This window comes from Nonomuraea sp. NPDC050404, assembly GCF_040655495.1.
In the GTDB taxonomy this organism is placed as follows: domain Bacteria; phylum Actinomycetota; class Actinomycetes; order Streptosporangiales; family Streptosporangiaceae; genus Nonomuraea.
Window position 1 is genome coordinate 226,775 of sequence record NZ_JBFAKB010000003.1, and the last position, 54,070, is coordinate 280,844.

A 54,070-nucleotide genomic window follows, 5' to 3' on the forward strand; every position below is an offset into this window, starting at 1 on the left:
ACCTCCGGATTGTCCTTTCCGGAGCATGACTACCAGCGCATCTTCCACAGCAAGGAGGAGCAGCACGAGTATTACCGGCAATACACCCGGCAGGCGAAGCTGGTCGCCGCTCCCGGCGCGGGTTCGAACAAACCCGGCTGGGGTGCGGATGTCACCGTGCAGATCGTCGAGGCGGTGACCGGCATGACGTTCTGGGACTACGTGCACAAGCACATCTTCGGGCACTGCGGCATGACCGGCTCGGCGTACTACACCAGACCGCAGTGGCTGGCCGACGAGCACATCGCGCACTCGTACATGAGACAGGCCGACGGCAACCGGGTGGACGCGGTCCGCAACCTGGACAAGGACAGCCCGAGCCCGGGCATGGCGGGCCAGAACAATGCCCGCAACTTCGTCCCGGACGGCGGGTTCGTCACCGCACCGGACCTGGTCAGGTTCGCGAACGCGTTGTACGACGGCACCGTGCTCGACCCGGCCTGGGCCGACGTGTTCACCTCGGTCAAGGCTCCCAACTTCCGAGGCTCCCCGGGGTTCAGCACCTACGGGCCGACGGCCCACATCGTCGAAGGCCAGTGGGTGCTCGCGCGCAGCGGCGTCCACCCCGGCAGCTGCAGCCACTGGAGCATCTACCCTGACAGCGGGTGGGTCGGCGTCGTCCTCAGCAACTACGACGACATATCGCTGCAGGAGATCATTGGACGGCAGATGCAGGCCATCACCGGGGCTGCATCAGAAAGTGGCGGCTGATACCCGGCAGTGGCGGTTGACGCGCGGCCACGGCCCGGCCCGGCCCGAAGAAAGAGGCCCGGGCCGGGGCGATTTTTCGATCCCGAATTGATGGGAGCATTGCCGGACCTCTCCGTCCCGGATGCCACCGTCGAGGACTGGCAGACCGTCTTGGAACTGGTCAGAGCGCGTGAATGGCGGTGGCAGTACTCGCAAGGCGACGCGGTACCGCCGCTGCCCCCAGCCGCCGAGGTGCTCGCGCGTCCACCCGAGGCTGAGACGGTGTCGCTGCGAGTCCGGCCTGCTCCGGGCGTGCTCGCGATCTTCCGGTTCGTGTCGGAGATCGAAGTCGACTTCGACGTGGACCTTCGTGAATTGCATGGCAAGAAGGAGACGACACACTCTGCGAATTCCTGCGGGCGATCGGGAACGAACTCGGCAAGCCGGTGCTGATGGCCCCGGAGGTGGAAGCCAAGCACATTGGGTCCGGTCCACGAAACAAGGAGCGAAATCATGAGATTCGACGGCTATCGGGTGGTCATCACTGCTGCCGGCCGTGACTTCGGGCGGACTCTGGCCATCCAGCTTGCGGACCTCGGCGCGGAGGTCTTTCTGTCCGCACGTAGCCTCGCTGCCGCTGAGCGAGTACGCGATGAGATCCGCGACCGAGGCCACCGGCAGGTCCACGCCTGTGCTTGCGACCTGACGGACCCCGCCTCGATTCGTGAGTTCGCGTCCGGTGTCACCCAGCGCACCGACCGCGTCGACATTCTGATCAACAACGGCTCGCGTTATCTTGAAGGGCCGGATCTCCAGTCAGCCTCTGATGCCGATGTCGTGGACACCATCGCATCCGGCGCAATGGGCACGGTGCTGACTGTGAAGAACTTCCTCCCGCTCCTGCTCAACTCGGATAAGCCGGATGTGGTGACGATGGTCTCCGCCTGCGGTGCGGCCGGTCATCACCGCTCGGACGCGCACGACGCCTTCTATGCGGCCAAGAGTGCCCAAGCCGGGTTCACCGAGATTCTCTCCAAGCGGCTGCGGCCCCAGGGAGTCCGGGTGATCTCGCTCTATCCGCCTGACTTCGACAACGCCGACCCTCTTTCTGAGGAGTGGACGTCCACGCCGCGGGAGGCCAAGGATGCCCTCACCGCACAATCGCTCGTGGAGTGCATCCTCTTTGCTGTCACTCAGCCCCGTGACTGCTTCATCAAGGCATTCCATTTCGAACAGGTCTGAGCGCGCCTCGCGTACTCCGCCAAAGGCCGACGTCGGTTCCCGGGGCGATTCGCACGCCGGAGGCACTCGGACGGCTATCCGGAAGAAAGCGCGAGGAAGGTGCAGACCAGCAGGAAGGAGGCCAGAACCAGGCCGCGCCGTCGCCACGACAGGCGCGGTGTGCTCACCAGGGCGGCCAGTGGGTAGGCGAACAACCCGGCGATCATGTTGATCGGTATGTCGGCCAGCTTCCAGATCGGCACCAGGAAGAAGGGGGCCAGCACGGCGACCAACCACGCCGGGCGTACCCGAAGGAGGTGCAGCAGCGGCCATGCGAGCACGACCGACGCCCAGTTGCCCACGGTCCACGCCTCGACCAGCAGGCCGACACAGCCGAGGTGGCCGCAGCGCGAGTCATCGTACAAGGCGGCGACCAGCAGCAGCCAGGCGAGCTGGAGGAAGGGCAGGATGATGCCGGCGAGCCCGGCGGCGATTACCCGCTCGGCGGGCCGCCGCTCGTCAGCGGGTGAAACACTCGCGTCGCTCGAATCCACACCCCAAGCATCTGCTTCGACCGTATCGCAATACACACGCATTGATCACGATTCACCTGGACCCAGCAAGCAATATGCCACATCGCGCGGAGTGAACGGCTGAAGGAATTCAGCGGTCACCAGTCCATGCTGAACGCCCTCGCCATGGATCATGGAGGGTCCCGGCCCAGGCGAAATGAACGGGCGCATCGGACGAGATTGCTTCCGGACCGACATGGAATTGGCCGTACAGCGGAGAAGCACAGCAACAGGGCCGGCCGCACCGTGGCTCACGAGACGCCCTACGCTGAAATTCTATGAGTCACCAGCGAAGGCGGTTCGGCGTTGAGCCGGTACCGGACGCGATGAAATTGGTGGTGGATGCCGACGTGTTGATCGCCGGCCTGTTCTCCGCCAAGCGAAAGGATCATGCCGACGTCCTGGATGATCTCGCTGCGGAGATCGCCGCGTTGGGCGGGCGAGTCGTCCAGCGGTTCGTGCAACGCCGAGGCGTCTCGGGCGGCAAGAAGGGCCGGGCTCCAGGAGGAAAGGCGAACATGGATCGCCCCTACTCAACGCGAACGCTGATGAGCACGGGCAAGGTGCACGAGATCGCAAATGCCCGTACGGAGACCCGGGCAGCGGCTGTTGTTTTCGTCAACGAGTTGACCGCCAGGCAACGGACCGTGCTGACCGGAATTCTCGGTTGTCCCGCATTGAGCCGCAGCGACTTGCAACGCTCACTAGAAGATCGCCCCGAGTGACCGAGTGAAAGCCACGAAGGTTGCCAGTTCTGTGCGTCAAATTACCGTCCCGCATCCGGGGAATGTCGCGTCAGTTCGGCGGGCAGGGATGTGGCGGGCTTCTGGAGTCGCACCGGGCCGGGGCCGTGGTCGCGTAGGGTGTCGTCGGGGTTGAGTAGCAGGCATGCCTTCATCGAAAGGCAGCCGCAGCCGATACAGCCGGTGAGTTCCTGTTCGAGCTTCTCGATGGCGCGGCGGCGTTCCTCCAACTGCTTCTTCCACGTACGGGAGACCCGCTGCCAGTCCTTGTGGGTGGGGGCGCGGTCGGTGGGGAGGGTCGCGAGGATCTTCGCGACGTCCGACAGCGGGATGTGCAGGCGCTTGGCCACGATGATGAGGGAGATCCGGCGGAGCATGTGCCGGGAGAAGATGCGCTGGTTGCCGCCGTCGCGTTCGCTGAAGATCAGTCCTTTGCGTTCGTAGAAGTGCAGGGCGGAGGCGGGTACGCCGGTCCGGCGGACGATGTCACCGATCGTGAGGTGGTCCTCCGGGCCGGCGTGCATGGTGGCTCCTTGCGGCGAGGGCGGCGTCAGGTGGTGTGGCGGGAACTGGCGCGGCTGTGGATGAGGGCGGCCACGACGATCGACAGCACAAGGCAGAGCAGCCCGGCGCCGAGCTGTGTGAGCTGCCAGGACCAGGTGAAGGCGGCCAGTTCCGCAGGTTCGGTGCCGGGGGTGAGTCGCCCGGCGCCTACCTCGGCGGCGCGGGTCGCGTCGCCGAGCCTGGTCGTGAGGAGGCCGATCAGGGAGGCGCTGAACGCGGCGATCACCATGGCCTCCGCCGCTCCGCGCAGCGTGTTGAGGAATCCGGCCGCCATGCCCACGGCGTCGGCGGGGACCAGGGCCATGGCCTGGCCGTCCGTGATGCCGAAGGACGCTCCCATGCCAAGGCCGATCATCACCAGCGGCGCCGCGACGGCCGCGACCGCGTTGCCGGGGTTCAGTCCCATCAGCCACAGATTTCCGGCCACCACCAGGGCCAGGGCGATCATCATCACCAGTCGGGCCGGCACCCCCTTGTTGACCAGGGTGACGGCGGCCATGGGCATGATCAGTACGGGGGCCGTGAGCAGCAGCATGGCGACCCCCGCGGCGGCGGGCGAGAGTGCTGCCGCCGTCTGCAGATAGGTCGGCAGGTAGACCAGAACGCCGAGGAACCCGATCGATGTGGTCAGCGTCGCGAGGCTCCAGCCCAGGAAGCCGCGGTTGGCGACCAGGAAGGGAGCCAGGACGGGGGCGGCGCTGCGCCGCTGGGACAGGCCGAAGAGCACCAGCGCGGCCAGGCCGGCGACGGCGGTGACCAGGATGACCGGATGGGTCCAGCCGAACGCGGGCGCCTCCAGCAGCGCGAACATCAGCAGGGTCAGTGCGGCGACGAACAGCGCGCTGCCCGTCCAGTCGATCGGGCCCGTGCCGGTCGCCCGGGACTCCCGGGTACGGGTCGCGCCCAGGGCGACCAGCAGGCCGATGACCGCGAAGACCGCGAAGCTTCCCCGCCACCCGGTGGCCGAGATCAGCAGGCCCGACAGGGTGGGACCGATGGCGATGCCGACGCCGGCCATGGTGCCCATCAGGGCGAAGGCGCGGTTGCGGGCAGCGCCGTCGTAGCTTGAGGCGAGGATGGCGCCGCCGGCGGCCATGATCCCTGCTGCGCCGACGCCGGAGACGACGCGGGCGATGTCGGTGATGATGATCGCCTGGCTCAGCGCCGTCGCCAGGAATCCGGCCACGAAGATCAGTGTCGCGGCGATGAACACCCGCCGGCGGCCGATCCGGTCGGCGGCCGATCCCGCGACGAGCGTCATGGCCGCGAAGGCCAGGTTGTATCCGGCGACCACCCAGTGCAGCACAGACCCGGACGCGTCGAGGTCACGGCCGATGCTCGGCAGCGCCACCGCCGTTCCCGAGATGGACATCGCCATCAGTACGACGCCGACCAGAACCACCGGAAGCGTCAATGGAGAGGGTGGATGTACCGCGGCGAGATGACCAGGCGGTTCTGTGGAGGTGTCCATGCTGCTCGCTTTCTCTGGTCCGGAGGACCGACGGCGAACAGCCCATCAGTTCAACTTAAGTTGAGGTCAACTGCGCTGGTGAGGGCCTCTCTTTGGGCGAAGGGCCGCTGATATGGGCCTGATCCATGAGTGGCGGAATGGCGGTTCATGCTCCTTCCGGGAGCGGGCCGGAGAATGAAGGCAGCGACCACAGCGGTGGTGGTACGGCTCGGCCGGAAGACGAGCCCGGTCGCTGAACGGTCGCCCTTCGTGGGTGGGAGCGGGAAGAAAATGCGGGTGTGTCGTGAAGGACGGACGAAAGTAGTGATCCCCATCCGGAAGGCACACTCATGACGGAGACGGGCACGTGACCGCCGACGTGGGCGAGCAGGTGACCGCGGACGCCGATCTCGTCGCCGGCTACCGGCGGAATCCAGAGTTGTTCACCGCCGTGTACGACCGGTATTTCCACGACATCTACCGGTACGTGGCAGGCCGCCTGGGCGCCCAGGCGGCCGAGGACGTCACGGCGGAGGCGTTCCTGCTGGCCTTCGATCGGCGAGATCGGTTCGACCCGGAAAGAGGCGGGTTGCGGCCCTGGTTGTTCGGGTTCGCCACGAACCTGGTGGCCAGGCATCGCCACAAGGAGGCCCGACGCTACAAGGCGCTGGCCCGGCTGGACCCCGCGCAGGCCGTGGAAGGGCACGAGAACAGGGTCGTCGCCTCCGTGACCGCCCAGCCGTACCTGGCCAGGGCGCTCGCCTCACTGAACGGTGGCGAGCGCGACGTGCTGCTGCTCTCGGCACTGGGCCAGCTCAGTTACAACGAGATAGCCCAGGCGCTCGGCATTTCCCTCGGCACGGTGGGTTCGCGGCTCAACCGCGCCCGCGCCAAGATCCAGGCTCTCACCGACAAGGAGACGAACGAGCCATGAACGACCTGGAAGAGATCGCCACCCTGCTGGCCGAGCCGGAGCCGTCCGCCGGGGCGGTCGCGCGTGGCAGAGATCGCCTTCAGCGAAGGGCGCGGACGAGCCGGGCGCGTCGGCGGGCCGGCTGGTTCGTACCGAGTGTCGCCCTGGTCGCAGCCGGGGCCGCCGCGGCGGTCGTGTTCGCCACGGGGGCGCCCGCGAACGACGTCGTACCGGCCACGGGCAAGGAGGTCCTGCTCATGGCCGCCGTCAGCGCGGAACGTACGCCCCGGGATTCCGGGACGTACTGGCACGTCACGCGTCAGTGGCTCAAGTCGGGCGGCCCGACGATGGAGAGCTGGACCAGGCGCGACGGCAAGCGCTGGACCAAGGGCGTGCCGGGAGATCCCCCCGACGCCGTCGTACCGGCACCGGCCTGGAAGACGCTCAGCCTCAAGGGCGCCAAGGTTAGCTTCGAGGATCTCGAAAGGCTGCCGACGGATCCGGAGGCGCTGAAGGCGTGGATCGCCGAGCGCAGGGGCAACGAGAGCGACATGTCCGCATCCGAGCTGCGAGGCGATCCCACCTTCACCCTGCTCGCGCTGATCACGGACCTGCCGACGCCCGCGGAGGTACGTTCGGCGGCGTTCCGTGCGCTCGCCACGACGCCGGGGGTGGAGAACGCGGGTGCGGTTGAAGGCGGCCAGCACCTGCGCCTGCCTGATCCCGATGGGGGTAAGGGCGTCGAACTGGTCGTCGATCCGGAGAAGGCCCGGGTGAGCCGCGCCAACCTCGTCATTGTTGACGACGGCGACACGGCGTGGAGCGATGGGTTCATCTCCGTTACCACCGAATGGACGGATCAGCTTCCTTCGGTGAAGAAGGGCTAGCCGCGTTCCCGATCTTCAACGGAAGTCTCCCGGATCCAGATCGAGGAGGTCCGGGAGATGGAGTTGGAGGTCGGTGGGTTGTGGGATGGTCGAAGTGACTGGCCGGTGTCCGGGCTCAGCCGGACACCGGCCAAGTCGCGTCCAGCAGCAGCCACCCGTCGGGAACAGCAGGACCGGTCTTGCGTACGCGAACGGCAGGGCGGTCGCTCGGGCGTACGCGAACGGCAGGACCGGTCTGGCGTACGCGAATGGCTGGGCGGTTGCTCGGGTGTACGCGAACGGCAGGGCGGTTGGTCTGGCTTGGAGTGGGATGTTCACCCAGGGGCCAGGGTGCGTGCCCGGCTCAACCGCGAGGCGGTTCAAGCAGGGCGGCACCCTCGGCCCCCAAGTTCACGTGTTACTTAACGGCATAAGCGCGGCTCACGGTCTGCGTGACGCCGTTGCCCGCCTTGTCAGTGACGGTCGCGCGCAGTGAGACGTACCCCGGAGCAGCGGGATTGTCCAGCCGCGCCGTCCAGCCCGCACCGGCCGCCCGGACCCGCACCGGCCGCCACGTCTTCCCGTCGTCAGCCGACACCTCCAGCTTGATCGAAGAGACGGCCACCTCGCGGGCACCGGGAGCCCGCTCGACCCGGATCGGCACGGTGGTCCGCGACCCCGGCCTGGCGCGGTTGGCGTCGTCGAGGCCCTGCGGTGCGTAGCGCACGGCCATCAGCGGCAGGGGCTCGGGCTTCGCCGTACGGGAGGAGCGGAAGGTCCAGACGGCGTCAACGCCCGTGGACAGCTCCACGTCCGGCCGCCGGGAGGAGGCGGTCAGCGTGTAGGCGGTGTCGGAGGCTTCGGGCAAGGTCGCGGTGAGCGTACACTGCTCGCTCCGGTAGGCGATGCACCCGGCGATGCCGGTCGTGGCGAGTTCCTTCCCGTTCGAGGCGAGGGTGAGGGTGCCGGTCGCGGTCGCGTCCATGCCCGTACGGCCGCCGGCGGTCGCGTCCATGCCGGTACGGTCGCCGGCGGTCGCGCCGGTGTACAGGCCGTTGGCGGGAAAGTCCAGCTTGTCGCCGGTACGGCTGCCGCCGGTGATGGCGAACGAAGGACCGGTCACCGCGGCGTTGTAGACCTGGCCGAAGTCCTTGTCGCGCACCGGCCCGACGCCGTACTCGACCAGGCCGCCCGTACTGAACTCGTCGTGCCAGGCGAACCCCGGCGTGAGGTACCGCGTCAGCCTGCCCGGCAGCGGGATGTCCGAAGTGCTCGCCCCTCCTGAAATGTCGCCCAGCACCGGCCCCGACCACAGCGTGCCGGGTCCGGAGGACGAACGGTAGGTCTCGGTCGCCTTGACCATGTCCCGGGTCCGCGCGGCGTACCCGGGATTGTCGGGAATGCCGTCCGTACGGTGATCCACGAGGTCATAGCGGTACGGGGTGGGCGTCGCGTCCTTCTTGGTCCAGGCGGTGTGGGCCAGATAGGACAGGCCCGGTTGCCGTACCGGGATGACGTGGAATCCGCCGGGATAGTTGTTCGCGAGCATCTCGGTCGTCCAGGGACCGTTGGCCATGGCCAGGGTGAACTGGCGGCTGGCGACGGCGGTGGGGTCGTCGACCGTGAACGTGATCTGCTTCGCCTCGCGGCCGTCGACCGTCAGCGGCACGTCGGCGTCGTCGATCTCGAACGGCCGGTGCGCGATCGTCAGGCTGCGGTCGTTCTTGTCGTAGATGTTGGTGTAGAGGTTCCAGCGCCCCTTCGGCAGCCTGATCTTGGCCACGTTGTCGTGGAAGACGAGGTCGCGCTGGGTGCCGGTCGCCTGGTCGTAGACGAAGCCCAGCATCGACGCGGCGGCGGCCCCATCCCGGCCCAGTACGGTCACCGTGGCGTCGTAGGACTCCGGTTCCACGTAGGCCCCGGCCGGGGTGCGGATCACCGTGTCACCGGCCGTGGCGGTGATGACGCCGGGATGGTCGCCGGGCCCCTTGCCCTCGGCGTCGATCGTGACCGTGGCCGTCGCCTGCCCGCCCGCGGGCACCTCCAGCCGTTGCGGCGACAGCGTGAGCACGTCCGAGCCGGCCGCGAGGTCCAGGGTGACGGGTGCGGCTCCGGTGTTGGTGTAAACGATCTTCCCGGTGGCCCGCTGCCCGTCGGAGTGCGGCCAGGGGAACGCGGCCCACACGCCGGTGGCGGAGGCGATCACCTCCTGGGCCAGCGAGCGGGGTACGTCCACCCGCCCCGTGCCCTGCTGGTACGGCGTTGCGCCGTCGGCCGGCCGGGCACTGCCGACGAGCGCGGCCTTGAGCTGCTGCCCGCTCCAGCCGGGATGGCGCTGGGCGAGGATGGCCGCCGCTCCCGCCGCATGGGGGCTGGCCATCGACGTGCCGCTCATCGCCACATGGGTACCGTCCGCGGTGCCCGCCGCGGCGGCGGCCACGATCTCCAGGCCGGGAGCGGTGACGTCCGGCTTGACCGCATGGTCGCCGGCCCTCGGCCCCTTACTGGAGAAGGCGGCCACCTGGTCGGTACGGTCCACCGCGCCGACGGTCAGCGCGGCGTCCGCACTGCCGGGGCTGCTCACGGTGCCCTCGCCGCGCTCGCCGTCGTTGCCCGCGGCCACCACGAACAGGGTGCCCGTCTCCTGCGACAGGGTGTTCACCGCCTGCTCGACCGGGTCGAGGCCGGGTTCGTCGGGGCTGCCGAAACTCATGTTGACGATCTTGGCCTTGACCTCGGTGGCGGCCCACTCCATCCCGGCCAGGATCGCGGAGTCGGCGGGCCCGGCGACCCCGCCCACCTTCCCGAAGGCGATGCGGGCACCCGGCGCCACACCGCGGTACTTCTCCCCGGCGCCGGCGACGATCGAGGAGACGTGCGTGCCGTGTCCGAGGCGATCGACGATGTCAGGCTCGTCGGAGAAGTTCTTCGACTGGGTGACCACGTCCTTGAGGTCGGGATGCGTGGGGTCGTACCCGCTGTCCAGCACGGCGACCGTGACGCCCTGCCCAGTCAGACCCTGCTGCCACGCCTCGGTCGCGCCGATCTGCCTGGTGCTGCGGTCCAGCGTGTACGAACGCCGCCCGTCCAGCCAGATCCTGCCTTCGCCCGCGGCCAGCGTGGACACCCCGCCGAGCAGGCTCCGCCACGCCTCACCGGCGCTCTTCTTGGCCACCCGCTGCGCCGTCATGCCCACGCTGGTCAGCCGCCGCGTCGTCGCGGCGCCCTTCAGCGCCGGGGCCGCGCCCTCCGGCGACTGTGTGATCAGCGGGATTTCGGCCGTGTCCGCGTCGCCGTACTGCCATTCGAGCAGCTGGGTGACATCGAACAGCCGCTCGTCCAGCACCCCCTGCGCGACCAGGGGCGCCGCGTCGGACGGGACGACGTACAGGTGCCCGTTCCGGTATCCGGAGGAGAAGCGCACCTCCCGGTCCGCGCCCGGCTCCACCCTGAACCTCTTGCCCGCGACCACGACCCGGTCACCGGTCAGCAGCGTCACACTGCCCGCCGTACCGGGCCCTTCCTGGCTTCCCTGTACGGCCGCCGCGTCGGCCACCGGTGTCGCGGCCACCCCCAGCGTGCCTGCCAGGACCGCTGCCAGCAGTCCCTTGCTCAACGTCATTGACCCTCACAAGAAGAGAAATCGATCAATTTCCCCTCTTGTTCGCACGAAGGTCGGTTCTTCTTCCACAGCCTGGGGACGGGGCTCGGCACGCGCCGACGCCCCGGCCTCATCCGCACTTCCGGCCGACCCCGGGGCCACGCTCGCGGCCCCGGGCTCGAACGGAACCCAGCTTCCCTTGGGGTTTTGGGCGCCGACTCAGGTGGTGTGCGAGATGCAGACCGGGGTGCCACCCAGATTGTTGTGCTTGTAGCAAGCCTGGAACACGTGATTACTGCGGTAGCGGTAAGCGTTGGTGTAGGTCGTCCGCTTGCCGTTCACGGCCTTCCAGCTACTGGCCGTTTTACCGGTCGCGCGCTCGGTCACCTTCAACGAGACGATGTAGGCGCTCAGGTCCGTCTCGATGCCGGTGATACGCGCCCAGATCCAGCCCTGGCCGCCATACCGGCCGTAGCGGAGTTGGAGGGTGTACTTTCCGAAGTCCTTCTCCTTCTTGGCGCTCACCCCGGTCGCGTCGCTTGGTGCGCTCGACGACCAGGAACCCCCCAGGCTCGCCGTCGCCGAGGCGGGAGAGACGCCGAACATGGAAGCACCCACGAGCGAGGCGCCCATGAGAGAAGCGGCCGTCAAACCGCGCACGAACTTCGAGATAGCCATGTTGAACCTTTCGCTGAGAACGCGCGCACGAGAATGGAGCACGCGTTCCGGGTGAGACTGCGAGACGCTGGAAACAATTTCCTTTTCGCGCGGAAACCGGCCTTGGCCCATGTATCACGCACGAGTTGTCGAAAAGGCTCCCCGGCCATGTCGGCGCAACGCGTCAAGATGATCGCGAGCAACGCTACAACGGGGCGGTATGTCCTCGGTATGTAGGCGAATTCACCCGGCTGAACAGGTTCGCGAGACGCCGGGACACCGCATCGATCCGCTCCTCGACAAGCGGGCGCGGGCGATGACCGAGTGGCGCGGCGTCAGCGCTGGAAGGCCCGCGATCAGCCGCGGGTATTCAGGTCGAGCGCCGCCCGGATCTGGCCGAGCCCCTCTGTGCCCAGTTGCCGTCCGTTCGGCAGTTGGTCGTCTCGGTCCCAGCGCCACGTCGTGACCATCGCCAGCATGAGGATCCGGCACTCGCGCAGCAGGTCCCGGTCGACACCCGGATAGTGCTCGCTGACCTCTTCGGGCGCGTGGGCGAGGTCGAATTCGACGGGCCCGCGGCAGAACGTCTCGAAATCGATGAACAGCGGCCCGTTCTCCGTGGCGAGCAGATTGCCCGGGTGCGGCTCCCCGTGCAGCAGTTGTACGGCGCTGCCGCGCTCGTCGATCGCCCGTCTCAAATTCCGCAACGTGTCGCCGAGCAGTTCGCGGTCCGCGTCGGCGAGGGCCGGAGTGAGGTCCGGGTTCGCCACGAGTTGTTGAGCCGACTGGATGCGATCCGTGAAGTGCGGAGTCGGGATGTCGAGTTCGCGCGTGCCGGCATGCAGCCGCTCAAGTGCCCCGGCGTAGTCGGCCGGCGGAATCTTCTGAGCTGTCACGGGTTCGTAGTAGGTCCACAGCGTGATCTCGAAGCCGTCACCGTCATATACGCGTGGCTGCACACGAGGGTCGAGAGCAGCCACAGGGCACCCGGATTCGGCGAGTCTCTGAGCGAGGTCGAGTTCAAACTGCGCGTTCTGATGCGCTGCGGGTGTCACCCGGGCCAGGACGTCACAAGGCAGCAGGCGCAGGGTGAGTTTGTTCGAGTTGTGCAGGACGATCGCCTCGTCGGCGATCAGGCCAAGTGATGAGGCGATCGACCTGGCCGCAGCCACCGCACGCCGGACATCTGGCTCATGCATTGTCTGTCGCCTGGTCCCTCTCGTCGAGCGCTGCCCTGTGCTGACTACGGCCTCACCCGATCATGGACGCGATGCGACACGCAAGCCGTTTTCCCATGGGTACGCACCCATTAGATCCCCAGGCCGAACAGCACCGTGTGGGCGTTCTCCGGGCTGTGGACATGTTTTCTCAGCTTTGTCATCGAGGACATCTTCTCCGTCTTGAGGACCTCGACGAGATGCCGTGCCAGCCAGTCGCCGTCCACTTCGCCGGGACCGCCCGCGTCGAACGTCCACGACCGCACGGTCCGCTCGACACGTTGTGACCAGCCCAGTTCCTCGCCGGGTGAGAAATGCTTGAACCAGCCCTCGACGGTCAGCCGTTCGGCGGAGCGGATGGCGAGGACCGCGCGATTTCCCCCGAACACGGTGACGCTCACGTTCCTGCCGATCGCGCGGGTCTCGGCGGGCAACGTGCGGAGGAACGCGGACAGCAGGGGTGGCAGTGCCGCCAACCGAGGCACCCGCCACCCGCCCGGCGTGCTGAGTCCTTCGTTGGCGGCGTTCAGATACTCGATGGCGAAACCACCCGGCAGTTGCGCGGGCTCTCCCCACTCGAACGCGGCATGCCGCCATTCCTCGTACGGTTCGGTCGGTTGCAGGGAAAGTTCCGCGCCGGTCTCGGTGGCGCGTAATTCCAGCGAGTCGGCGCCCGGCCGGCGCCAGCGCAGGAAAGGGGCTCCCCACTCCGGGGATCGCTCGTACCAGGGGCCTATCGGGCCATGGCTGCCCACGCTGTCGGCAGGTCCGATCGCGGTTTCCACCGTTTCGGCGTGCCGCCGGAAAGCGGCGGCCGGGTCTCCCGCCAAAGGGACGGGGACGACGAGAGCGCGAAACTCCCGGGCCCGGCGTATCGCCGTTCATGATCCTGTACTGGGGCCAGTCGGTTGGGGGAAGGTCACGCCGGTCAGTTCCGCGGAGGCCGTCCACAGGCGCCGGGCGAGTGCCTCGTCGCGGGCCGCCCTCGACCGGCCGGGAGGCACTGCGCTGCGCGTTCTCGTACTACCGGGCACTGCCCGAGAGCGCGGCGCAGATCGCACAGGCGGTCTCCGGCGCCCGGCTGACGGTGCCGACGATGGCGGTGGGCTCGCATCCCGTCGGCAGGGCGCTGGAACGCCAGCTTCGCCCGATCACCGACGACCTGACCGGGCACCTCATCGAGGACTGCGGTCACATCATCCCGCTGCACCGGCCCGAGCGCCTGCTTGCCCTGCTACGCCGTTCACTGGATATCAGTTAATCTCAGTGATTCGCCCATTGCTGGGTGAAGGTCCCCGTCTTGCCCGGTCGCCCGGTGCGGGGTTGACGTTTCACAGCCACCGGCCCCGCTGGGCGGGGTCTTCTGGTCGGCTCCGCGTCCGTTTACCGTCTCCGGGCCACTCCCGGCGACGTGCTGTACGAGGGATGCGAGATTGCGTGCGGCATTGCGGTCACGATCCAGCACCAGCCCGCAGGCCGGGCAGGTGAAGGTGCGCGCGGACAGGGGCAGTTTGGCTTTCACTGCCCCGCACGACGAGCACGTTTTGGAGGAGGGGTACCAGCGGTCGGCCACGATCAGCCGGCCGCCGTTCCAGACGGTCTTGTAGGTGAGTTGGCGGCGGATCTCGCCGAAACCGGCATCAGCGATGGCCTTGGCCAGGCGGCGGTTGCGGACCATCCCGGCCACGTGGAGGTCTTCCACCACGATGGTGCCGTACTCGCGGGCCAGGCCGGTGGTGAGCTGGTGCAGGGCGTCGCGGCGCAGTGCCGCCACCCGGTGCTGGGCCCGGTTGCGCGCGGCGTTGGCGCGCAGCCAGCGGCCGGAGGGCTGCTGTCCGGTGCGCCGGTCCGGGCCGATCTTCCGTGACACCGCGCGGGCCGCCCGGCGCAGCCTCTTGGACGCGCCGGCCAGGTGCTTGGGGTTGGCTGCGGGTGGCCGGTCGTCGGAGAACACCGCGAGCGTCCGCACGCCCAGATCCACGCCGACGACCGCGTCCGCGCGGCGCGGCACCCGGGCCGGACGGTCGACGTGCACGCTGAACGCCACCTGCCAGCGGCCCGCCTCCCAGCGCACGGTCGCCGAGGAGATCCGCGCCGTCCCGGCCTCGATCCGGCGGGCGAGCTTACGGGTGGACTCGTGCGTCTTGATCCGGCCCAGCCTCGGCAGCACCACATGGGTGCGCCCGTCCAGGCGGATCGTCCCGGTGGTGAACCGCACCGACGGGGTTGTCTTGCGTCTGGACCGGAACGACGGGAAGCCCATCACCCGGCCTCTACGCTTTCCCATGCGGGCGGCGGCCCAGTTCTTCAGGGCGGCGGCCAGCCGTTCCAGACCACACGCATAGGCCTCCTTGGAACACTCCGACCACCACGGAGCGACGTCATCCTTGGCCTGGTTCCAGGCCTTACGCAGCGCGTACATCGACCACGGCAACGACGGCGTCAGCACCTCGTCGGCGAGGCCGTAGGAGCGTTCGGCGGCGCGCTGACCAAGGTTGGCCTTGATCAGCGCCAGACCCCAATTGAACGCGAACCGCGCCGCTCCGCAGTGCGCGGCCAGGGCGCGGGCCTGGGCGGGGGTGGGGTCGAGGGCGTAGCGGTAGGCCTGGATGGCCTGTATCACCCACCCCCCTTTTTTTACGCTGAGTGGTGGTGATGTTACCAAATGTTTGCACTGTTGGCAGGGTGCCAGGACGGGTTTGCAGGTGTTGACACCGCCGCCCGCCTGTTCGGTATGCAACGTCCGATTCCCGTACCGCCATGTCCGCCGCCTGAACGGCTTCCTCATCCCCACTCAGATGGGATGGGATGGGCTTCCCCACGCAGCCGGAAGGAGATCGCCGCCTGGCGCGAGACCCAGCCCACCAAACCGAGGGAAGCTGACCGGCACTGACGAACGCTGAGTAAAACCCGTGCAGTTCGAAACCCCTTCCTGGCCGGTCTCGCTTGAGGGGGTACTCCTGGGACGCATGGGGCAGAACATAATGAACGCATGGGATACTCTCGGCGGCCCGCCCCGCGGGAATTCCCCGGTGTGGCTACTGCTCTAGTCGTGATCTTGGTGGTGCTTCTGCCGGGCGGTTTCACGTTCAGCCTGTACAAATACCTCAAACCCCCCGAAAGCTCCCCCGAAGCGAGCACTGTCGCGGCCTCCCGGAGCGCAGAGCCCACGCCCGAACACAGCACAGAGCCCACGCCCGAACGGAGCGCAGAGCGTACGTCCGAGGCTGAGGAGTCGAGCGGGAACCAGGACGCGCCGATCGACGCCGACCAGTACGGCGACTGGAACTTCCGCATGGGCGACACCGCGTTCAAGGCCAAGAAGGTCGGCGGCTGGACCTACGACTCCTGTGCTCCGGTCGACAGGAACGGCGTTCTGGCCAGGAACAACTGCGAGCGCGTCGTCCAGCTGGCCTATTCGGCCTACCGGGGGCACCTCACGGCGGTCCAGGTCATCATGGCCTTCCCCACCGACCAGGCCGCCGAGGCCGCGGCCGACCGCCTGGCGAAGACGTCCGGGCAGGTGAAGTGGCGCCGGGACACGATGCTCGACGAGTACGTCTACGGCAGACAGCGGGTCGGCCAGACCAAGCGGTACGTGCTCCTCACGCTCGTCACCGCCGACAAGACGGCCCAGGCGAAGGCCCAGCGGTTCCACCAGTACCTGCACGCGGATCACTCCGGCAGCTTTCTCTTCCGCGGCGGAATGGCCACGGGCTGAGTTCCTGGTACGGATCTCGCCGGCCATCCTTGCGTTCGCGACCTTGCCAAGACCGGCGATTCCCATCAGGATGAAAAGCCGATGAGATCGGCCAACGGGCGCCCTCGCGCCTTCCCCTTCTACATCGTGTGCGACGTGTCGCATTCGATGCACACTGCCCGCGAGGATGGACGACCCACCCCCTTCGAGGTGCTCTCCAACTGCGTGGGTGAGTTGCTGTTCGAGCTGGAGGCGGGCGATCCGGGCGTCAGCGAGGCCGCGCACGTAGCCGTGGTGTCCTTCTCCGACAAGGTCGAGGTGGTGCTCCCGCTGACCAGGCCGTGCGACGCGATCAGGGTTCCGGCCCTGAAGCCCGGCCGGCAGACGGACTATCTGGCGGTCTTCACGGAGCTCGTGAAGATCATGGAGAAGGATCACCGGAAGTTGTCCAGGCGCTTCGACGTACGGGCGCCGGTGGTCTTCTTCATCACCGACGGGGAGCCGTACGTGGGCGAGAATCACCAGGACGTCGACATCTGGGGTCCCGCGCGCGACCGGCTGGCGAACCTGGCTCCGCCGCCGTACATCGTGGCGCTCGGCTTCGGGACGGTGCGGGAGGAGACCCTGCGGCGGGTCGCCACCGACCTCAGGGGTGAGGTGCTGGCCTTCGCGGGTGAGATCGCCACAGGTGCGGCCACCGTGCTGCACGGCATCGCGCAGGCCGTCTCGGACAGCATCAGCGCCTCGGTCAACAGGAACACGGCCGTGCTGCGCGGACCCAGCGGGATGCGGCAACTCAGATGATCAGGGCGACGCTGGCGGGATTATCGCTGGCCATCGGGGCGGGCGTCCCGGTGGTGGCAGACCTTGGGCAGGTCGGGGCGGGCATCCCGGTGACGGCGAACCCTGGGCAGGTCGGGGCTGGCCCCGGGGCGGCGGGTCCGTCGCCGGAGGAGCCCACCGTGACGGTGACCGTGACGCCCGGCCCGTCGCAGGACGGCGGGGCGGCGTCGGGCTGGCCGTGGTGGATACTGGCCGGTCTCGCCGGTGGCGGCGCCGTACTCGCCGGGCAGTTGTTGCTCCGCCGCAGGACCCGCGCCGCGAACGGCGGCGGAACACCACTCGGCCCGCTCCCACAACCGCTGCCCGTCCTGCTGGCGGGCGGCGCGGACTCGCGCGCCCCTGGCATAGCGCTCGATGGCGGCATGCTCGCGCAGACCACGATCCGCGCGGTGAGCATCCGCGGCCGGCGCCACCGCTACCGCGGCGAACCCCTGCAGGACGCCTACGCGGTACGGCTGAGCGCGGACGGACGCTGGGTCATCGCGGCCGTGGCCGACGGGCTGGGCAGCACGTTGCACGCCGAACACGCCGCCGCGGTGGCCGTACGCGCCGCCACGAACCTCTCACTGACCCCCAGCCCCGGCGCCTGGCACGCGGCCTTCGCCACCATCGCCGGGGAGGTCATGCGCGCCACCGCCCGACTCGGTGGCCATCCCGCAAACGAACGCGACCACCCCACGGTCGAACGCGGCCACCCCACGGGCAGGCGCGGTTACCCCAGCAGCCATCCCAAAGGTCATCCCGAAGGCCACCCCAGCGGTCATCCCAGAGGCCACTCCAGCAGCCATCCCAGCGATCACCGCACCGGCAGGCACGGCGCCGGCGCATCCGAACCGCCCGCCACCACGCTGACGATCGGGGTCGTCCCCGCCGATGGCAGGCGCGGCCTGGCCGCCTGCGCCGCCATAGGGGACTCGCCGGCGTTGTGGCTCCACGACGGTACATGGACGGAGATCTTCCCGCCCGTCGGGCAACGGCCGGGCAACGTCACATCCGCCCTGCCGGACGACCTCGGTGAGCTGCGGGAACGGCAGATCGATTGGGCACCGGGCGACGTGCTCGTCCTGTGCAGCGACGGGTTCGGCACAGCCATGGGCAGCGGCGGCAGCCTGCTCGCCCAGCGGCTCGTCACATCATGGAGTTCGCCGCCAGAACAGCGCAGCTTCCTGGACGATGTGGACTTCCACCTGTCGACCTACGACGACGACCGGACCGTCCTGGCGTTGTGGGCAGGCCGCCACGACACGGCCGTCCTCTGATAAAGGCGACAGAAGGATGAATCCCCCAGAGGTGGTCGAGGAAGCGGATCTGATATCCGTCACGGAAGCCGAGAACTACTCACTGCGCCCGGGCGGCCAGGCGCGCAGCCTGGTGCCGTGCGAGGTCAGCGGCGTGCCCGGGCTGTTCCTGTTCAAGCGGTACGACGAGGAGACGCTGGCGGGGCTGGACGAGGACGCCCTGCTGGCCATGGTGCGCTGGCGGCGCGAACTTCCCCTGCACGACCGCGCGACCCTTGATCGGCGTTGCGCGTGGCCGGTCGCGGCGGTCCGGCACGACGGGATCACCGGCATCCTGATCAGGCCCGCTCCCGAGCGCATGTTCGTCGATCTGCGCGGCCGGCTGGCGCCGCGGCACCTGGATGAGCTCACGCGCTCGCCCGAGCGGGCCAACGCCCTGCGCGAACAGTACGGCACGCGCTACTACGAGCCGCCCTACAAGCTGGCCGTCCTGGGCCAGTTGCTCGGTACGGTGCAGTGGCTGCACGAGCAGGGTTACGCCGTGGGCGATCTGCAACTGCGCAACGCCGTCTTCACCGTAGACCCGGCCCCCGCGGTGTACCTGCTGGACTGCGACTCCTGCCTGCCGGTCGCGGGCCGCGGCGCCCTGCCGGAGGTCGATCCCGAGCAGTGGAAACTCCCCCGTGAGGCCGCGTTCACCCCGGAGTCGGACTATTACAAGTTCGCCTGGGCCGTCGTGCGGTGCCTCCAGGAGAGCGCCGAGACGTGGTCGCCCGACGAGGACGCGCTGGCCAGAGTCCTGCCGTCGCGGCACCTGCGGTTGTTGCGGCAGTGTCTGGACGGCGCGCCGGAGACGGTGGACACCGCGCGGTGGCGGGCGGCGGGCGAGTCGTGGGGCTGGCTGGTCACCCCCGAACGCATCTACGTCGAGACCGACTCCAACCTGCGCGAGGCGTGGCGGCGGGGGAGGTCCGCGGTCGGGGAAGGCTCTCGTGGCAGGTACGGCGGGATCGTGGTAATGATCGTCGTCCTGGCGGCGATCGCCGTCGTCGTCGCGGTCACCTGGGGGGCATGAATGGACACCGGCGAGCCACGGCGGATCGGGCCCTACGAGGTGCTCGGCCGCCTGGGCGCCGGCGGTCAGGGCACGGTCTACCTCGCGCGGGGTGAGACGGGCCGGGTCGCGATCAAGCTGATCCACGCGCAGGGGGCGGCCGACCCGAGGGCGCGCAGGCGGTTCGCGGACGAGGTGGCCATCGCGTCGCGGGTGCCCAGGGCGTACACGGCGATGATCATTGACGCCGCCATCGACCGTGACCAGCCGTACATCGTGAGTGAGTACGTCGAGGGCCCGTCCCTGCAGAAGCTGGTCGAGACGCAGGGGCCGATGTCGGGGGCCGCGCTGGAGCGGCTGGCGACGTACACGGCCACCGCGCTGGCGGCGATCCACGGGGTGGGGGTGATCCACCGCGACCTCAAGCCCGCCAACGTGATCATCGGTCCTGACGGGCCGCGCGTCGTGGACTTCGGCGTCGCGCGGGCCTTGGAGGCGACCGCCACGCTATCGGCGCACGTGGGAACCCCCGGCTATCTCGCGCCGGAGCAGGTGGAAGGGGAGGACGCCGAGGTGGGCCCGCCCGCCGACGTGCACGCCTGGGCGGCCACGGTGTATTTCGCCGCCACCGGCAAGGTGCCGTTCGCGGGCAACAACGTGGCCGTCATACTCAACCGCGTCCTGACCGAGACCCCCGACGTGCGGGTGATCTCCGGGCCGCTGCGCGCGCTGGTCGCCGACTGCCTGGCCAAGGATCCGTCGCGGCGGCCCACCACCATGGAGCTGCTCGGCCGTCTCGTGGGGCACCAGTCGGAGAGTTCGCAGACGACGGTGCCGCGTACCAGGATTCTGTCGGTCACCCTTGGGATGCTGAAGGAGACCACCACGCTGGGCAGCGGGCACGCGGCCGACATCGTGATCCGGGGCGAGGGGATCGCCCCGGCGCACGCCACCGTCCGCAAGGTGAGCGCCGGCTACCGGCTGCACGACCACAGCGGCGGCCTCGGGACGTACATCGACGGCCGCCCTGTCCTCTATGCCACCCTGCGGCCGGGTGATCGCTTCACGATCGGCAAGGTGCTGCTGCGTCTGTCCGAGGCGGGGGAGTTGGAGCGGGTACGGCTCGGCCGCATGTCCGCCGGGCGCTGGTGGCTGCTGCTCCTCCTCGTCGCGGCGGTGGCGCTGGCGACGATCGTGGTGGTGGCGGGGTAGTCACTGGCCTCGGCATTGGCGCGGAGTAGCCACGGGCCTGGGCATGGCGCGGGGCAGTCACGGGCCTGGGCATGGCGCGGGGTAGTCATGGGCCTGGGCATGGGCGCGGGGTGGTCACGGGCCTGGGCGGTTATGGGATGGTCACCGGCTTGGGCATGGTGACGTTCACCCGTTCCCCGGTTCTGGAGTCGAGGGTGAAGGCGCCGCTGGCGCCGCGGATGACGTTGGTGCCGGTGAACAGGTAGAGCTGCCCGCGCACCGCCGCCGTGGAGGGCAGGGTGAGCTGGGCCGGGTTGTCGCCGATGGCGGCCTTCTGCACCGCGGTGGCCGCGGCGGTCACCGCGTCGTAGGACAGGATCGCCAGGCCGCTGCCGAGATGCGCCGCCGGGAACGTCACGCCGTGGTGCGCCGTCACGAACTCGTTGCGGAACTCGCGGTAGAGCTGGCGGTGCGGGTTGTCCTCGTGGTCGAGCCGCGCGGGATCGGCCAGCGGCACGAACATCACCTTGATGGGCGCCTCCGCGTCGTGCAGCGACGGATCGTCGGCCTTCTGGTCCTGGGCGTCGTCCCCGGTGACCACGGTGATGGGGGTGGATCGGCAGGGCCTGCCGCGCAGCAGTTTGAGGAACGTGGGCAGGAACGCCTGACGGCCCGCGTAGAAGATCATGTCCGTCTTGGAGCCGCAGATCGTGTCGCTGATGGTTCGCAGCAGGGAGGAGCCGCCACGCGGGTCGAACGGGAAGCTGAGCCCCGACCTGTCGACGTACGGCTTGAGCCCGAGCTTCGGATCGAGGAAGGCGTCCTTCAGCGAGCGGGCGTACAGGTCCTTGGTGCCCTGCGGGGTCACATCGGCCCACATCAGCGCCGCGTTCCCGCCGACCTTCTTCTTCTGGAACTCGTCGGCGATGGCTTCGAGCTGGGCCCAGGTGCTGACCGCGGTACGGGTGAGGCCGGGAATGGTCCCACCGTCGTCGATCTCGCCGGTGGTGTTGAACCCGGCGGCGGTGATGAAGTCGGCGACCATCGGGATCCCGGGGTCCTTGGCCAGGGCGCGTGCGGCATCGATGCTCTCCTGCTGGCTCGGGCCCATGCCGGTGACCGCGACGATCTGCCCGGGGCTGGCCGTCTGACCCGTCGCGGCGTTCTTCCGTACCGCCTCTACGGTCGTCTGCCACTTCGAGCCGTCGTGCCCGGTGTTGGCCAGCAGCAGCCGGATCTTGGGGAAGATCTCGGAACGGTTGGCGCGGTACTGGCCGATGAACGCCCCTTCGAGCTGGTGCAGGGCCCGATCGCCGACCAACCCGCGCGGCCCGGCACCCATCGGGGCCATGAGCGCGATCGTGCTGTAGTCCTCACCCTGGGTGACCAGCCGGTTCTCGGCCGCGATGACCTCCAGGATCTGCTGGTACGGCTTGCCCAGCACCATCGTCCCGTCGACGGGGTCCATCAGCCCGACGCATTCGCCTTCGACCGCTTCGACATCCGCGCTCGACGTCTCACAGCCGCCCCAGGGCCACCAGCCCTGGGTGTAGTTCACGAGCACCACAGTGGATATCAGCACGGCGACAACAACGACGATCACTACCAGGCGTCGCCGGAAAAGCGTCCCCACCTGTTGTAACAAGCTCCAGGCGCGCGCGGCGAGGGAGGGCGCCGGTGCCGGTTCGTCATACATCTGGACTCCAAGGCGTCACTGATCCCATGACCGTTCAGGCGCGCCCGATAATCGATCGCACGCTTCCCCTCCCTGGGCCGGCGGGCGCCTAAACTCAACGACATTAAAACGTGATCAATATCAGCCGGACAACTGTCAGGTGACAGGTTCGTCTGGAAACGTCCAGGACAAATCAACCTGCCTGCGGGGAGGTGCCCCATGCGGGACAGAGCGGCCATCTACACGGCATCAGTGCTGCTCACGGCCATGGCGGCATGCTCCACCGGCCCTTCCCCGCCACCTTCCCCGTCCACCGCCAGGACGAGCCCGCCACCTTCGCCGTCCGTCGTCGGGACGAGCCCGCAGCCCAGGTCCGTCGTCGGGACGAGCCCGCAGCCCAGGTCCGTCATCAGCACAAGCCCGCAGCCCAGTACGGACGACGCGCCCGAAACCGGCCCGCCACCGCTCAACCGGCTGGAGCGGACCATCATCGACGCCCTGGCGGACCTAGGCATCAAGGCCCAGCGCGCCCAGCTCCCGGCGGAGAAGTCGGCCAGCATCTGGGCCGAAGCTGGCGGCACCCACCTCTCGGTCAGCGCCCACAGGAGCGGCATACGAAGCCACGCCACCGTGACGGGCACCCGCCGGATCGCCAACGTCGTCGTGCGCCGCGTGAGGTACGAGACGGGATCGACCCCCGACCAGTTCACGTGCGCGGGATTCGACTACCAGGTGGACGGCCACCCGCCACCCGGCTTCGCCACCGCCGACGCGTTCCTGTCCGGGCTCCTCGCCGAGCTGAGGTGTTCCTGACCACGGTTTGGAAATGCCGACGCCCGCCTGGTACTGTCTGGCGCATGCTGATCAGTCGATTTTGGCGCTATGGCCAGGCTCCGGATGGGGCCGGGAGTCACGTGCGCTGACTAACTGATCATCCGGAGCCACAGAGCAGAGACGTCTCGTCTCTGCTCTTCGTCGTTTTACAGGCGGGGCGGCTCCGGAGTTTCGGGCGTGGGCCGTACCGCCGCCGAGAGAGCAAGGACACCCAGCAGCCCATGACTGAGACCAGTGACCTCCGCATCACCTCCTTCGAAGCCCTGCCCACGCCGACCGAACTTCGAGGCGATCATCCGCTCGGGGAGGAACGCGCGGCGCTGGTGGCCGCGAGCCGCCGCGCCGTACGGGACGTGCTGGAAGGCGACGACGACCGGCTGCTGCTGGTCATCGGGCCGTGCTCGGTGCACGACCCCGAGGCGGCGCTCGACTACGCCCGCCGCCTGGTCGAGGCCACCCGCGACCTGGACGACGCCCTGTGTGTGGTCATGCGCGTCTACTTCGAGAAGCCCCGTACGACCATCGGCTGGAAGGGCCTGATCAACGACCCGGACATCGACGGCGGCCATGACGTGCGGCGCGGGCTGCGCCTGGCCAGGACCGTGCTGCTGGACGTGCTCAGCCTGGGCCTGCCGGTCGGCTGCGAGTTCCTGGAGCCCACCAGCCCGCAGTACATCGCCGACGCCGTCACCTGGGGCGCGATCGGCGCCCGTACACCGGAGAGCCAGGTGCACCGGCAGCTCACCTCGGGCCTGTCGATGCCGGTCGGGTTCAAGAACGCCACGGACGGCGACGTGCAGGTCGCGATCGACGGCATGATCGCCTCCTCGCACCCGCAGGTCTTCTTCGGCATCGACGACGAGGGCCGGGCCTCGGTGGTCACCACCACCGGCAACCCGGACTGTCACGTCATCCTGCGCGGCGGCCGGGGCGGCCCCAACTACGACGCCGACTCCGTCCGTGACGCCCTCGACCTGCTCGCCAAGGCCGAGCGTCCCGAGCGGCTGGTCGTGGACGCCAGCCACGGCAACTGCGGCAAGGACCACGTACGGCAGGCCGAGGTGGTCAGGGAGATCGCCGAGCGCATCGCCTCGGGCGACAACGGGATCGCCGGGCTGATGGTGGAGAGCTTCATCGAGCCGGGCCGTCAGGAGCCGGGACCGCGCGAGGGCCTGACCTACGGGCAGAGCATCACCGACGCCTGCGTCGGCTGGGACGAGACGGAGCGGCTGCTGGAGGTCCTGGCCCGGGCCGTGCGCTCCCGCCGGGAAGCCCGCTAGCCTCACGTCCCGAAAATACCGGGCCGGCCATGGCGTCGGCCCGGACCTTCTGGGCGTTTTGTCACAACACCGGCCAGAAGATCACATCGGCCAAAACGGCAATAACGTTACGTCCTCAATCAGCGCTTGTGTTAGCCCATAAGTTCTTGCGATTCTTCTCACATCCGGCGCATTCCTAGGAAATCCCCTCCCCATCCGCGTCCGCGAGGCCGCGTACTGACCGACGAATGGGGATGCGCCGACGAGGAGGTCGCGATATGAGCACGACCAGCAGGTACCGGGCCACCACCCGGATGATCGCCACGATTGGCATCTTTTCGCTCGTCACCGCCTGTGCCGGCAGCGGCGGCGGCACGGGCGCAGGCACCACCGGCGGCGCCACCGCCGGTGGCTATCCGGACCGGAACATCACGATCGTCGTCCCGTTCAGCGCGGGCGGCCCGACCGACACCGTCACCCGGCTGATCGCCGAGCCGATGGCCGCCAAGCTCGGCGGCAAGGTGGTCGTACAGAACGTCGAAGGCGCCGGCGGCACGGTCGGCGCGGGTGAGGTCGCGGTGGCCGAGCCCGACGGCTACACCGTCCTCATGCACCACATCGGCATGTCGACGGCGCCCGCCCTGTACCAGAGCCTGGGCTACAAACCGCTGGAGAGCTTCCAGACGGTCGGGCTCGTCACCGAGGTGCCGATGACCGTCGTCGCCCGCAAGGACTTCGAGCCGGCCACGCTCAAGGACCTGGTCACCTACGTGAAGGCGAACGCCGGCAAGGTCACCCTGGCCAACGCCGGCATCGGGGCCGCGTCCCACCTGTGCGGCCTGCTGTTCCAGACCGCCGCCGGGGTCAAACTCCAGGAGGTTCCGTACGAGGGCACAGGACCCGCGCTGACCGACCTCGTCGGCGGCCAGGTCGACTTCATGTGCGACCAGACCACCAACACCAGCGGCCAGATCTCCGCCGGCGAGGTGAAGGCGTACGCGGTCACCACACCGGAACGGGTCAAGAGCCTGCCGGACCTGCCCACCACGACCGAGGCCGGGCTGCCGGGACTGCAGGTCAGCGTGTGGCACGGCCTCTACGTGCCGGCCAAGACGCCGCAGGACGTCGTACAGAAGTTGTCGGAGGCGCTGAAGGCGGCACTGGCCGACCAGAAGGTCATCGACCAGATGGCCAAGCTCGGCACCGCGCCGGTCCCGGCCGAGGACGCGACGCCGCAGGCGCACCGGGCCAAGCTGGAGGAGCAGCTCGGCACCTGGGCGAAGGTCATCGCCGACGCCGGCGTCAAGGCGTCCTGAGGTGGAGCGACGCCGGTCTTTTCCGGACGTGATCGCCGGGGCGATCTTCGTTCTGATCGGTGCCGCATTCGTGGTGGGGTCGCTCGGCTACGAGCTGGGCACCCCCCTGCGGATGGGCCCCGGCGCCTTCCCGCTGCTGGCGGGCGCGATCGTGGCCGCCCTGGGCCTGGCGATCGTGGTCAAGGGACTCGTCGCCGGCGAGATGATCACGTTCGGCCCGATCCCGTGGCGGGCGGTCGTCCTCATCGTGCTCGCGGTCCTGTTCTTCGGATTCACCGTACGGGGACTCGGATTCGTGCCGACGTCGGCGGTGACCGCCCTGCTCACCACGCTGGCCGGCACCCGCGTACGGCCGCTCATGGCCGTGGCCGTGGCGGCCGGGCTGACCCTGGCCGCCACGCTCATCTTCGTCGTCGGACTTCAGCTGCGGATCCCGCTGGTGGGCCCGTGGCTGGGGTTCTGACGCGGCATCCGGATTGAGAGGGCATGGAACTTCTCGACAATCTCGCCCTGGGCTTCTCCACGGCCCTGCTGGTCCAGAACGTCCTCTACTGCTTCGTGGGAGTGCTGCTCGGCACGGCGGTCGGCGTCCTGCCGGGCATCGGGCCGACGGCGACGGTGGCGATGCTGCTGCCGATCACCTTCAGCTTCGAGCCGGTGACGGCGCTGATCATGCTGGCCGGCATCTACTACGGCGCGCAGTACGGCGGCTCCACGACCGCCATCCTGATCAACCTGCCCGGTGAGTCGTCGGCGGCGGTCACCGCGCTGGACGGGCACGAGATGGCCCGTCAGGGCAGGGCCGGCGCGGCACTGGCCGCCGCCGCGATCGGCTCCTTCATCGCCGGTACGGTGGCCACCGTCGTGCTCGCCGTCGCGGCCCCACCGCTGGCCAGGGTCGCGCTGCAGTTCGGCGCGGCCGAGTACTTCTCGCTGGTGCTGCTCGGCCTGATCGTGTCGATCGCGCTGGCGCGCGGCACGGCGCTCAAGGCGCTGGCGATGATCGCCCTCGGCGTCCTGCTCGGCACGGTCGGCCAGGACATCTACACCGGCACGCCCCGGTTCGTCTTCGAGCAGCGCGAGTTGTACGGGGGCATCGACTTCGTGTCGGTCGCGGTCGGCATGTTCGGGCTGGCCGAGATCCTGCGCAACCTGGAGAACGAGCACACCCGCACGGCGATCGTGAGCAAGGTGAGCAACCTCTGGCCGAACCGCGAGGACCGGCGCAGGATCGTCGGCCCGATCGCGCGGGGCACTGGGCTCGGCGCCGCGCTCGGGGTTCTGCCCGGCGGGGGCCACGTGCTGGCCGCCTTCACCTCCTACGCCGTGGAGAAGCGCATCTCCAGGCGGAAGCAGGAGTTCGGGCACGGCGCGATCGAGGGCGTCGCCGGCCCCGAGTCGGCGAACAACGCCGCCGCGCAGACGTCGTTCATTCCGCTGCTCACCCTGGGCCTGCCCGCCCATCCGGTGATGGCGCTGATGGTCGGCGCGTTCATCGTGCACGGCATCACCCCCGGCCCGAACGTCATCACCGACGAGCCGGAGCTGTTCTGGGGCCTGATCGCGTCGATGTGGATCGGCAATGTGCTGCTGGTGCTGCTGAACCTGCCGCTGATCGGGGTGTGGGTGCGGATGTTGCGCATCCCGTACCAGGTGTTGTTCCCGATGATCGTGCTGTTCGCCTCGATCGGCACCTACTCCCTGAGCTTCAACGCCTTCGACGTCTACGCGATCGTCTTCTTCGGGATCCTGGGCTACATACTGATCAAGTGCGGCTGCGAGCCGGCGCCGCTGCTGCTCGGCTTCGTGCTCGGGCCCCTGCTTGAGGAGAACCTCCGGCGGGCGCTCATCATCTCCCGGGGCGACGCGACGACCTTCCTGACCCGGCCGATCTCTGCGGTGCTCCTTGCCCTGGCCGTGGCGGCGCTCGTCTTCGCCGTCCTGCCGGCGATCCGCCGCCGCCGTGAGGTGGTGTTCGCGGAGGAGGAGTAGGGCCGGCTCACGGTGCGCGGTGACCCTGCCGGGCAGGTCTTCCCGATTCCAGGTCGCCCTGCCCGCACGTGGATCAGTTGGAGGTGCCCTGGCTGGGAGGCATCGCGGTGGGGCCGATCTTGTCCAGCCGGCGGACAACGATCGTTCGCTTTCCGGGCTGCCGCTCCTGCTGTGGTTCCACGCTGGGGGTGCTGTTCATGACACTCCTTACCAATTGGGAAGGAAACGGTAACCGCGACGATAGGGACATCACGGCGAGTGATCAAGAGCAGATCTCACACTCCGGCCGCGCCGGATGGCGGGCGTACACGTGCCCGTCCGGATCCAGCAGGGTCACCCCGTGGAAGTAGCCGGGCGGCGTGGGCAGCAGCCCGGTCACCAGGGCCAGCACGTCGTAGGCCACGAGTTGCCCGGACAATCCCGCCGACGCGCCCGTCACCCCCGGCCAGGCGTAGCCGGCGCCGGGTTGTGGCGGGATGCCGGCCCGTACGCACTCGAAACAGGGCCCGCCGGGCCCGAAGACGCCCACGCTGACCAGCGGGCCGTTGTACCCGCCTGTCACCCAAGGGATCCCGGCCCCGCCGCAGACCTGGTTGGCCCAGCTCTGGATGCCGTCCGGCTCGCGCGGCCGGTCCGCGCACAACGCCAGCACGTCGAAGCCGTCGATCAGCCGCGCGAGCTCCCCGGGACTGTCCACCGCCGACGCCGCCACGGTGATCCGCACGCCTGAGTTGATCCGGCGCAGCCGGTCGAGCGCCACCTCTGCCTTGGGCCGGCCGAGGTCCGCCTCGGTGTAAAGGAGTTGCCGGTTGAGGTTCGAGAGTTCCACGACGTCGGCGTCCACCAGGTGCAGGCGGCCCACGCCCGCCGCGGTCAGCGACCAGGCCGCGTGGCTGCCCGTACCGCCCAGGCCGAGGACCAGCACCCGCGCGGCCTTGATCCGTACCTGCGGCTCCCAGCCGTGGTCACGCGGGGTGAGGTCCACCCAGCGGAAGTAGTCCCTGCTGCGGCTGTAGCGCTCCTTCTCCTGCTCGCTCAGTTCCGGGCAGGGGCCGGGGTCGGCCTCCTCGACGTGGCCGGAGGCCACGAGGGTGGCGACGACGTCCTCTGCCTCCTCCCGCGTCAGGCCGGCGAAGGCGGCACACAGGCCCGCGGCTATCTGCGCGGGGGTACGGGTGCCGTCCATGAGCGTCAGCGCCTTCCACGCCCAGCCGTCGACGTCCGTGATCTCCGAGGCGATCCCGTACAGGGCGCCACCGAGGCGGATGGTGCCGTCGCTGAGCTGGTGCGGAGCGTGCTCGGGTTTCACCCGGGGAAGACGCATTCACTGATCGTCGGGATCTGTCAGGGCAGCGTCAAGATCTCGGCGTCATCCGGTCAGCCAGAAGGTCGACAGCACCACGTGTACGGCCGTCGCGCCCAGCACGCTGACCACCGCGTTGCGGGTCTTCAGATGCAGCCCGACCGCGACCACCAGGGCCAGCGCGGTGGGGGCGGCGGCCGGCCAGTCGGTGGGGCGGAAGTCGCGCAGGGTGTACAGGGCCAGGATCAGCATGATGCCGACCGGCATGTGGAAGGCGAGATAGCGCAGAACGGCCGAGCGGCGCAGCGGAGCGAGCACGGCGAAGGGCAGGGCGCGCAGCCCCCAGGTGATCGCGGCGCTGATGGCCACGGCGGCGGTCAGGTAGAGCGGGGTGGGCATGCGGTTCCGTCTTCCGGGACGAGGTTCGGGAGCGCCTCCTGCTCCGGGGTGCCGGGGCGGTGGGGGCGCAGGGCGTACCGGATGAGGAGGGCGGTGGTGAACAGGCCCATCGAGACCGGCAGCAGTTGCCCGGGGGCCAGGAGGGCGGCGACCGCGAAGGAGGCCGCCGCCAGCAAGGGCGTGGGCAGGTTGCGCTGCGCCCGCCAGCCGTCGATCGTCAGGACCACGAACAGGGCGGTCAGCGCGAAGTCCAGGCCGCGCAGGCTGACCGGGATCAGCGCGCCGGCCAGCGCGCCGACCGTGGCTCCGCCGACCCAGTAGCCCTGGCAGAGCAACTGCATCCACAGGATCCGGGCGCCACTCCAGGACCGGGCACGGCCGCCGGCGGTCAGCGCGTACGCCTCGTCCGTGAGCGCGAAGGTGGCGTAGACGCGGCCGAGCGGGCGGATTTGGCGCAGGGGGAAGGACAGGGCGTAGAAGATGTGCCGCATGTTCACCAGCAGCGCCGTCACCGCGATCTGCGCCAGCGGCGTCACGGACGCGACCAGGCCGAGCAGCAGGAACTCCAGCGAACCCGCGTAGATCACGGCGGTGAACACCGGCGCCCACCACCAGCTCAGCCCGGCGTGCACCACCAGCACGCCGAAGCTGACCCCGAGGGGGAACAGGCTCAGCCCCACCGACGCGGTGTCGGTCACCGCCGCCGCGAAGTCCTTCTGTCGCGTTCCGTCCATGGAACGCAATTTTAGTGCGTATAAAGCCTAATATGGTTGCGTACAGTTAGCAGAAGGCGGGCCGATGGGCACGAATATAAGCCTTGACTATGTTGATCGAGAAATATTGTTCCAACTGGCCCAGGACGGGCGGATGTCGAACGTGGAGCTGGCCCGGCGGGTGGGCCTGACGCCGCCGCCGTGCCTGCGCCGGGTCAAGCGGCTGGAGGAGGCGGGAGTGATCGCCGGGTATCGGGCGCAGATCTCGCCCGAGGCCCTGGGTCGCTCGCTGGAAGTGGTCATGTCGGTGGAGATCGCGGTCAACGACCTGCAGACCGTGGAGGAGTTCGAGTCCAGGGTCGCGGCGCTGGAGGAGGTGCTGGAGTTCCGGCGCATGTTCGGGCGGCCCGACTACTACCTGCGCGTCGCGGTCGCCGACCAGATCGCCTACGAGCAGTTTCTCAGCGGGCAGATCCTGCCGCTGCCCGCCGTCGCCCGTGTCGACTCGCATCTCACCATGAAACGCATCAAGGACTGAACGCACTTCCGCGTTCGATGTGTAGGCTGTCTACATGTTCGGAACACGGAAGGGGTGTTCGCGATGAGTGAGGACCTGGCCAAGGGGTCGGTCGTGCGGGCGGTACGGCTCATCATCCTGCTGATCGTCGGGATCGTCGTCGGCAACGTGCTCGTCACCCTGCTGATCGATCGCGACCCGGCACTCGGCATGGACGAGCTCATCGCCTTCGTCGGAGGCGCGGGCCTGGGACTCCTGGTCGAGTTCGGGATATTCCGGCGGATCGGGCGCTGAAAAGGGCAGGCGCCGGACCAGGTGCCACCCCTAGCATCACAGGGTGTCCCCCTGTGCCGAGTGCGGCGCGCCCGACGCGCCGAAGTCCTGTGAGGGTCTGTTCCACGAGTTGCTGGTGCTCGACTACTCGATGCGGGCCCCGTGGTCCCCGGTGCACGCCGTCTCGGTGTCCTGCTTCTACTTCCAGCACTCCACCCGCCTGCCCGCCTCCGTCCCGCCGGCCTTCTACTGGGCGCTGCTCCACGTCTACCTGCGCGGCGGGCTCGCCGCCCTGGCCCCCATGACCGACCGGGCCCGCCGCCGCAACTCCCACCGGCACGGCGGACGCGCGCCCATGGCCGGCGACTTCCCCGGCGCCCCGCCGTTCCCTGACGGCGTCACCGCTCCCACGTCCTATCCGACGACGATCACCGACGTCGCCCTGGACGGCACGTTCCCGGCCGAGGGGCACGAGGACCGCGTCAGGCTCTGGGCCGCCGGCACGGTGGAGGCGTGGCGGGCCGGATCACACACCCGCACGGCGGGCTCACTCGACCATAAAGCCGGATCACTCGACCATAAGGCCGGATCACTCCACCGTGCGTAGGATCTGCTCGATCGAGGCCGTACGCGAGCGCAGCTCCGCCAGATCGTCGGCCACCCGCTGCTGAGCGTCCACCGTGGTCTCGGCGAGCTGCTCGAACTTCTGCACGAGCTGCCGCAGGTCATCGGCCAGCTCGGCCTGCCGCCTGAACTTGCGCGATTCCAGCATCCCCACGGTGAACAGGCTGATCAGGAAGGTGACCAGGGCTAACACGCCGAGCAACAAGATCACCTCGGGCCAGGAAAATCCCATCAGGAGCCCTCCTCGGGCCTCGTGAGTGTCTTGGCCGCCTCGGCCAGCGCCGACGCGGTCAGATGCAGGCTGAAATCCGTGACTTCGTAGTACTTCATCGCCTTGCCGTCGTCGGACAGCTCAAGGCTGCCCGCGATCAGTCCCGCGGCCTCCAGCCGGCGCAGGTGCATGTGCAGCAGCGGCCGGCTCACCCCGATCACGCGCGCCAGGTTGCTGACATAGTCACGCCCGGTCACCAGTTGCGCGATGATGCGCAGCCGCAGCGGGTTGGCCAGCGCCGCGAGCTTCTCGACCAGGTCGTCACCCGTCGGCCCGGCCTGCGTCATAGCTTCCCATCACGTGTAAGCGCCCTATTACGGGTCACCGTAACACGCGAACGCCGAGGGCCGGCGCGTCAGGCCGTCTTGGCCGTCCTTCGCCCTCGTGCCGACGCGGCAGGCTCCCGTACCGGCGCGGCCCGATCGTCCCTGGCGAACGTCAGTCCCGCCGCCAGGCACACCAGCGGGATCGCCGGGATCACGTACCGCACGTCGAAGGCCGCCAGGAACGGCGGCGAGACGACCAGTGCGAGCGCGGCCACCCCGGGCAGCAGCGCGTCCCACCGACGTCTGACCAGCGCCGCCACCAGCGTCCCCGTCAGCGCCAGGACCAGCAGCGGGAACGGCACGTACCCGAAGCGCTGGTAGGCCCGCAACCAGCCGGCGAACGGCTCCACCACCTGCGTGGCGGCCGGTCCGGCCTCGTAGGACTCGGCCACGCCCCGCACCGACTTGTTGATCGGCCGTTCCGAGGCGGGCAGCTTGTACGGCGTCTTCTCCTCCACGCCCGTACGCTCCCAGCGCAACAGCTGCCCCAGGTCGGTCATGACCGCCCCCAGGTACTCGCCGGGCTGGGCGAGGATGGCCTGCCTGGCGAACTGTCCGGCGAGTTCGTTGCGTTCGGCCGTGCCCGGCACCTTGAGCAGCGGCGAGAAGTCCTCCCACAACCAGTGCGGCGGATAGGGCCGCTGCTCGACCGGCATGTTCGGGCACAACACGGCCAGCCGCGCCTCCGGCTTGATCACCGCGCAGTCGGCGAAGCTCATGGTCCTGGACCACAGGAAGTTGCCGTCGGCCTGGGTCAGGCCGAACTTGTCCTTCTCCACCTTCATCCAGGTGGCGTACGCGCCCAGCGGAATCGCCCCGGCCACCAGCAGCGCCACCAGCGGGCGCCAGCCGTACCGCCTGATCAGCAGGTACGCGGCGGTCAGGATCAGCAGCGGCAGGCCGACGGTCCTGGTGATCCCGGCCAGGCCGAGCAACATCCCGCCCACGGCGGCCGTGGCGGGCGTGACCCGCCAGACGATCAGCCCGATCGCCGCCGCGACGAGCACGATGAAGATCGCGTCCGCCATGATCATGTGTTCCAGCAGCAGCAGGAACTCGTCGTACAGCAGCGGGGTGACCAGCAGCGTGGCGCCCCAGCCCGGCAGGCCACGGCGGCGCAGCAGCGCGTAGATCGCCACTGCGAGCGCGAGCATCAGCAGGTGCTGCAGCACGGTCACCAGCGTGAGGCTGTGCGCGGGCCGCAGCAGCGCCAGGAGCAGGGAGTAGCCGGAGGGCCGCGTGGTCCCCGGGGTCAGCTCCTCCTTCAGGAAGGCGAAGGAGTCGGCGTAGAAGAGGATCGCCGGAGGGTAGCCGAGCACGGTGAGCACGCGCAGCACGATCGCCGGCAACATGGCGATGACCAGTGCGCGATGGGCCAAGACGGATCCGCTTCCTCGTGTGTCCGATCCACCACCATAGTGGACGGATCGTTAGGGGGCGGATGGGCTTGTCCAGGCGATAACCGAATGAGATTCTGGAATTCCAGCGTCGCCTTCTGGAGACTTCGGGAGGGTGAATGACCGTCTCCGACATCGACAAGGGCGCCCTGCGCCGCAAATACCGCGAGGAGCGCGACAAGCGGCTGCGCCCCGACGGCAACGACCAGTACCTCCGCCTGACCGGCCGCTTCGCGCACTACCTCGACGACCCGTACACGCCGCTGACCGAGCGCGCGCCGAAGACCGACCACGTGACGGTCGCCGTCATCGGCGGCGGTTTCGCCGGGCTGCTCACCGGCGCCCGGCTGAAGGAGGCCGGCGTCGAGGACGTGCGCATCCTGGACAAGGCCGGCGACTTCGGCGGCACCTGGTACTGGAACCGCTACCCCGGCGCACAGTGCGACACGGCCTCGTTCGTGTACATGCCGCTGCTGGAAGAGACCGGTCACATGCCGACCGAGAAGTACGCCCACGCCCCCGAGATCCTGGAGCACTGCCGCCGCATCGGCAAACACTTCGGCCTGTACGACAACGCCCTGTTCCACACCGAAGTGGTGGACCTGACCTGGGACGAGGCACGCTCGCGGTGGATCGTGCGGACCAACCGCGGCGACGCCTTCACCGCCCAGTTCGTGGCCATGGGCACCGGCCCGCTGCACGTGCCCAAACTGCCCGGCATTCCGGGCATCGACGAGTTCGCCGGGCACGCCTTCCACACCAGCCGCTGGGACTACGCCTACACCGGCGGCGACCCCTCGGGCGCGCCCATGGACCGGCTGGCCGGCAAGCGGGTGGCCCTCATCGGCACGGGCGCGACGGCCGTGCAGTGCGTGCCGCACCTCGCGCGGGCCTGCGCGGAGTTGTACGTCTTCCAGCGCACCCCGTCCTCCGTGGACGTACGCGACAACCGCCCGACCGACCCCGAATGGTTCGCCACGATCGCCACGCCCGGCTGGCAGCAGCGCTGGCTGGAGAACTTCACGGCCAACCAGACCGGCGGACCGGCCGAGGAGGACCTGGTCATGGACGGCTGGACGGACCTGTCCCGCCGCTTCCGCGCCAGGATCAGTGAGCTCAAGCCCGGGGAGCTCACCCAGGAGAGCATGATGGCCGCCTTCGAGGACTCCGACTTCGAGAAGATGGAGGAGATCCGCGCCCGCGTGGACACCATCGTGGCGGACCCGCGGACCGCGCAGGACCTGAAGGCGTGGTATCGGCAGCTCTGCAAGCGGCCCTGCTTCCACGACGAGTATCTGCAGGCCTACAACGCCCCCGGCGTGCACCTCGTGGACACCGAAGGCAAGGGCGTCGAGCGGATCACGGCGAATGGCGTGGTCGTGGCGGGCCACGAGTACGAGGTGGACTGTGTCATCTACGCCTCCGGCTTCGAGGTGGGCACCGACTACACCCGCCGCGCCGGCTACGACCTGACCGGGCGCGACGGGGTCCGGCTGTCGGAGCACTGGGCGGAGGGCATGCGCACGCTGCACGGCATCCACGTGCACGGATTCCCGAACGTCTTCCTCGTACAGCCGACGCAGGGCGCCAACCTCATCTCCAACATCCCGCACAACCTGACGGAGGCGGGCAGGACCATCGCCGTCACCGTCAAGCACGCACTCGACCACGGGTACGCGCAGGTCGAGCCCACGCGGGAGGCCGAGGACGGATGGGTGGAGTTCGTGCTGTCGGGCACCGTCCGCCTCCTGGGATCGCCCGACTGCACCCCCGGCTACTACAACAACGAGGGGCAGGACCCCGGCAGGAAGGGCTGGCTCGGCGCCGGCCACCCGCACGGGGCGATGGCCTACTTCGCCTACATCGACGGCTGGCGCGAGTCCGGCGCGTTCGAGGGCCTCGCCTTCCGCTAGTACCTTCTTCCTCCATGAGCTACGACCTCTACTTCGCCCGCCGCCACCCCGGCCAGTCGTGGGAGGAGGCGCTGGAGCCCGCGCAGGAGCCCCTGCCGCCCGACCTGGAGGCGTGGGAGACCATCGTCGGCCATGCCCGCGAGTTGCTCGGCGAGGTGCGGATCGTGGAGTACCCGCCGAACTGGGAGCTGGACCACGAGGGCAGCGGCATCTCGGTGAACCACTGGGAGGGCGGCTGGGAGATGAGCATTCCCTACTGGACCCACGGTGAGGAGGCGCGCCGGGCCGTGGGCCTGCTGTACGAGGTGGCCTCCGTGGTGGAGCGCGAGTCCGGGTTCGAGTGCTTCGACCCGCAACTCGGCCTGCCGCTGTCGCAGGTCACGGACCCGGGGGCGGCGGTGCCGATGTTCGACGCGGTGGCGGACCGGTTCGGGCGGCGGGACCACGCCGACGTCTGACCGCGGCGCTCTACCCCCGTGTCCGAAGGGTATGCGTTTCGTGCGCGGGCCGATCTGACGGGGTAAAACCCCCGGTGTGACTAATGGAAGCCGGAATCCCCCGCGCGAAGGTGCCGGCCGCCTTTATGTGCGGGTACAAGTCCGCTATTACGGACGACTGGGCGTGCCGGTCGGCATCTTCGCCGCCTGTCATCACCTCCGTCGCGCCGGTCACCTCACTCCGGAAGACGAGAAATTATTCACGGAGGTTGACACCTGGTTCATCACGCAGATGCCGTATCCGCCTTTTTACGCCGACGGCAACACCATCCGGGCCGTCCCCTGGTTCAAACCCAACGCGACCCTCCTCGTCGCCGCGCTGGCGCCGTTGGAGAATCTGCTGTTCCGATACGGCGTCGCGTATGACACCGTCCGCTCGCCCGACCCCGGCACGATCATCTATGAGGACGAATTCCAGATAGGCGTCCTGCCCTACTCCAGAAGAGCCGGCGAAATCCTACGGAATCCCCGGGAATATGCTTACGAGCCCTACCTGTGAGGGCTCGGAGGACGATCAGGACACACAGAACTCATTGCCCTCGGGATCGGCGAGGGTGACCCACCAGTTGGCCCCCTGACGGCCCCGGTGCAGCTCCTTGGCGCCCCGGGCGGTCAGCCGTCCGACCTCTGCCTCGATGTTGCCGGCTCCGGCCCTGATGTCGAGGTGCGCACGGTTCTTGCCCGGCGTGGGCTCGGGCACGAGCTGGAACAACACGCGCGGGGCGCGTTCGAGGCCGTCGGGATGCCGGATGGCCGCCCCTGACCGCCACACCAGCGCCCCGTTGTACGTCATGACGTCCTCCTCCGAGGCGTGGCCCTTGTTCACCAGCTCCCGGATGAACGCCTCGTCCTGCGGCTCCACCTGCCAGCCGAGCGCGTCGGCCCACCACTCGGCCAGCGCGTGCGGGCCGGCGGCGTCGATGACGACCTGGAAGTCATATGCCATGTAACGATCCTAAAAGTAGGGTTCAGTTCCATGAACGAGCAGTGGCAGGAGGTCGGTGACCGGGTCTACGTCCGGCGTCATCGGTCGTACGACCTGAACATCGGTCTGATCGTGGGCGACGGGCACTGCCTGGTGCTCGACACGCGCGCCTCGCACAGGGAGGGTGCGGACCTGGTCGCGGCGATCAGGCGGGTCACCGCCTTCCCGTGGACGGTCGTCAACAGCCATTCCCACTTCGATCACTACTTCGGCAACGCGCTCTTCGGCGGTGCGGAGATCTGGGGTCACGCCAGATGCGCGGAGGAGATCGAGACGTTCGGCGAACAGCAGCGAGCCGGCCTGATCGAGCAACTCCCCGAGCGGCGTGAGGAACTGGAGGAGGTGGCGATCGTGCCACCCGACCACACCTTCACCACCGCCGCCAGCCTGGACATCGGCGGGCGCATCGTGCACTTGCGGCACTTCGGGCTCGGCCACAGCAGCAACGACGTGGTGGCGCACGTGCCGGACGCGGGCGTGGTGTTCGCCGGTGACCTGGTGGAGGAGGGGGCGCCGCCGGCGTTCAGCGACTCCTACCCGCTGGACTGGCCCGCCACCGTCGCCCGCATGCTGGCGGAGATGCCCGAGCGGGTGATCGTGCCGGGGCACGGCGCGGTCGTGGACCGGGCCTACGCGCAGGCGCAGCAGGCCGAGCTGGTCCTGGTGGCCGACCTGGCCAAGCGGGCCCACGTGGAGGGGCTGCGCGACGTGATCGAGCTCTTCCCCTACCCGGAGGACGTCTGCAGGCAGGCCATCGCACGCGCGTTCCTGCAGCTCGACGCCTGACCCCACCCGAAGCCGCTCGACAGGCAAGCCGTGCCCACGTATATTGCATTTTGCAATATAGCGCGACGCCGAGGAGCTGTGCCATGGCCAGGAAGAAACTGATCACAGAGGTCTCCGGAGTGGTGGCCGCGCCGGTGGAGCAGGTGTGGCGGGCCCTGCTGGACAACCGCCCGCAGTATGAGGTGAAGACCGAGTTCGGCGAGCACACCGTCGCCTACCAGGGCGGCTGGTGGTACCGCGGCGAGTGGTCCGTCCTGCCGCACCCCGAGGGGGCGCGCGTGGTCCACCGGGTCTACAACGTGGCCGAGTGGCTGCGCTGGGGCGTGCCACTGGCGAACCGGTTCTTCATCGGGTTCGCCGAGCAGACCCGGCAGGCGTTCGCGGACGGTCTGTCCGCGATCGGGACCCGCCTGGGTTGCGCCACCCGTCTGAATTGAGCCGATCTAGGCTGTCCCCATGCAGTGGGGACCACTCACCCGTCAGGACGCCCGGCCGCTGGCCGACCTCTGGGCCGAGGTGGAGGCCGAGGACCGCGCCGGCGAGATCCACAACGCCGACGACATGGCGGAGCACCTGGCCGGCCAGCTGATCGACCTGGCCGGCGGCACGCTCGCGGCCAGGGACGGCGACCGGATCGTGGCCTTCGGCTACCTGCCGGCCAGGCAGTCCGCGGACAGCGGGGTGCACGTCATGCGCCTGTGGGGCGGCGTGCACCCCGCCCACCGCAGGCGCGGGCACGGCCGGCGCATCGTGGACTGGGCCGTCGGGGTGGCGCCGGGGCTCGGTGAGAAGGCGTTCCCCGGTGTCCCCGTGGAGGTGCATCTGGGTGCGTACGACGGCAATCCGGGCGTCGGCGCGCTGGCCCGAGCCGCCGGGTTCGTCCCGGCGCGCTCGTTCGCCGTCATGGAGCGGAGCCTGCGGGGCGACCTGCCCGTGCACCGGACGCCCGAGGGGATGTCGATCGTCACCTGGACGCCCGAACTGAACGACGGAGCCCGTCACGTGCGCAACGAGTCGTTCCGCGACCACTGGGGCTCGGTCCCGCACACCAGGGAGAGCTGGGCGGCGCACACCACCGGCTCGCGGAACTTCCGCCCCGACTCCTCGTTCGTGGTGCTGTCGGAGGAGAACAGGCCCGTGGGCCTGCTGACGACACACTCCTACGACCCGCGTCAGGCGAAGATCCTCATCGTCGGCACGCTCAAGGAGTGGCGCGGCAGGGGCGTGGCGGGCGCGCTGATGGCGCACGCCCTGGCCACGTTCGCCCGCCAGGGGTACGAGCGGGCGGCCCTGACGGTCGATCCCGACAATCCCACGGGAGCGGTCGGCGTGTACGAGCGGGCCGGCTTCACGATCACCAGACGCAGCACGAACTACGTGCTAGCCCTCCCACAGCGGAAACCGGGCGACGAACCCGGCGTCGGTGTACACGAGTGACCCCTTGTGCAGGAGCGCGATGTCGCGCGCGATCGGCAACCCCAGCCCCGCGCCGCCCGCGTCCCTCGCACGGGCCTCGTCCAGCCGGGTGAAGCGGTCGAACACGGCCTCCCGCTGATCGACCGGAATCCCCGGGCCGTCGTCGTGGACCTCCAGCACGGCCTCGGAGCCCTCGACGGCCACCCGGACCCGTACGGTCGAGGCGGCGTGCCGTACGGCGTTGTCGGCCAGGTTCGTCACCAGGCGGTCGAGGTGCGCGCTCGATCCCTGCAGCACCACGTCCGGCTCGATGTCCAGCTCCACCCGCACCTCGGGACGCCGCCTGGCGCGCAGCGCCGCCTCGGCGGCCACCTGCCCCAGGTCCAGTTCGGCGGCGCGCAGCGGCTCGCCCGCGTCCAGCTTGGCCAGCATGAGCAGGTCGGCGGCCAGGGACTGCAGGCGTTCGATGTCGGCCAGGGCCTCCTTGGTCAGCTCGCTGGGCTCGGCCAGCTCCATCCGGGCCCGCAGGGTCGCGATGGGGCTGCGCAACTCGTGCGCGGCGTCGGCGACGAACCGTTTGTGCCGGTCCACGGCCGTCTCCAGCCGGTCGAGCGTGCCGTTCACCGTGGTCGCCAGCGCGGCGATCTCGTCCTTGGAGCGTGGCACGGGCACCCGGCTGCCCAGGTCGCGGGCCGTGATGTCGGCCATCTTGCTCCTGATCGCGGCCACCGGGCCGAGCGCGCGGCCCACCGAGACCCACGTCACCCCCGCCACCAGGAGCAGCAGGGCGGGCACGCCGGGCAGCAGCGCCCTGTTCACCGTGTTCAGCGCCTCCCGCACGCCGTCCAGCGGGACCCTGGACCACACCATGGCGGTGCCGTTTTTGAGCGCCACCTGGACGCCGGCGACCGCGTACTCGCCCGGCTCCGCCCAGTCCACGGCCGCCACCGCGTTCGTCTGCTTGGTCAGCAGGAGGTCGGGGTCGGCGAGCCTGGCCACCGTGCCGTCGACCAGGTGCACCTCACCTTCCATGTCCTTGACGGCGCGCGCCGGGCCCGGCTGGGTCTTCTGCGGCACGACGGTCTCGCCCCCGATGATGGTCTCGGCCGGCTTGACCGCCTTCAGCTCGCCCTGGACGGGCTCGGTCGGCCTGAACTTCTCCGTCCCCTTCGTGGCATCGCTCTTCTCGGGCACCTCGGTGGCGCGGGCGAGTTCCAGCGTCTGCGCGTACGGCACCGCCGCCGAGGCCTTCCTGGACGCCTCCGCGTCGGCGTTGCTCACCAGCGTGCCGCGCAACGCGGCCACCAGGATGAGGGCCGCCGCCCCCAGGGCCAGCGCCACCACGAGCGTGGCCGCCGCAGTCGCCCGCAGCCGCACCGAGGAGAGCCCCGCCATCACGTCGATCCGCTTCACGCCGATCCGCTTCACGCCGATCCGCTTCATGCCGATCCGTTTCACGCCGCCGATTCGCTTCACGCCGCCTCCAGCCGGTAACCGGCCCCGCGCACCGTCATGAGCGTCGTCTTGCCGAAGGGGCCGTCGATCTTGCGGCGCAGGGCGCTGATGTAGACCTCGACGATGTTCGGGTCACCGTCGTAGGAGAAGTCCCACGCCTGGGCCAGCAGTTCTCCCTTGGAGACCACCTCGCCGGGCCGGCGCGCGAGCGCGTGCAGCACCGCGAACTCCTTCGGGGTCAGCGCGATGTCGGTCTCGCCCCTGCGGCAGCGCAGCCCGGCCGGGTCGATCACGAGGTCTCCGACGGTGATCGACACCGGCCGCTCGCGCCCGCCCCGCCGCATCAGCGCCCGCAGCCTGGCCAGCAGCACGACGTAGGAGAATGGTTTGGCCAGGTAGTCGTCGGCCCCGTTGTCCAGCGCCTCGGCCTCGTCGTAGACGCCGTCCTTGGCCGTGAGCATCATGATCGGCGTCCAGTCGCCCGCCTCGCGCAACCTGGAGCAGACCGCGTAGCCGTTCAGCCTGGGCAGCATCACGTCCAGAACGATCACGTCGTAGCTGTTCTCGGTGGCCATCCACAACCCGTCGCGCCCGTCGTGGGCCACGTCCACCGCGAAACCCTCGCCCGCCAGCCCACCCTTGACCAGGTCGGCCAGCCGCTCCTCGTCCTCCACCAGTAGCACTCGCACACCGTCCAGAGTGCCTCAGATCACCTAAAGCCAACCTGAAGATCATTTAGGCCCTCTTCAGGATCACTTCAGGTACGGCCCGCCATCCTCGGAGTCGTCCGATCGTTTCCCAGTTTCCCCAGTTGAGGAGAACACATGATCAAGCGACGTCTCGCGGTGCTCGGTGGAGTCGCCGTTTTCGCCCTCGCGGGCCTCACCGGCTCCGCCATGGCCAACGAGCCCACCCCCACCGCCGGCTCGAAGGTGATCTGCAAGACGAGCGACGGCAAGACGGTCGAGATGTCCAAGGCGCTGCCCGTCAAGGAGGGCGTCGTGGTCGGGCCTGACGGCAAGGTGAAGCGGATCGGCGGCGGGATCGCCGAGGGCGCCGAGGGCGAGATCAGGAAGGCGATCCCCTCGGACGCGGAGGGCGTGAAGCTCACGCCGGAGCAGATCAAGGACTTCGAGAAGGCCGAGCCCGCGAAGGCCGGCGAGGCCGTGAAGCTGCCCGAGGGCGGCGTGGCGATCGCGAAGGGCCCCGACGGGAGCATCCAGGTCAGGAAGCTCACCCCCGAGGAGATCGAGAAGGCCAAGGAGTCGGGCGAGCTGCAGAAGGTCGTTCCCGCGCTGCCCGCCGAGCCCGGCAAGGCCCTGCCCTCGGGCGTGGACCCGTCCAAGACCGTCAAGGTGACCTGCGAGCCGGTCAAGTAGTCAGTCCGTGAACGACGGGTGCGGCCCGAGCGCCCAGTACTCGAAGAGGCCGTGGCCGACGAGCCCGTCGTACTCGAAGCGCCCGACGGCGTCCACCAGGCCCCACATCCTGGCGGCGTCGTCGGGCAGCCGATAGGTCACGCCCTGCACCACGGGCCGCTCGCCCTGGTACATGCCGTGGCGCCACTCCTGCTCCAGGCCATAGCCGGTGCCGACCATGAGGTGCACCGGCAGCAGGGGGGTGCAGCGCACGTCGAACGGTTTGCCGCCGGGCGGCGAGAACGCGATCGTGGCCTCGACGACGTCGCGAGTGCCGGGGGCGTAGACCGGCCGGTACTCCGGTCTGCCGAGGTACTCCTCCTCCCGACCGTCGGGCCACACGCGGACGGCCTCCTCCAGCACCCTGCGGCCCCGCTCGTCCTCCTGGACGATGCAGAGGATCGCGTGGTCGTCGAAGCGCATCGGCGCGTAGAGCCAGTAGAACGTCCCGGGGTTCTTGACCTGGATCCCGGGCGGCTCGGACTCGCCGACCGGCCTGATGCCCCAGGAGCGGTCCCTGGTGCCCATCCAGCGGTCGGGTGTGACGGATATCTCAGTCTCGCCGAGCCTGATGTCTCCGGTCCATCGCCCGGTCTGCGCCATCCGTACCGAGTCGAACATCACCCGCTCCTGCCACCGCAGGAAGTGCCGTGGCTCCAGCACGGCCGGGATCGTCCCCTCCCACAGGAGGTCGAAGGACAGGCCGTGCTCGTTCGGCTTCAGCACCACGCGCAGCCGCTTGAGCCCTTCGATGACCTCGACCCTGAAGGGCCCGATCGTGGTGTCCATCCGGTCGTCGCCCAGCTCGCGCGAGGCCCGGACGACGCGGTGCAGCTCCGGCGTCCGCAGGCAGGCGAAGGCGTCGGTGACGCCCAGGTTGGGGTACTGCCCGAGCCCGACGATCAGCATGAGCTCATCCGAGGCGGCGTGGCAGTTGAAGTAGTAGCGGTCGTAGAAGTTGCGGTCTCCCGTGGTCACGTGCCGCATGACCTGGGCGGCCTGGTGCACGGGGTAGTCGTCGAGGGGTGACAGCGCCATGCTCGCGTTTCTAACAAGCGCTTGGTTGTACGTCAACGGCTCCCCGGACACCGCCTGCCCCGGGCACCGCCTGCCCCGGGCACCGCCTGCCCCGGGCACCGCCTGCCCCGGGCACCGCCTGCCCCGGGCACCGCCTGGCCCGGGCACCGCCTGAGCCGGGCACCGCCTGAGCCGGACAAGCGCCCGGCCCGGACAGCACCCGGCCCGGACAGCGGAAGCGCGCCCCCGCAGGAGATGCGGGGGCGCGCTGCCAGCGAAATCACGACATCCTACGAGATGCCTCATCCGCCTTGTTCGACACGTTGGCCGCCATCCGGTCCGCGGTCTCCGAAGTCCTGTCCGCCTTCTCGTTGACCCATCGCGAGGCATCGGACGCGGAGTCCTTCATGTGCTCGGTCCACTGCTCGGCGTTGCGGCGGTAGAACATGTAACCGATCGTTCCGACCGCCAGGCCGGTCAGCAGTACGAGCACCGGCCACCGCCGCGAATGCGACGGTTTGGGATCGATCTTCCTGGCGGCCGCGGTCAGCATTGAGCTGACCTTGGGTGCCACCTGGTCCTCGAACCCGTGTGCCGCGGACTCCAACCGAGGCGCAGCCCAGTATCGGGCGTCCTCGATGCGGTGAGCGGCGGCAACCTTGGCCTGGTCGGCCATGGGCTGCATTCGCTGGCCGGTTCGCATGGCCTGGGCCTTCATGCGGCCCATCCACGTGGCGGGCACTTCGATGGCCACGTGGCGTTTCCTCATTCTCAGGGACACAACAACCTCCCCTGTCGTTCGGGGCCCCGAGCCTGACCTGCCCTGGACAAGACGGCTCAATCATGGCCGTCCGTGGGAGGATGGCTCAGATGGCCGAACGGCCATAGTCCTCAAAACACCACAAAACCAACCTTGTGCATAGAGGGGGCAGCGCTCTCGTGGCTGAGAAGCTGATCGCAAACCTGAAGACCAACCACGGCAATATCAAGGTAGAACTCTTCCCCACCAAGGCTCCGAAGACGGTGAAGAACTTCGTGGAGCTCGCCGAAGGCTCCCGCGAATGGACGCACCCGGGCACCGGTGAGAAGAGCAAGGCCCGCTACTACGACGGCACGATCTTCCACCGGGTGATCTCCGGCTTCATGATCCAAGGCGGCGACCCGCTCGGCCAGGGCATCGGCGGCCCCGGCTACGAGTTCGACGACGAGATCCACCCCGAACTCGTCTTCGACCGCCCCTACCTGCTGGCCATGGCCAACGCCGGGATCCGTTTCGGCAAGGGCACCAACGGCTCGCAGTTCTTCATCACGGTCGTCCCGACCCCGCACCTCAACCGCAAGCACACCATCTTCGGTGAGGTCATCGAGGGCCAGGAGGTCGTGGACGCCATCGGCAAGACCCGCACCGACCGCCGCGACCGTCCGATGGAGGACGTCGTCGTGGAGTCGGTCACCATCGAGCGCGTCCCCGCCTGACCCGAGCGGCTCTCCCCCCGCCGCACCCACCACACATGGGTACGGCGGGGGAGCCCCGGCGGTCGGCCACCGTGAGCGGCCAGACGTCCCGTTACGCCTTCGCACAGGTCGGTCGCCGTGAGCGCGGCCGGACGTCGTCTCGGACACCTCGTCCCGCCTTCGGACAGGTCCGTCTCAGGCACCCGTCACGCCTTCGGACAGGTCCGTCTCAGGCACCCGTCACGCCTTCGGACAGGTCCGGCGGGGCCACGCGGCATGCCCAGACAAGCCATAGGCTTTCGGTCATGACCAGCCAGCCGCCCAGCCCGCCCCCGCACCCAGAGCAACCCGCCGAGGTGCCCACGTGCTACCGGCACCCCGACAGGGAAACCTGGGTACGCTGCCAGCGCTGCGAGCGTCCCATCTGCCCCGACTGCATGCGCGACGCCGCCGTGGGCTTCCAGTGCCCCGAGTGCGTGGCCGAGGGCAACAAGGGTTTCCGCCAGGCCAAGTCGACGTTCGGCGGCAACGTCGTACGCACGCCGTTCGTCACGTACGCCATTCTGGCCATCAACGTGCTGGTCTTCGGCGCCCAGTACCTCACGGGCACCACGGTCACGGGCGCGCTGGCCATGTGGCCCGCCGGCGTCGCGCTGGGCGACGAGTACTACCGCCTGATCTCCGCCGCCTTCGTACACGGCGGAGTTTTCCACATCCTGTTCAACTGCTGGGCGCTGTTCATGATCGGCCCTTACCTGGAGCGCGCGTTCGGCCATGTCCGCTACATCGCGCTCTACCTGATCAGCGCGCTCGGCGGCTCGGTGCTCGGCCTGTGGCTCGACCCGCTCGGCCAGCCCACGGTCGGCGCATCGGGGGCCATCTTCGGCCTGTTCGGCGCGGTGTTCGTGGTGGGCCGCCGGCTCAACATGGACGTACGCGGCATCGCCGTGATCATCGCGCTCAACCTGGCGATCACGTTCCTGGTCGCGAACATCAGCTGGACCGGCCACATCGGCGGCCTCGTCACGGGATCGCTGCTGGCGGGGGCGTTGGCCTACGCCCCCAAGAGCAACAGGACTCTGTGGCAGGTGCTGGCGATCGGGGGAGCGCTGGCCTTGATGGCCATCCTCGTGGTGGTCAGGGTCTCGACCATCGTCGCCATCGCGGCCTGACGCCCCTGGCAAGGCGGTCTTCCCCCGGTGGCCCGACCGCCTTCCCCAGCCTTCCTCAGCCGCCGCAAGCCTTCCCCAGCCGCCGCAGGCCTTCCCCCAGTGGCCGAAAGCCTTCCCCTAGTGGCCGAAGGCCTTCCCCAGCCTGTGGAAAAGACTGTGGAAAGAACTAACGCCAGCGGGTGGAAAGCACCACACCGAAGATGAGGAAAACAAACCCGATCAGCAGATTCCAGTTCTGGAGATCGCGGAAGAACGGCGCCTGCGGTGCGACGTAATAGATCGCGATCCACAGGATGCCGACGATCCAGGCGATGACCATCGTCGGTGCCAGCCAGCGCGGGCTGACCTTGATCTGCTGGGACCTCTGCGGCGGGGTGTAAACCGCCTTCTTGCGAGCCTTGGGCTTGGGCACTGGATAACTCCTGCTGAGGGCCTGGGCTTCCGGATCGTCCACAGGCTCTTCGTTAAGCGTAGTTGAAGCGTGCCCCAGGATAGTCGCCACGCGCACGACATGGCGATCCCCAGGGGCCGCCTCATCGCCGAATACGCTGACCGCATGCGGGCCACGCTCCGGGCCGTCGGGGAGATCAGCATCACCGCGGGCCTGATCCTCATGCTGTTCTGCGCCTATCTGCTCTGGGGCACCGGCGCCTACACCCAGAGCCAGCAACTGCTGCTCCAGCGCGAACTGGAGAAGGACAGAACCGGCGAAGGGCTCGACGGGATAGAGCTCGGCAGGGCCCTGGCCCTGCTGCGCATCCCGAAGCTGGGCCGCGACTACCAGTACGCCGTGGTCGAGGGCGTGCAGGCCGAACAGCTCAAGAAGGGCCCCGGGCACTACCCCGACAGCGCCATGCCCGGCAAGATCGGCAACTTCGTGTTGTCGGGACACCGCACCACGTACGCGGCCCCGTTCAACGAGATCGACGAGCTCGAACGCGACGACGAGATCATCGTCGAGGCCCGCGAGGCCCGCTACACCTACCGCGTGACCTCACAGGACATCGTGCGGCCCGACGAGATCGACGTGCTGGCCCCGGTGCCCGGCAAGCCCGACATCCGCCCCATTCGCGCCTTCATCACGCTGTCCACCTGCCACCCCGAGTACTCGGCCGCCGAGCGGCTCATCGTCTACGGCGTGCTCAAGCAGACAGAACCCCGCAAGGAGTGACATGTACGCCTGGCTCTGGCGCAACCTGCCCGGCGGCCGCCGGTCCACCAGGGCGCTGACGGCCGCCTTGCTGCTCCTCGGGACGGTGGCCGTACTCTGGTATGTCGTCTTTCCCCTTCTTGAGCCCACGGTGACACTGGACGAGGTGACCGTCAGAAAATGAGCCGGGTGCTGGTCGTGGACAACCACGACAGCTTTGTCCACACCATCGTGCAGTACCTGCGCGAGCTGGGCGCCGACTGCGACGTGCGGTCGCGCGACGACGTACGCGCGCACGACGCCGACGGCTTCGACGGCGTGCTCATCAGCCCCGGCCCCGGCACCCCCGAGGCGGCCGGCGTGAGCGTCCCCCTGGTCCACCACGCGGCCGGGACCGGCCTGCCGCTGCTCGGCGTCTGCCTCGGCCACCAGGCCATCGCCGTGGCCTACGGAGCCACGGTGGCCCGCGCGCCCGAGTTGCTGCACGGCCGGACCAGTGAGGTCACGCACGACGGCGAGGGCGTGTTCGAGGACCTGCCGTCGCCCGTGCGGATGACCCGCTACCACTCGCTGGCCGTGCGGCCCGAGACGGTGCCTGAGGAGCTCGACGTGAGCGCCCGCACGCCGGACGGGGTCATCATGGGCCTGCGGCACCGTACGGCGCCCATAGAGGGCATCCAGTTCCATCCCGAGTCCGTGTTGTCGGAGCACGGTCACCGGCTGCTGAGAAATTGGTTGCGGAGAATCGTGTAACAAATGTCTCGCGCAGAGCGACGTACAAGTGAGCGTCCCCGCCGTTGCCCCCGAGCGGCGGGGGCGTTCTCATGTCCGCCCGAGGGTGGCTGACGCATCCGTACAGGCGAAAGGGCCGCCCATCCCCTCTCCGGGACGGGCGGCCCTTCGCACGCCTGCAAACCGCGAACCTCAGCCGCCGATGAACCGTGAACCTCAGCCGCCGATGCTGCCGCCGAGGCCCTCCTCCTCGCCGATCGGGTTGTCGCCGCCGTCGCCCGGCGGTTCCTCGTCGGTCGGGAAGTCGTCGGTCGGCTGCTCGTCCGTCGGGAAGTCGTCCGTCGGGACATCGGTGGTGGGCGGCGGAGCCGTGTCCTCCGGTCCGGAGGACACCACGATGGTGATCGTCGTGTTCGCCGCCAGCTTCTGCCCCTCGCCCGGGTTCTGCTGCACCACGGTGCCCTGGGGCTGCGCGTCGGGCTGCTCGACGACCTTGACCTTGAAGCCCGCGCCCTTGATCTGCGCGGTGGCGTCCTCCTGCGTGAGCCCGACCACGCTCGGCACCTCGCCGAGCTCCTTGGGCACGAAGAGGGTGACCGTGCCGCCCTTCTCGACCGCCGCGCCGGGCTTGGGCTCGGTGGAGATGACCGTGCCCTGCGGCCTGGTCGAGTTCCTGGTCTGGATGACCGCGCGCAGGCCGGCCTCTTCCAGGAGCCTCTCGGCCTCGTCCTGCTTGGACCCGACGAGACCGGCGGGAACCTTGATCTTCTCGGTGCCCTTGGACACGATGAGCTTGACCGGGGTGCCCTTGTCGACCTTGGTGCCTTCCTTCGGGTCCGTCCCGATCACGGCGCCCTTCTCGACGTCGGCGCTGAACTCCTGCACGACCTGGACCTCAAGCTCGAGCTTCTCCAGCTCCGCCTTGGCGTAGTCGTCCTCCTGCGAGGCGAGGGACGGGATCATCACCTGGGTCTCGGCCGGCGTGCCCGAGCCGCTGAACACCACGTAGCCGATCGTGATGAACGCGCCGATGATCAGCAGCGGGATGATGATCCACAGCGCGGTCTTGACGCCGTTGCCGCCGCTCTGCGCCCTTCGCCGGCCGCCGCGGCCACCACTGTCCTCGTCGTACTCGTACGGCGGGATCGCGCCGCTGCGCTGCGTGGCCGGGCCCTGGGCCGACTGGGTCGCGGTCATCATGCGCGTGCCCTGGCCGTAGTTGCCCTGCTGCATCGCCATCGTCTGGGCGTCGACCGGCATGCCGGACATCGCACGCTGGATGTCGGCCCGCATCTCGCTGGCGTTCTGGTAGCGGTGAGCGGGGTCCTTGGCCATCGCCTTGAGCACGATCGCGTCGGCCCACTGCGGGATCTCGGGATCGATCTGCGAGGGCGGGATGGGGTCCTCGCGGACGTGCTGGTAGGCGATCGCGACGGGCGAGTCGCCGGTGAACGGCGGCTGACCGGTCAGCAGCTCGTACATCAGGCAGCCGGTGGAGTAGATGTCGCTGCGCGCGTCCACCCGCTCGCCGCGGGCCTGCTCGGGCGACAGGTACTGGGCGGTGCCGATCACCTGGGCCGTCTGCGTCATCGTGGCCGCGTTGTCCGCCATCGCGCGCGCGATGCCGAAGTCCATGACCTTGACGTCGCCCGCACGCGTGATCATCACGTTGGCCGGCTTGATGTCGCGGTGCACGATGCCGCCGCGGTGGCTGTAGTCCAGCGCGCGCAAAATGCCGTCGACCAGCTCCGTGGCACGCTCGGGCAGCAGACGCCGATCCTGACGCAGCAGGTCGCGCAGTGTCTTGCCGTCGACGTACTCCATCACGATGTACGGCACCGGAGTGTTCTCCGCGCCGTCTTCACCGGTGTCGTACACCGCGACGACGGCCGGATGGTTCAGGGAGGCCGCCGATTGCGCCTCACGGCGGAACCGGGCCTGGAAGGTGTGATCGCGCGCGAGGTCGGAGCGGAGGGTCTTGATCGCGACTATGCGGTCCAGCCGGATGTCTCGGGCGCGATACACCTCGGCCATGCCGCCGCGCCCGACGACACCGTCGAGCTCGTAGCGACCTCCGAGTAGCCGAGGCTGAGTCATTTCCTGCACTGTCCCTTACCGTTCATCTTGGGTACCGGCCTGCTCGGGGGGCCGCCGGTGTCCATCATCGACCCCATGGCGCATCACGTCTCCTCCTTGGGCGGGTTTGTATCACCCGGGTCCGGCGAGGCGGTGGGTGTCGGAGTTGTCGGGGTAGTGGTGGGCGTCGTCGGTGTCGGAGTGGGCGTCGGGCTTGGGGTGGTCGGAGTCGGTTTCGGTGACGGCTTCTTGGTGGGAGTAGCCGACTTGCTTACCGTAGCCGACCGCGAGGGTATCGGCCTCGGCGACTTCACCGGAACCATCGACGGCCGCCGCGTCGGAGTCTTGGTCTTCTTGGGTTTCTGGACGGGCGTGCGCTCGGCCGTCTGCGTCGCCGTCTGCGACGGTTCTGCCACCTCGGGCGGCCTGGGCGGCTCCCGGTTGGCGAGCGAGACCGCGGTGAGTCCCACCGCCGCCACACATCCCGCCGCCGCGACCAGGGCCAACGTCCTGGCGTTCCGCCTGCGCCCGCCTCCGGGCCGCTGCTGCAGCGTCGTGGCGGGGTCGAGGTGGTCGGTCTCCAGGTCGTCCTCGCCGACCGGCCCGCGCCCGCGAAGGTCGCGAGGGTCGGGAGCAGGCTGACGAGCGAGAAAACCTTCGGGATCGGAGACCGGCCGGTGCACGCCGGAGCCTCCCGAAGCCGGATGTACGCCGGAAGCCGGATGTACGCCGGAAGCGCCGGTGCCCCCCGGAGCGCCGGAGCCGCCGGAGCCCCCGTAAGTGGAGCCTGGCTCGCGTACCCGGAAGCCTCCGGGATCGGTGAGCATGCTCAGCTCCGCGCCGTCCTCGGCGCCGGCCAGCGACTCGCGCAACACGTAGGCCCGGTCGGCCACCTCAAGCGCCGTGGCGGGACGCTGCTCGGGCTCCTTGGCCAGCAGCGCCATGACCAGCTCACGCACCGGCGCGGGAACGTCCGCGCCGAGCGCCGGCGGCCGCTCGTTGAGGTGCAGCAGCGCGATCGCCACCTGGTTGTCCCCGCGGAACGGCGTGTGCCCCGCCAGGCACTCGTAGGCCACCACGCCCAGCGAGTACAGGTCAGTGGACGGCGTGAGCGAGAAGCCCTGCGCCTGCTCGGGACTGACGTACTGGGCCGTGCCCAGTACGGTGCCGGTCTGCGTCACCGGCGCCGCCTCCAGGGCGCGCGCGATGCCGAAGTCGGTCACCTTGATGGTCCCCTCGGGGGTGACCATCAGGTTGCCGGGCTTGATGTCGCGGTGGATGATCCCGGCGGAGTGGGCCGCGTGCAGCGCCTTGGCCGTCTGGTGCACCACGTCGAGCGCCACCTCGGGCCCGATGGCGCCGTTGCGCGCCAGGATGGCCGACAGCGGCTCGCCGTGCACCAGTTCCATGACGAGGTAGGCCAACTGCTCCTGCTCGCCGTAGTCGAAGATCTGGGCCACGCCGGGGTCCGCCAGTGCGGCGGTGAGCCGCGCCTCGTTGCGGAAACGCTCGCGGAAGGTGGGATCGGCGTAGATGTGGCTACGCAGGATCTTGACCGCCACCTCGCGACCGAGAAGCTCGTCGCGGGCACGCCAGACCTCTCCCATACCGCCTGCGGCGATGCGGGAGAGCAGGAGATAGCGGTTACGGAGCCGCATGACCCGTCAGGTTACCGTCACTCACTTGTTCAGCACCGCCTCCAGCACAGCCTTTGCGATCGGCGCGGCGGTATGACCGCCGGTTGCCTCCGCCCCGACCTTGGCCGCGCCGGACTCGACGATGACCGCCAGGGCCACCTTCGGGTCCTCGGCGGGTGCGAAGGAGATGAACCAGGCGTGCGGCGGCTGCCCGTCGGCGGTCTCCGCAGTGCCTGTCTTACCTCCTACTTGGACGCCGGGAACCTGAGCAAGGTTCGCGGTGCCGTTCTGGACGACGCTGACCATCATCTCGCGCAGCTTGGCCGCCGTCTCCGAGCTGACCGCCTGCGAGAACTCCTGCTGGTCGGCCTCCTTGATCGTGTCACCCTTGGCGTCGGTGACCTTGTTGACCAGGTACGGCTTCATCACCGCGCCGTCATTGGCGATGCCCGCCGCGATCATCGCCATCTGCAGCGGCGTCATCCGGTTGCTGCGCTGCCCGATGGAGGCCATGGCCAGGGCGGCCTTGTCCTCCTCCGGCCCGAAGTCGCTCTGCGCCACGCTCATCGGCACGGCGAGCGGCTTGCCCATGCCGAACTTTTCGGTCTGCTCGTTCATGGCGCCGTAGCCCAGCTCCATGCCCATCGAGCCGAAGGGCGTGTTGCAGGACTTCTCCAGCGCGAAGACCAGCGTCACCTGGCCGCTGCCGCAGGCCGAGCCGCCGTAGTTGGGCAGGCTGATGGTCGTGCCGGGCAGCGGCAGGTTCTGCGGCGCCTCCACACTGGTCTGCGGGCCGCGCGAGGAGTCCTCCTCCAGGTACGCGGCCATGGTCACGACCTTGAACGTCGAACCGGGCGGGTAGGTCTGCGCGACGACCCTGTTGAGCAGCGGCTGGCTCTTCTCCTTGGCCAGTTCGTCGTAGCGCGAGAAGACCTTGCTCTTGTCGGTGCCCGACAGCTCCGTCGGGTCGTAGGTGGGCAGCGAGACCATCGCCAGGATGCCGCCCGTCTTCGGGTCGAGCGCGACCACGGCCCCGCGCTTGCCGCTCTGCCGCAACGCGTCGTAGGCGGCCTTCTGCGCCTTGGGGTTGATCGTCAGGTCGACGCTGGCGCCCTTGGTGGGCTCGCCGGTGAACAGGTCGATGCTGCGTCGCAGCAGCATGTCGGCGCTGGAGCCGTCGAGCAGGGAGTTCTCGCTGGCCTCGATCGCCTCGGCGCTCTCGGGTGAGAAGAAGCCGGTGACGTGGGCGTACAGCTTGGCGTCGGGGTACTTCCTGATGAACCTGAAGTCCTTGTCCTGGGTCTCCACGGACTGGGCCAGCACCTTGCCGCCGGCCGTGATGCGGCCACGCTCGATGGCGTAGCGCTCGAAGAAGTTGCGCCGGTTGCGCGCGTCGTCCTGCAGCCCGTCGGCTCGGACGGCCTGCAGGATGTTCACGTTGACCATCAGCAGCGCGAACATGGCCAGACAGGCCACGGCCGCGCGCTTCAGAGTTCGGTTCATCGCTGGAACACCTGTGTCATTCCTTCGTTCTGGATCGCTTGGGGCGGAGGCCGCCGTGCCGCATCAGACATGCGTACCAAGAGTGCGATAAGGATCCAGTTAGCCAGCAGCGCCGAGCCGCCCTGGGACATGAATGGGGTGACCAGGCCGGTCAGCGGGATGAGGTTCGTCACACCGCCGACGATGATGAAGACCTGCCAGGCCAGGATGAACGACAGGCCGCCCGCCAGCAACTTGGAGAACGGGTCGCGGGCCGCCAGGCCGGTGCGCAGGCCCCGCTGCACCAGCAGCGCGTAGACCATGAGCAGGGCCATCAGGCCGGTCAGGCCCAGCTCCTCGCCGGTCGCGGCGAAGATGAAGTCGGAGAACGACAGCGGGATCAGGTCGGGATTGCCCAGGCCCAGGCCCGTGCCGAGGATGCCGCCCGCGCCGAACCCGAACAGCCCCTGCATGATCTGGAAGCTCTTGCTGCACATCGGGTCGCCCGGCGGGTCCTGCTGGCAGATGTCGGCGTTGCCGTAGTAGACCGGGTTGGTCGGGTCGAGCCAGGCGTCGAAGCGGGCGCCGACGTGGTCGAAGGCCAGCCCGGCCAGGTACGCGCCGCCGACGAACAGCAGCACGCCGATCAGCACCCACGACGTGCGCTGGGTGGCGATGTACAACATCGCGATGAACGTGCCGAAGAGCAGCAGCGAGGTCCCGAGGTCCTTCTCGAAGACCAGCACGAGCAGGCTGAGCACCCAGGTGGCCAGGACAGGGCCGAGGTCCCTGGCCCTGGGCAGGTCGATGAACAGCAACCGCCGCCCGGCCAGCGCGAGCACGTCGCGCTTGGCCACCAGGTAGCCGGCGAAGAAGACCACCAGCAGCAGCTTGGCGAACTCACCGGGCTGGATGGAGGCGAAGTTGCCGAAGCGGATCCAGATCTTGGCGCCCTGGACCTCGCTGATGCTCGCGGGCAGCACCGCGGGCAGCGCGAGCAGCACCAGGCCGACGGCGCCCGCGGTGTAGGTGAGCCGTTGCAGCGCGCGATGGTCACGCAGCACGATGAGGGTGATCGTGAACATCACCACCCCGACGGCCGTCCACATGATCTGGCTGGAGGTGGAGGCCAGCGGCATGCCGCCGGTCTCCAGTCGGTAGATCATCACCAGGCCCAGGCCGTTGATGAGGGTCACCAGCGGCAGGATGAGCGGGTCGGCCCAGGGGGCGAACTTGGCCAGCACCCCGTAGGCGACCAGCATCAGGCCACCCAGCCCCAGCCCGTACGTCAGCATGCCCGCGGGGATCTTCCCGTCCACCGCCAGGCCCACGTTGGCGTAGGCGAGCATGACGATGCCCACCGCGAGCGCGAGCATGAACAACTGCGCCCCGCGCCGCTTGGCGGGCATCGGGACGGGTTC

58 protein-coding genes (2 of these 58 cut by a window edge) are annotated in these 54,070 nt (G+C 69.1%); 32 read left to right on the top strand and 26 right to left on the bottom strand.

Annotated features, from left to right (window positions below; translation table 11 throughout):
• The 3 genes from AB0I81_RS09415 to AB0I81_RS09425 form a co-directional block, all read left to right on the top strand.
• Positions 1-750 carry the 3' portion of a serine hydrolase domain-containing protein gene (locus AB0I81_RS09415; RefSeq protein WP_360652694.1) on the top strand. Its footprint begins 510 nt before the window's first position, so the window shows 750 of its 1,260 coding nt (coding positions 511-1,260); its start codon lies off the left edge, out of view; the stop codon is at positions 748-750.
• Positions 751-840: 90 nt separating this feature from the next.
• Positions 841-1,182 carry a hypothetical protein gene (locus tag AB0I81_RS09420; protein ID WP_360652697.1) on the top strand — a complete coding sequence of 114 codons (342 nt, stop codon included), beginning with the start codon at positions 841-843 and terminating at the stop codon, positions 1,180-1,182.
• Between the two features lie 60 nt (positions 1,183-1,242).
• On the top strand, positions 1,243-1,971 hold the full coding sequence (locus tag AB0I81_RS09425) for an SDR family oxidoreductase (RefSeq protein WP_360652700.1): 729 nt from the start codon (positions 1,243-1,245) through the stop codon (positions 1,969-1,971).
• A 74-nt stretch (positions 1,972-2,045) separates the two neighbouring features.
• On the opposite strand, the gene AB0I81_RS09430 is transcribed toward AB0I81_RS09425, so the two are convergent.
• On the bottom strand, positions 2,046-2,504 hold the full coding sequence (locus AB0I81_RS09430; protein WP_360652703.1) for a hypothetical protein: 459 nt from the start codon (positions 2,502-2,504) through the stop codon (positions 2,046-2,048).
• Positions 2,505-2,800: 296 nt separating this feature from the next.
• Here AB0I81_RS09430 and AB0I81_RS09435 point away from each other — a divergent pair, with 296 nt between their 5' ends.
• On the top strand, positions 2,801-3,247 hold the full coding sequence (locus tag AB0I81_RS09435) for a hypothetical protein (RefSeq protein WP_360652706.1): 447 nt from the start codon (positions 2,801-2,803) through the stop codon (positions 3,245-3,247).
• Positions 3,248-3,288: 41 nt separating this feature from the next.
• Here AB0I81_RS09435 and soxR read toward each other — a convergent pair whose 3' ends face one another.
• Together soxR and AB0I81_RS09445 are read right to left on the bottom strand one after the other, a co-directional pair.
• The gene (gene soxR / locus AB0I81_RS09440; protein ID WP_360652709.1) at positions 3,289-3,789 is read right to left on the bottom strand and encodes a redox-sensitive transcriptional activator SoxR; all 501 of its coding nucleotides are present in this window, start codon (positions 3,787-3,789) and stop codon (positions 3,289-3,291) included.
• 26 nt (positions 3,790-3,815) lie between these two features.
• Positions 3,816-5,243 carry an MFS transporter gene (locus AB0I81_RS09445; RefSeq protein ID WP_360652712.1) on the bottom strand — a complete coding sequence of 476 codons (1,428 nt, stop codon included), beginning with the start codon at positions 5,241-5,243 and terminating at the stop codon, positions 3,816-3,818.
• 403 nt (positions 5,244-5,646) lie between these two features.
• Here AB0I81_RS09445 and AB0I81_RS09450 point away from each other — a divergent pair, with 403 nt between their 5' ends.
• Entirely contained in the window at positions 5,647-6,213 is a 567-nt protein-coding gene (locus AB0I81_RS09450) for an RNA polymerase sigma factor (protein ID WP_360652714.1), read from the top strand.
• Positions 6,210-7,079, top strand: a complete 870-nt coding sequence (locus tag AB0I81_RS09455) for a CU044_5270 family protein (protein WP_360652717.1) — start codon at positions 6,210-6,212, stop codon at positions 7,077-7,079. The genes AB0I81_RS09450 and AB0I81_RS09455 overlap by 4 nt, the downstream gene beginning before the upstream one ends.
• A gap of 397 nt (positions 7,080-7,476) precedes the next feature.
• Here AB0I81_RS09455 and AB0I81_RS09460 read toward each other — a convergent pair whose 3' ends face one another.
• From AB0I81_RS09460 to AB0I81_RS09475, 4 genes are all read right to left on the bottom strand, one after another.
• On the bottom strand, positions 7,477-10,680 hold the full coding sequence (locus AB0I81_RS09460) for a S8 family serine peptidase (RefSeq protein ID WP_360652720.1): 3,204 nt from the start codon (positions 10,678-10,680) through the stop codon (positions 7,477-7,479).
• A gap of 198 nt (positions 10,681-10,878) precedes the next feature.
• Positions 10,879-11,337: a hypothetical protein gene (locus AB0I81_RS09465; protein ID WP_360652723.1), complete on the bottom strand. Its 459-nt coding sequence runs from the start codon at positions 11,335-11,337 to the stop codon at positions 10,879-10,881.
• A 335-nt stretch (positions 11,338-11,672) separates the two neighbouring features.
• Entirely contained in the window at positions 11,673-12,515 is an 843-nt protein-coding gene (locus AB0I81_RS09470) for an aminoglycoside phosphotransferase family protein (protein ID WP_360652726.1), read from the bottom strand.
• A 110-nt stretch (positions 12,516-12,625) separates the two neighbouring features.
• Complete coding sequence (locus AB0I81_RS09475; RefSeq protein ID WP_360652729.1) at positions 12,626-13,318, bottom strand: hypothetical protein; 693 nt, start codon at positions 13,316-13,318, stop codon at positions 12,626-12,628.
• A 179-nt stretch (positions 13,319-13,497) separates the two neighbouring features.
• Here AB0I81_RS09475 and AB0I81_RS09480 point away from each other — a divergent pair, with 179 nt between their 5' ends.
• On the top strand, positions 13,498-13,794 hold the full coding sequence (locus tag AB0I81_RS09480) for a hypothetical protein (RefSeq protein WP_360652732.1): 297 nt from the start codon (positions 13,498-13,500) through the stop codon (positions 13,792-13,794).
• On the opposite strand, the gene tnpB is transcribed toward AB0I81_RS09480, so the two are convergent.
• Positions 13,777-15,156 carry an IS607 family element RNA-guided endonuclease TnpB gene (tnpB, locus tag AB0I81_RS09485; RefSeq protein ID WP_360652735.1) on the bottom strand — a complete coding sequence of 460 codons (1,380 nt, stop codon included), beginning with the start codon at positions 15,154-15,156 and terminating at the stop codon, positions 13,777-13,779. The genes AB0I81_RS09480 and tnpB overlap by 18 nt on opposite strands.
• A 435-nt stretch (positions 15,157-15,591) precedes the next feature.
• Here tnpB and AB0I81_RS09490 point away from each other — a divergent pair, with 435 nt between their 5' ends.
• The 5 genes from AB0I81_RS09490 (at position 15,592) to AB0I81_RS09510 (ending at position 20,580) form a co-directional block, all read left to right on the top strand.
• Entirely contained in the window at positions 15,592-16,254 is a 663-nt protein-coding gene (locus AB0I81_RS09490) for a hypothetical protein (protein WP_360652738.1), read from the top strand.
• An 81-nt stretch (positions 16,255-16,335) separates the two neighbouring features.
• Positions 16,336-17,037 carry a VWA domain-containing protein gene (locus tag AB0I81_RS09495; RefSeq protein ID WP_360652741.1) on the top strand — a complete coding sequence of 234 codons (702 nt, stop codon included), beginning with the start codon at positions 16,336-16,338 and terminating at the stop codon, positions 17,035-17,037.
• Positions 17,034-18,335: a protein phosphatase 2C domain-containing protein gene (locus AB0I81_RS09500; protein ID WP_360652744.1), complete on the top strand. Its 1,302-nt coding sequence runs from the start codon at positions 17,034-17,036 to the stop codon at positions 18,333-18,335. Before AB0I81_RS09495 ends, AB0I81_RS09500 begins: the two co-directional genes overlap by 4 nt.
• A gap of 16 nt (positions 18,336-18,351) precedes the next feature.
• Entirely contained in the window at positions 18,352-19,389 is a 1,038-nt protein-coding gene (locus tag AB0I81_RS09505) for a hypothetical protein (protein ID WP_360652747.1), read from the top strand.
• Positions 19,390-20,580 carry an FHA domain-containing serine/threonine-protein kinase gene (locus tag AB0I81_RS09510; protein WP_360652750.1) on the top strand — a complete coding sequence of 397 codons (1,191 nt, stop codon included), beginning with the start codon at positions 19,390-19,392 and terminating at the stop codon, positions 20,578-20,580.
• Positions 20,581-20,710: 130 nt separating this feature from the next.
• Here AB0I81_RS09510 and AB0I81_RS09515 read toward each other — a convergent pair whose 3' ends face one another.
• Positions 20,711-22,117, bottom strand: a complete 1,407-nt coding sequence (locus tag AB0I81_RS09515; protein ID WP_360652753.1) for a hypothetical protein — start codon at positions 22,115-22,117, stop codon at positions 20,711-20,713.
• A gap of 336 nt (positions 22,118-22,453) precedes the next feature.
• Between AB0I81_RS09515 and AB0I81_RS09520 the strand changes: the two genes are divergently transcribed.
• From AB0I81_RS09520 to AB0I81_RS09540, 5 genes are all read left to right on the top strand, one after another.
• The gene (locus tag AB0I81_RS09520) at positions 22,454-23,047 is read left to right on the top strand and encodes a hypothetical protein (protein WP_360652756.1); all 594 of its coding nucleotides are present in this window, start codon (positions 22,454-22,456) and stop codon (positions 23,045-23,047) included.
• Positions 23,048-23,289: 242 nt separating this feature from the next.
• A complete protein-coding gene (locus AB0I81_RS09525) occupies positions 23,290-24,348 on the top strand; it encodes a 3-deoxy-7-phosphoheptulonate synthase (RefSeq protein WP_360652759.1) in 1,059 nt (352 codons plus the stop codon).
• Between the two features lie 257 nt (positions 24,349-24,605).
• The gene (locus AB0I81_RS09530; RefSeq protein ID WP_360652762.1) at positions 24,606-25,643 is read left to right on the top strand and encodes a tripartite tricarboxylate transporter substrate-binding protein; all 1,038 of its coding nucleotides are present in this window, start codon (positions 24,606-24,608) and stop codon (positions 25,641-25,643) included.
• A 1-nt stretch (position 25,644) separates the two neighbouring features.
• Positions 25,645-26,106, top strand: a complete 462-nt coding sequence (locus AB0I81_RS09535; protein ID WP_360652765.1) for a tripartite tricarboxylate transporter TctB family protein — start codon at positions 25,645-25,647, stop codon at positions 26,104-26,106.
• Positions 26,107-26,129: 23 nt separating this feature from the next.
• Positions 26,130-27,635, top strand: coding sequence for a tripartite tricarboxylate transporter permease (locus AB0I81_RS09540; protein WP_360652768.1), 1,506 nt, complete (start codon positions 26,130-26,132; stop codon positions 27,633-27,635).
• A 73-nt stretch (positions 27,636-27,708) separates the two neighbouring features.
• On the opposite strand, the gene AB0I81_RS09545 is transcribed toward AB0I81_RS09540, so the two are convergent.
• The 4 genes from AB0I81_RS09545 to AB0I81_RS09560 form a co-directional block, all read right to left on the bottom strand.
• Positions 27,709-27,834 (bottom strand): hypothetical protein, encoded by a 126-nt coding sequence (locus AB0I81_RS09545; protein WP_360652771.1) that lies wholly within the window; start codon positions 27,832-27,834, stop codon positions 27,709-27,711.
• A 63-nt stretch (positions 27,835-27,897) separates the two neighbouring features.
• Positions 27,898-28,959 carry a HesA/MoeB/ThiF family protein gene (locus tag AB0I81_RS09550; RefSeq protein ID WP_360652774.1) on the bottom strand — a complete coding sequence of 354 codons (1,062 nt, stop codon included), beginning with the start codon at positions 28,957-28,959 and terminating at the stop codon, positions 27,898-27,900.
• A gap of 45 nt (positions 28,960-29,004) precedes the next feature.
• On the bottom strand, positions 29,005-29,337 hold the full coding sequence (locus AB0I81_RS09555; protein ID WP_360652777.1) for an AzlD domain-containing protein: 333 nt from the start codon (positions 29,335-29,337) through the stop codon (positions 29,005-29,007).
• Entirely contained in the window at positions 29,316-30,071 is a 756-nt protein-coding gene (locus tag AB0I81_RS09560) for an AzlC family ABC transporter permease (protein WP_360652780.1), read from the bottom strand. The genes AB0I81_RS09555 and AB0I81_RS09560 overlap by 22 nt, the downstream gene beginning before the upstream one ends.
• 64 nt (positions 30,072-30,135) lie before the next feature.
• Here AB0I81_RS09560 and AB0I81_RS09565 point away from each other — a divergent pair, with 64 nt between their 5' ends.
• The 3 genes from AB0I81_RS09565 (at position 30,136) to AB0I81_RS09575 (ending at position 31,447) form a co-directional block, all read left to right on the top strand.
• A complete protein-coding gene (locus AB0I81_RS09565; protein WP_360652783.1) occupies positions 30,136-30,588 on the top strand; it encodes an Lrp/AsnC family transcriptional regulator in 453 nt (150 codons plus the stop codon).
• Between the two features lie 63 nt (positions 30,589-30,651).
• Positions 30,652-30,861 carry a hypothetical protein gene (locus AB0I81_RS09570; protein ID WP_360652786.1) on the top strand — a complete coding sequence of 70 codons (210 nt, stop codon included), beginning with the start codon at positions 30,652-30,654 and terminating at the stop codon, positions 30,859-30,861.
• A gap of 43 nt (positions 30,862-30,904) precedes the next feature.
• Positions 30,905-31,447 (top strand): DUF5946 family protein, encoded by a 543-nt coding sequence (locus tag AB0I81_RS09575; RefSeq protein ID WP_360652789.1) that lies wholly within the window; start codon positions 30,905-30,907, stop codon positions 31,445-31,447.
• Here AB0I81_RS09575 and AB0I81_RS09580 read toward each other — a convergent pair.
• From AB0I81_RS09580 to AB0I81_RS09590, 3 genes are all read right to left on the bottom strand, one after another.
• Positions 31,430-31,696, bottom strand: coding sequence for a hypothetical protein (locus tag AB0I81_RS09580; RefSeq protein ID WP_360652792.1), 267 nt, complete (start codon positions 31,694-31,696; stop codon positions 31,430-31,432). The two genes, AB0I81_RS09575 and AB0I81_RS09580, sit on opposite strands and share 18 nt — an antisense overlap.
• On the bottom strand, positions 31,696-32,022 hold the full coding sequence (locus AB0I81_RS09585; RefSeq protein WP_360652795.1) for a winged helix-turn-helix domain-containing protein: 327 nt from the start codon (positions 32,020-32,022) through the stop codon (positions 31,696-31,698). The genes AB0I81_RS09580 and AB0I81_RS09585 overlap by 1 nt, the downstream gene beginning before the upstream one ends.
• A gap of 68 nt (positions 32,023-32,090) precedes the next feature.
• The gene (locus AB0I81_RS09590) at positions 32,091-33,440 is read right to left on the bottom strand and encodes a hypothetical protein (RefSeq protein ID WP_360652798.1); all 1,350 of its coding nucleotides are present in this window, start codon (positions 33,438-33,440) and stop codon (positions 32,091-32,093) included.
• A 137-nt stretch (positions 33,441-33,577) separates the two neighbouring features.
• On the opposite strand from AB0I81_RS09590, the gene AB0I81_RS09595 reads away from it, so the two are divergent.
• The 3 genes from AB0I81_RS09595 to AB0I81_RS09605 all read left to right on the top strand — a co-directional run bounded on the left by AB0I81_RS09595 (position 33,578) and on the right by AB0I81_RS09605 (position 36,367).
• Positions 33,578-35,371: an NAD(P)/FAD-dependent oxidoreductase gene (locus AB0I81_RS09595; RefSeq protein ID WP_360652801.1), complete on the top strand. Its 1,794-nt coding sequence runs from the start codon at positions 33,578-33,580 to the stop codon at positions 35,369-35,371.
• Between the two features lie 14 nt (positions 35,372-35,385).
• The gene (locus AB0I81_RS09600) at positions 35,386-35,829 is read left to right on the top strand and encodes a hypothetical protein (RefSeq protein WP_360652804.1); all 444 of its coding nucleotides are present in this window, start codon (positions 35,386-35,388) and stop codon (positions 35,827-35,829) included.
• A 163-nt stretch (positions 35,830-35,992) separates the two neighbouring features.
• Positions 35,993-36,367 (top strand): hypothetical protein, encoded by a 375-nt coding sequence (locus tag AB0I81_RS09605; RefSeq protein WP_360652807.1) that lies wholly within the window; start codon positions 35,993-35,995, stop codon positions 36,365-36,367.
• Positions 36,368-36,382: 15 nt separating this feature from the next.
• Here AB0I81_RS09605 and AB0I81_RS09610 read toward each other — a convergent pair whose 3' ends face one another.
• Entirely contained in the window at positions 36,383-36,814 is a 432-nt protein-coding gene (locus AB0I81_RS09610; protein WP_360652810.1) for a VOC family protein, read from the bottom strand.
• A gap of 30 nt (positions 36,815-36,844) precedes the next feature.
• Here AB0I81_RS09610 and AB0I81_RS09615 point away from each other — a divergent pair, with 30 nt between their 5' ends.
• The 3 genes from AB0I81_RS09615 (at position 36,845) to AB0I81_RS09625 (ending at position 39,076) form a co-directional block, all read left to right on the top strand.
• Positions 36,845-37,639 carry an MBL fold metallo-hydrolase gene (locus AB0I81_RS09615; RefSeq protein WP_360652813.1) on the top strand — a complete coding sequence of 265 codons (795 nt, stop codon included), beginning with the start codon at positions 36,845-36,847 and terminating at the stop codon, positions 37,637-37,639.
• 83 nt (positions 37,640-37,722) lie between these two features.
• Positions 37,723-38,076, top strand: coding sequence for a hypothetical protein (locus AB0I81_RS09620; RefSeq protein ID WP_360652815.1), 354 nt, complete (start codon positions 37,723-37,725; stop codon positions 38,074-38,076).
• 19 nt (positions 38,077-38,095) lie between these two features.
• On the top strand, positions 38,096-39,076 hold the full coding sequence (locus AB0I81_RS09625; RefSeq protein WP_360652818.1) for a GNAT family N-acetyltransferase: 981 nt from the start codon (positions 38,096-38,098) through the stop codon (positions 39,074-39,076).
• Here the strand turns inward: AB0I81_RS09625 and AB0I81_RS09630 are convergent.
• The gene (locus tag AB0I81_RS09630; RefSeq protein WP_360652821.1) at positions 39,020-40,531 is read right to left on the bottom strand and encodes an ATP-binding protein; all 1,512 of its coding nucleotides are present in this window, start codon (positions 40,529-40,531) and stop codon (positions 39,020-39,022) included. The two genes, AB0I81_RS09625 and AB0I81_RS09630, sit on opposite strands and share 57 nt — an antisense overlap.
• Complete coding sequence (locus AB0I81_RS09635; RefSeq protein ID WP_360652824.1) at positions 40,528-41,199, bottom strand: response regulator transcription factor; 672 nt, start codon at positions 41,197-41,199, stop codon at positions 40,528-40,530. Before AB0I81_RS09635 ends, AB0I81_RS09630 begins: the two co-directional genes overlap by 4 nt.
• 135 nt (positions 41,200-41,334) lie before the next feature.
• On the opposite strand from AB0I81_RS09635, the gene AB0I81_RS09640 reads away from it, so the two are divergent.
• Entirely contained in the window at positions 41,335-41,889 is a 555-nt protein-coding gene (locus AB0I81_RS09640; protein ID WP_360652827.1) for a hypothetical protein, read from the top strand.
• Here the strand turns inward: AB0I81_RS09640 and AB0I81_RS09645 are convergent, their stop codons facing one another.
• Complete coding sequence (locus AB0I81_RS09645) at positions 41,890-42,966, bottom strand: hypothetical protein (protein ID WP_360652830.1); 1,077 nt, start codon at positions 42,964-42,966, stop codon at positions 41,890-41,892.
• Between the two features lie 259 nt (positions 42,967-43,225).
• A complete protein-coding gene (locus AB0I81_RS09650) occupies positions 43,226-43,699 on the bottom strand; it encodes a YtxH domain-containing protein (protein WP_360652833.1) in 474 nt (157 codons plus the stop codon).
• Between the two features lie 185 nt (positions 43,700-43,884).
• On the opposite strand from AB0I81_RS09650, the gene AB0I81_RS09655 reads away from it, so the two are divergent.
• Both AB0I81_RS09655 and AB0I81_RS09660 read left to right on the top strand, forming a co-directional pair.
• A complete protein-coding gene (locus AB0I81_RS09655) occupies positions 43,885-44,421 on the top strand; it encodes a peptidylprolyl isomerase (protein WP_360652836.1) in 537 nt (178 codons plus the stop codon).
• A 284-nt stretch (positions 44,422-44,705) separates the two neighbouring features.
• Positions 44,706-45,572 carry a rhomboid family intramembrane serine protease gene (locus AB0I81_RS09660; RefSeq protein ID WP_360652839.1) on the top strand — a complete coding sequence of 289 codons (867 nt, stop codon included), beginning with the start codon at positions 44,706-44,708 and terminating at the stop codon, positions 45,570-45,572.
• A 166-nt stretch (positions 45,573-45,738) separates the two neighbouring features.
• On the opposite strand, the gene AB0I81_RS09665 is transcribed toward AB0I81_RS09660, so the two are convergent.
• Positions 45,739-45,984 carry a cell division protein CrgA gene (locus tag AB0I81_RS09665; RefSeq protein ID WP_360652842.1) on the bottom strand — a complete coding sequence of 82 codons (246 nt, stop codon included), beginning with the start codon at positions 45,982-45,984 and terminating at the stop codon, positions 45,739-45,741.
• 144 nt (positions 45,985-46,128) lie between these two features.
• Here AB0I81_RS09665 and AB0I81_RS09670 point away from each other — a divergent pair, with 144 nt between their 5' ends.
• Genes AB0I81_RS09670 through AB0I81_RS09680 form a run of 3 tightly spaced genes read left to right on the top strand, consistent with a single transcriptional unit; the run spans position 46,129 to position 47,475 of the window.
• Positions 46,129-46,743, top strand: coding sequence for a class E sortase (locus AB0I81_RS09670; RefSeq protein WP_360652845.1), 615 nt, complete (start codon positions 46,129-46,131; stop codon positions 46,741-46,743).
• A 1-nt stretch (position 46,744) separates the two neighbouring features.
• The gene (locus tag AB0I81_RS09675) at positions 46,745-46,906 is read left to right on the top strand and encodes a hypothetical protein (protein WP_360652848.1); all 162 of its coding nucleotides are present in this window, start codon (positions 46,745-46,747) and stop codon (positions 46,904-46,906) included.
• Positions 46,903-47,475, top strand: a complete 573-nt coding sequence (locus AB0I81_RS09680) for a gamma-glutamyl-gamma-aminobutyrate hydrolase family protein (RefSeq protein ID WP_360652851.1) — start codon at positions 46,903-46,905, stop codon at positions 47,473-47,475. Before AB0I81_RS09675 ends, AB0I81_RS09680 begins: the two co-directional genes overlap by 4 nt.
• Before the next feature lie 195 nt (positions 47,476-47,670).
• Here the strand turns inward: AB0I81_RS09680 and pknB are convergent, their stop codons facing one another.
• From pknB to AB0I81_RS09700, 4 genes are all read right to left on the bottom strand, one after another.
• Positions 47,671-49,551, bottom strand: a complete 1,881-nt coding sequence (gene pknB / locus AB0I81_RS09685) for a Stk1 family PASTA domain-containing Ser/Thr kinase (RefSeq protein ID WP_360652854.1) — start codon at positions 49,549-49,551, stop codon at positions 47,671-47,673.
• A gap of 83 nt (positions 49,552-49,634) precedes the next feature.
• Entirely contained in the window at positions 49,635-51,188 is a 1,554-nt protein-coding gene (locus AB0I81_RS09690) for a serine/threonine-protein kinase (RefSeq protein WP_360652857.1), read from the bottom strand.
• 21 nt (positions 51,189-51,209) lie between these two features.
• On the bottom strand, positions 51,210-52,670 hold the full coding sequence (locus AB0I81_RS09695) for a penicillin-binding protein 2 (RefSeq protein ID WP_360652860.1): 1,461 nt from the start codon (positions 52,668-52,670) through the stop codon (positions 51,210-51,212).
• Positions 52,667-54,070 carry the 3' portion of an FtsW/RodA/SpoVE family cell cycle protein gene (locus AB0I81_RS09700; protein ID WP_360652863.1) on the bottom strand. Its footprint extends 18 nt past the window's final position, so 1,404 of the gene's 1,422 nt are visible here — the last part of the coding sequence; its start codon lies off the right edge, out of view; it ends in the stop codon at positions 52,667-52,669. The genes AB0I81_RS09695 and AB0I81_RS09700 overlap by 4 nt, the downstream gene beginning before the upstream one ends.

What these genes read in the sequence shown, in the direction of transcription:
- AB0I81_RS09625 (WP_360652818.1), top strand. Translation starts at nt 38,096, where the DNA reads ATGCAGTGGGGACCACTCACCCGTCAGGACGCCCGGCCGCTGGCCGAC.
- AB0I81_RS09540 (WP_360652768.1), top strand. Translation starts at nt 26,130, where the DNA reads ATGGAACTTCTCGACAATCTCGCCCTGGGCTTCTCCACGGCCCTGCTG.
- AB0I81_RS09600 (WP_360652804.1), top strand. Translation starts at nt 35,386, where the DNA reads ATGAGCTACGACCTCTACTTCGCCCGCCGCCACCCCGGCCAGTCGTGG.
- AB0I81_RS09425 (WP_360652700.1), top strand. Translation starts at nt 1,243, where the DNA reads ATGAGATTCGACGGCTATCGGGTGGTCATCACTGCTGCCGGCCGTGAC.
- AB0I81_RS09505 (WP_360652747.1), top strand. Translation starts at nt 18,352, where the DNA reads ATGAATCCCCCAGAGGTGGTCGAGGAAGCGGATCTGATATCCGTCACG.
- AB0I81_RS09695 (WP_360652860.1), bottom strand. Translation starts at nt 52,670, where the DNA reads ATGAACCGAACTCTGAAGCGCGCGGCCGTGGCCTGTCTGGCCATGTTC.
- AB0I81_RS09620 (WP_360652815.1), top strand. Translation starts at nt 37,723, where the DNA reads ATGGCCAGGAAGAAACTGATCACAGAGGTCTCCGGAGTGGTGGCCGCG.
- AB0I81_RS09670 (WP_360652845.1), top strand. Translation starts at nt 46,129, where the DNA reads ATGCGGGCCACGCTCCGGGCCGTCGGGGAGATCAGCATCACCGCGGGC.
- soxR (WP_360652709.1), bottom strand. Translation starts at nt 3,789, where the DNA reads ATGCACGCCGGCCCGGAGGACCACCTCACGATCGGTGACATCGTCCGC.
- AB0I81_RS09550 (WP_360652774.1), bottom strand. Translation starts at nt 28,959, where the DNA reads ATGCGTCTTCCCCGGGTGAAACCCGAGCACGCTCCGCACCAGCTCAGC.
- AB0I81_RS09615 (WP_360652813.1), top strand. Translation starts at nt 36,845, where the DNA reads ATGAACGAGCAGTGGCAGGAGGTCGGTGACCGGGTCTACGTCCGGCGT.
- AB0I81_RS09470 (WP_360652726.1), bottom strand. Translation starts at nt 12,515, where the DNA reads ATGCATGAGCCAGATGTCCGGCGTGCGGTGGCTGCGGCCAGGTCGATC.
- AB0I81_RS09560 (WP_360652780.1), bottom strand. Translation starts at nt 30,071, where the DNA reads ATGGACGGAACGCGACAGAAGGACTTCGCGGCGGCGGTGACCGACACC.
- AB0I81_RS09610 (WP_360652810.1), bottom strand. Translation starts at nt 36,814, where the DNA reads ATGGCATATGACTTCCAGGTCGTCATCGACGCCGCCGGCCCGCACGCG.
- AB0I81_RS09510 (WP_360652750.1), top strand. Translation starts at nt 19,390, where the DNA reads ATGGACACCGGCGAGCCACGGCGGATCGGGCCCTACGAGGTGCTCGGC.
- AB0I81_RS09465 (WP_360652723.1), bottom strand. Translation starts at nt 11,337, where the DNA reads ATGGCTATCTCGAAGTTCGTGCGCGGTTTGACGGCCGCTTCTCTCATG.
- AB0I81_RS09570 (WP_360652786.1), top strand. Translation starts at nt 30,652, where the DNA reads ATGAGTGAGGACCTGGCCAAGGGGTCGGTCGTGCGGGCGGTACGGCTC.
- AB0I81_RS09460 (WP_360652720.1), bottom strand. Translation starts at nt 10,680, where the DNA reads ATGACGTTGAGCAAGGGACTGCTGGCAGCGGTCCTGGCAGGCACGCTG.
- AB0I81_RS09565 (WP_360652783.1), top strand. Translation starts at nt 30,136, where the DNA reads ATGGGCACGAATATAAGCCTTGACTATGTTGATCGAGAAATATTGTTC.
- AB0I81_RS09520 (WP_360652756.1), top strand. Translation starts at nt 22,454, where the DNA reads ATGCGGGACAGAGCGGCCATCTACACGGCATCAGTGCTGCTCACGGCC.
- pknB (WP_360652854.1), bottom strand. Translation starts at nt 49,551, where the DNA reads ATGACTCAGCCTCGGCTACTCGGAGGTCGCTACGAGCTCGACGGTGTC.
- AB0I81_RS09530 (WP_360652762.1), top strand. Translation starts at nt 24,606, where the DNA reads ATGAGCACGACCAGCAGGTACCGGGCCACCACCCGGATGATCGCCACG.
- AB0I81_RS09435 (WP_360652706.1), top strand. Translation starts at nt 2,801, where the DNA reads ATGAGTCACCAGCGAAGGCGGTTCGGCGTTGAGCCGGTACCGGACGCG.
- AB0I81_RS09525 (WP_360652759.1), top strand. Translation starts at nt 23,290, where the DNA reads ATGACTGAGACCAGTGACCTCCGCATCACCTCCTTCGAAGCCCTGCCC.
- AB0I81_RS09645 (WP_360652830.1), bottom strand. Translation starts at nt 42,966, where the DNA reads ATGGCGCTGTCACCCCTCGACGACTACCCCGTGCACCAGGCCGCCCAG.
- AB0I81_RS09680 (WP_360652851.1), top strand. Translation starts at nt 46,903, where the DNA reads ATGAGCCGGGTGCTGGTCGTGGACAACCACGACAGCTTTGTCCACACC.
- AB0I81_RS09675 (WP_360652848.1), top strand. Translation starts at nt 46,745, where the DNA reads ATGTACGCCTGGCTCTGGCGCAACCTGCCCGGCGGCCGCCGGTCCACC.
- AB0I81_RS09580 (WP_360652792.1), bottom strand. Translation starts at nt 31,696, where the DNA reads ATGGGATTTTCCTGGCCCGAGGTGATCTTGTTGCTCGGCGTGTTAGCC.
- AB0I81_RS09455 (WP_360652717.1), top strand. Translation starts at nt 6,210, where the DNA reads ATGAACGACCTGGAAGAGATCGCCACCCTGCTGGCCGAGCCGGAGCCG.
- AB0I81_RS09555 (WP_360652777.1), bottom strand. Translation starts at nt 29,337, where the DNA reads ATGCCCACCCCGCTCTACCTGACCGCCGCCGTGGCCATCAGCGCCGCG.
- AB0I81_RS09495 (WP_360652741.1), top strand. Translation starts at nt 16,336, where the DNA reads ATGAGATCGGCCAACGGGCGCCCTCGCGCCTTCCCCTTCTACATCGTG.
- AB0I81_RS09640 (WP_360652827.1), top strand. Translation starts at nt 41,335, where the DNA reads ATGATCAAGCGACGTCTCGCGGTGCTCGGTGGAGTCGCCGTTTTCGCC.
- AB0I81_RS09500 (WP_360652744.1), top strand. Translation starts at nt 17,034, where the DNA reads ATGATCAGGGCGACGCTGGCGGGATTATCGCTGGCCATCGGGGCGGGC.
- AB0I81_RS09660 (WP_360652839.1), top strand. Translation starts at nt 44,706, where the DNA reads ATGACCAGCCAGCCGCCCAGCCCGCCCCCGCACCCAGAGCAACCCGCC.
- AB0I81_RS09585 (WP_360652795.1), bottom strand. Translation starts at nt 32,022, where the DNA reads ATGACGCAGGCCGGGCCGACGGGTGACGACCTGGTCGAGAAGCTCGCG.
- AB0I81_RS09545 (WP_360652771.1), bottom strand. Translation starts at nt 27,834, where the DNA reads ATGAACAGCACCCCCAGCGTGGAACCACAGCAGGAGCGGCAGCCCGGA.
- AB0I81_RS09595 (WP_360652801.1), top strand. Translation starts at nt 33,578, where the DNA reads ATGACCGTCTCCGACATCGACAAGGGCGCCCTGCGCCGCAAATACCGC.
- AB0I81_RS09420 (WP_360652697.1), top strand. Translation starts at nt 841, where the DNA reads ATGGGAGCATTGCCGGACCTCTCCGTCCCGGATGCCACCGTCGAGGAC.
- AB0I81_RS09690 (WP_360652857.1), bottom strand. Translation starts at nt 51,188, where the DNA reads ATGCGGCTCCGTAACCGCTATCTCCTGCTCTCCCGCATCGCCGCAGGC.